General features: G+C 67.8%; 51 protein-coding genes, 1 pseudogene and 1 riboswitch (2 of these 53 running past the window's edge). Of the genes and pseudogenes, 13 read left to right on the forward strand and 39 right to left on the reverse strand.

Annotated elements, in window-relative coordinates; translation table 11 throughout:
* From EV646_RS03850 to EV646_RS03860, 3 genes are all read left to right on the forward strand, one after another.
* A protein-coding gene (locus EV646_RS03850) for an ATP-dependent helicase (protein WP_132144805.1) crosses the window boundary here: on the forward strand, positions 1-1,350 show its end. Its footprint begins 3,246 nt before the window's first position; the window shows 1,350 of its 4,596 coding nt (coding positions 3,247-4,596); the start codon falls outside the window, past its left edge; its stop codon occupies positions 1,348-1,350.
* A 35-nt stretch (positions 1,351-1,385) separates the two neighbouring features.
* On the forward strand, positions 1,386-2,171 hold the full coding sequence (locus EV646_RS03855) for a DNA-formamidopyrimidine glycosylase family protein (protein ID WP_132143892.1): 786 nt from the start codon (positions 1,386-1,388) through the stop codon (positions 2,169-2,171).
* 85 nt (positions 2,172-2,256) lie between these two features.
* Positions 2,257-2,709 (forward strand): DUF4262 domain-containing protein, encoded by a 453-nt coding sequence (locus EV646_RS03860; protein WP_158290896.1) that lies wholly within the window; start codon positions 2,257-2,259, stop codon positions 2,707-2,709.
* Between the two features lie 104 nt (positions 2,710-2,813).
* Here EV646_RS03860 and EV646_RS03865 read toward each other — a convergent pair whose 3' ends face one another.
* The 10 genes and pseudogenes from EV646_RS03865 to EV646_RS03910 form a co-directional block, all read right to left on the reverse strand.
* Positions 2,814-3,104 carry a helix-turn-helix domain-containing protein gene (locus EV646_RS03865; RefSeq protein WP_132143896.1) on the reverse strand — a complete coding sequence of 97 codons (291 nt, stop codon included), beginning with the start codon at positions 3,102-3,104 and terminating at the stop codon, positions 2,814-2,816.
* Between the two features lie 163 nt (positions 3,105-3,267).
* Positions 3,268-3,777, reverse strand: a complete 510-nt coding sequence (locus EV646_RS03870) for a CinA family protein (protein ID WP_132143897.1) — start codon at positions 3,775-3,777, stop codon at positions 3,268-3,270.
* The gene (gene pgsA / locus EV646_RS03875; RefSeq protein WP_132143898.1) at positions 3,774-4,397 is read right to left on the reverse strand and encodes a CDP-diacylglycerol--glycerol-3-phosphate 3-phosphatidyltransferase; all 624 of its coding nucleotides are present in this window, start codon (positions 4,395-4,397) and stop codon (positions 3,774-3,776) included. Before pgsA ends, EV646_RS03870 begins: the two co-directional genes overlap by 4 nt.
* Positions 4,394-6,136: a MiaB/RimO family radical SAM methylthiotransferase gene (locus EV646_RS03880; RefSeq protein ID WP_132143899.1), complete on the reverse strand. Its 1,743-nt coding sequence runs from the start codon at positions 6,134-6,136 to the stop codon at positions 4,394-4,396. The genes pgsA and EV646_RS03880 overlap by 4 nt, the downstream gene beginning before the upstream one ends.
* A gap of 115 nt (positions 6,137-6,251) precedes the next feature.
* Positions 6,252-6,998: a helix-turn-helix domain-containing protein gene (locus EV646_RS03885; RefSeq protein ID WP_241995248.1), complete on the reverse strand. Its 747-nt coding sequence runs from the start codon at positions 6,996-6,998 to the stop codon at positions 6,252-6,254.
* Between the two features lie 116 nt (positions 6,999-7,114).
* Complete coding sequence (locus EV646_RS03890; RefSeq protein WP_132144809.1) at positions 7,115-7,681, reverse strand: hypothetical protein; 567 nt, start codon at positions 7,679-7,681, stop codon at positions 7,115-7,117.
* Positions 7,682-8,120: 439 nt separating this feature from the next.
* Entirely contained in the window at positions 8,121-10,754 is a 2,634-nt protein-coding gene (locus EV646_RS03895) for an FtsK/SpoIIIE family DNA translocase (RefSeq protein ID WP_199236770.1), read from the reverse strand.
* A 73-nt stretch (positions 10,755-10,827) separates the two neighbouring features.
* Positions 10,828-10,896, reverse strand: a pseudogene (locus EV646_RS40880) (DUF4184 family protein); the annotation flags it as partial.
* Positions 10,897-10,981: 85 nt separating this feature from the next.
* On the reverse strand, positions 10,982-11,503 hold the full coding sequence (locus EV646_RS03905) for a DinB family protein (RefSeq protein ID WP_338419239.1): 522 nt from the start codon (positions 11,501-11,503) through the stop codon (positions 10,982-10,984).
* A gap of 14 nt (positions 11,504-11,517) precedes the next feature.
* Positions 11,518-11,886: a VOC family protein gene (locus tag EV646_RS03910; RefSeq protein WP_132143901.1), complete on the reverse strand. Its 369-nt coding sequence runs from the start codon at positions 11,884-11,886 to the stop codon at positions 11,518-11,520.
* 97 nt (positions 11,887-11,983) lie between these two features.
* Positions 11,984-12,097: riboswitch (SAM riboswitch) on the forward strand.
* A gap of 18 nt (positions 12,098-12,115) precedes the next feature.
* Between EV646_RS03910 and EV646_RS03915 the strand changes: the two genes are divergently transcribed.
* Entirely contained in the window at positions 12,116-13,480 is a 1,365-nt protein-coding gene (locus EV646_RS03915; RefSeq protein WP_132143903.1) for an aminotransferase class V-fold PLP-dependent enzyme, read from the forward strand.
* 13 nt (positions 13,481-13,493) lie between these two features.
* Here EV646_RS03915 and EV646_RS03920 read toward each other — a convergent pair whose 3' ends face one another.
* The gene (locus EV646_RS03920; RefSeq protein ID WP_132143905.1) at positions 13,494-15,536 is read right to left on the reverse strand and encodes a prolyl oligopeptidase family serine peptidase; all 2,043 of its coding nucleotides are present in this window, start codon (positions 15,534-15,536) and stop codon (positions 13,494-13,496) included.
* 10 nt (positions 15,537-15,546) lie between these two features.
* Positions 15,547-16,092, reverse strand: coding sequence for a TetR/AcrR family transcriptional regulator (locus EV646_RS03925; RefSeq protein ID WP_132143907.1), 546 nt, complete (start codon positions 16,090-16,092; stop codon positions 15,547-15,549).
* 53 nt (positions 16,093-16,145) lie between these two features.
* Here EV646_RS03925 and EV646_RS03930 point away from each other — a divergent pair, with 53 nt between their 5' ends.
* Positions 16,146-17,000 carry an alpha/beta fold hydrolase gene (locus EV646_RS03930; RefSeq protein WP_132143909.1) on the forward strand — a complete coding sequence of 285 codons (855 nt, stop codon included), beginning with the start codon at positions 16,146-16,148 and terminating at the stop codon, positions 16,998-17,000.
* Positions 17,001-17,090: 90 nt separating this feature from the next.
* Here EV646_RS03930 and EV646_RS03935 read toward each other — a convergent pair whose 3' ends face one another.
* Positions 17,091-18,614: an alkaline phosphatase D family protein gene (locus tag EV646_RS03935; protein WP_132143911.1), complete on the reverse strand. Its 1,524-nt coding sequence runs from the start codon at positions 18,612-18,614 to the stop codon at positions 17,091-17,093.
* Positions 18,615-18,807: 193 nt separating this feature from the next.
* On the opposite strand from EV646_RS03935, the gene EV646_RS03940 reads away from it, so the two are divergent.
* On the forward strand, positions 18,808-19,887 hold the full coding sequence (locus tag EV646_RS03940) for a fatty acid desaturase family protein (protein ID WP_132143913.1): 1,080 nt from the start codon (positions 18,808-18,810) through the stop codon (positions 19,885-19,887).
* 74 nt (positions 19,888-19,961) lie between these two features.
* A complete protein-coding gene (locus tag EV646_RS03945; RefSeq protein ID WP_241995250.1) occupies positions 19,962-21,053 on the forward strand; it encodes an acyl-CoA desaturase in 1,092 nt (363 codons plus the stop codon).
* On the opposite strand, the gene EV646_RS03950 is transcribed toward EV646_RS03945, so the two are convergent.
* From EV646_RS03950 to EV646_RS03965, 4 genes are all read right to left on the reverse strand, one after another.
* Positions 21,007-22,035, reverse strand: coding sequence for a LacI family DNA-binding transcriptional regulator (locus tag EV646_RS03950; RefSeq protein WP_132143917.1), 1,029 nt, complete (start codon positions 22,033-22,035; stop codon positions 21,007-21,009). The genes EV646_RS03945 and EV646_RS03950 overlap by 47 nt on opposite strands.
* A 28-nt stretch (positions 22,036-22,063) precedes the next feature.
* Positions 22,064-23,758, reverse strand: a complete 1,695-nt coding sequence (locus EV646_RS03955; protein WP_132143919.1) for a ribonuclease J — start codon at positions 23,756-23,758, stop codon at positions 22,064-22,066.
* Positions 23,755-24,669 (reverse strand): 4-hydroxy-tetrahydrodipicolinate synthase, encoded by a 915-nt coding sequence (dapA, locus tag EV646_RS03960; RefSeq protein ID WP_132143921.1) that lies wholly within the window; start codon positions 24,667-24,669, stop codon positions 23,755-23,757. Before dapA ends, EV646_RS03955 begins: the two co-directional genes overlap by 4 nt.
* A gap of 241 nt (positions 24,670-24,910) precedes the next feature.
* Entirely contained in the window at positions 24,911-25,705 is a 795-nt protein-coding gene (locus EV646_RS03965) for a metal-dependent hydrolase (protein ID WP_338419240.1), read from the reverse strand.
* Between the two features lie 151 nt (positions 25,706-25,856).
* Between EV646_RS03965 and argG the strand changes: the two genes are divergently transcribed.
* Positions 25,857-27,290, forward strand: coding sequence for an argininosuccinate synthase (argG, locus tag EV646_RS03970; RefSeq protein ID WP_132143923.1), 1,434 nt, complete (start codon positions 25,857-25,859; stop codon positions 27,288-27,290).
* Positions 27,291-27,342: 52 nt separating this feature from the next.
* Here argG and paaE read toward each other — a convergent pair whose 3' ends face one another.
* From paaE to paaA, 5 genes are read right to left on the reverse strand one after another with little or no spacing between them, the layout of a single operon-like run.
* Positions 27,343-28,428, reverse strand: coding sequence for a 1,2-phenylacetyl-CoA epoxidase subunit PaaE (paaE, locus tag EV646_RS03975; protein ID WP_132143925.1), 1,086 nt, complete (start codon positions 28,426-28,428; stop codon positions 27,343-27,345).
* The gene (paaD, locus tag EV646_RS03980; RefSeq protein WP_132143927.1) at positions 28,428-28,895 is read right to left on the reverse strand and encodes a 1,2-phenylacetyl-CoA epoxidase subunit PaaD; all 468 of its coding nucleotides are present in this window, start codon (positions 28,893-28,895) and stop codon (positions 28,428-28,430) included. Before paaD ends, paaE begins: the two co-directional genes overlap by 1 nt.
* Complete coding sequence (paaC, locus tag EV646_RS03985; protein WP_132143929.1) at positions 28,889-29,629, reverse strand: 1,2-phenylacetyl-CoA epoxidase subunit PaaC; 741 nt, start codon at positions 29,627-29,629, stop codon at positions 28,889-28,891. The genes paaD and paaC overlap by 7 nt, the downstream gene beginning before the upstream one ends.
* Positions 29,626-29,904 (reverse strand): 1,2-phenylacetyl-CoA epoxidase subunit PaaB, encoded by a 279-nt coding sequence (gene paaB, locus EV646_RS03990; protein ID WP_131351625.1) that lies wholly within the window; start codon positions 29,902-29,904, stop codon positions 29,626-29,628. Before paaB ends, paaC begins: the two co-directional genes overlap by 4 nt.
* The gene (gene paaA / locus EV646_RS03995) at positions 29,901-30,830 is read right to left on the reverse strand and encodes a 1,2-phenylacetyl-CoA epoxidase subunit PaaA (protein WP_241995254.1); all 930 of its coding nucleotides are present in this window, start codon (positions 30,828-30,830) and stop codon (positions 29,901-29,903) included. Before paaA ends, paaB begins: the two co-directional genes overlap by 4 nt.
* A gap of 191 nt (positions 30,831-31,021) precedes the next feature.
* On the opposite strand from paaA, the gene EV646_RS04000 reads away from it, so the two are divergent.
* Together EV646_RS04000 and EV646_RS04005 are read left to right on the forward strand one after the other, a co-directional pair.
* The gene (locus EV646_RS04000) at positions 31,022-32,221 is read left to right on the forward strand and encodes a DUF418 domain-containing protein (protein ID WP_132143933.1); all 1,200 of its coding nucleotides are present in this window, start codon (positions 31,022-31,024) and stop codon (positions 32,219-32,221) included.
* A gap of 98 nt (positions 32,222-32,319) precedes the next feature.
* Positions 32,320-32,937 (forward strand): GNAT family N-acetyltransferase, encoded by a 618-nt coding sequence (locus tag EV646_RS04005; RefSeq protein WP_132143935.1) that lies wholly within the window; start codon positions 32,320-32,322, stop codon positions 32,935-32,937.
* Positions 32,938-32,949: 12 nt separating this feature from the next.
* On the opposite strand, the gene EV646_RS04010 is transcribed toward EV646_RS04005, so the two are convergent.
* Complete coding sequence (locus EV646_RS04010; protein ID WP_132143937.1) at positions 32,950-33,378, reverse strand: VOC family protein; 429 nt, start codon at positions 33,376-33,378, stop codon at positions 32,950-32,952.
* Positions 33,365-33,934, reverse strand: coding sequence for a DinB family protein (locus EV646_RS04015; RefSeq protein WP_132143939.1), 570 nt, complete (start codon positions 33,932-33,934; stop codon positions 33,365-33,367). The genes EV646_RS04010 and EV646_RS04015 overlap by 14 nt, the downstream gene beginning before the upstream one ends.
* Positions 33,935-34,156: 222 nt before the next feature.
* On the opposite strand from EV646_RS04015, the gene EV646_RS04020 reads away from it, so the two are divergent.
* Positions 34,157-35,887: an alpha/beta hydrolase gene (locus tag EV646_RS04020; protein WP_132143941.1), complete on the forward strand. Its 1,731-nt coding sequence runs from the start codon at positions 34,157-34,159 to the stop codon at positions 35,885-35,887.
* A gap of 428 nt (positions 35,888-36,315) precedes the next feature.
* Here EV646_RS04020 and EV646_RS04025 read toward each other — a convergent pair whose 3' ends face one another.
* The 8 genes from EV646_RS04025 to EV646_RS04060 form a co-directional block, all read right to left on the reverse strand.
* The gene (locus EV646_RS04025; protein ID WP_241995256.1) at positions 36,316-38,832 is read right to left on the reverse strand and encodes an ATP-binding protein; all 2,517 of its coding nucleotides are present in this window, start codon (positions 38,830-38,832) and stop codon (positions 36,316-36,318) included.
* A gap of 134 nt (positions 38,833-38,966) precedes the next feature.
* On the reverse strand, positions 38,967-39,410 hold the full coding sequence (locus EV646_RS04030; protein WP_132143943.1) for a hypothetical protein: 444 nt from the start codon (positions 39,408-39,410) through the stop codon (positions 38,967-38,969).
* A gap of 1 nt (position 39,411) precedes the next feature.
* The gene (gene dapB, locus EV646_RS04035) at positions 39,412-40,158 is read right to left on the reverse strand and encodes a 4-hydroxy-tetrahydrodipicolinate reductase (protein ID WP_199236771.1); all 747 of its coding nucleotides are present in this window, start codon (positions 40,156-40,158) and stop codon (positions 39,412-39,414) included.
* 38 nt (positions 40,159-40,196) lie between these two features.
* Positions 40,197-41,198 (reverse strand): ABC transporter ATP-binding protein, encoded by a 1,002-nt coding sequence (locus tag EV646_RS04040; protein WP_132143946.1) that lies wholly within the window; start codon positions 41,196-41,198, stop codon positions 40,197-40,199.
* Complete coding sequence (locus EV646_RS04045) at positions 41,195-42,193, reverse strand: ABC transporter ATP-binding protein (RefSeq protein WP_132143948.1); 999 nt, start codon at positions 42,191-42,193, stop codon at positions 41,195-41,197. Before EV646_RS04045 ends, EV646_RS04040 begins: the two co-directional genes overlap by 4 nt.
* Complete coding sequence (locus EV646_RS04050; RefSeq protein WP_132143950.1) at positions 42,190-43,086, reverse strand: ABC transporter permease; 897 nt, start codon at positions 43,084-43,086, stop codon at positions 42,190-42,192. Before EV646_RS04050 ends, EV646_RS04045 begins: the two co-directional genes overlap by 4 nt.
* The gene (locus EV646_RS04055; RefSeq protein WP_132143952.1) at positions 43,079-44,005 is read right to left on the reverse strand and encodes an ABC transporter permease; all 927 of its coding nucleotides are present in this window, start codon (positions 44,003-44,005) and stop codon (positions 43,079-43,081) included. Before EV646_RS04055 ends, EV646_RS04050 begins: the two co-directional genes overlap by 8 nt.
* A complete protein-coding gene (locus EV646_RS04060; protein ID WP_241995258.1) occupies positions 44,002-45,582 on the reverse strand; it encodes a peptide ABC transporter substrate-binding protein in 1,581 nt (526 codons plus the stop codon). The genes EV646_RS04055 and EV646_RS04060 overlap by 4 nt, the downstream gene beginning before the upstream one ends.
* Positions 45,583-45,996: 414 nt before the next feature.
* Between EV646_RS04060 and EV646_RS38760 the strand changes: the two genes are divergently transcribed.
* Positions 45,997-46,833 carry a DUF6188 family protein gene (locus tag EV646_RS38760; RefSeq protein WP_158290897.1) on the forward strand — a complete coding sequence of 279 codons (837 nt, stop codon included), beginning with the start codon at positions 45,997-45,999 and terminating at the stop codon, positions 46,831-46,833.
* Positions 46,834-47,482: 649 nt separating this feature from the next.
* Here the strand turns inward: EV646_RS38760 and EV646_RS04070 are convergent.
* From EV646_RS04070 to EV646_RS04090, 5 genes are all read right to left on the reverse strand, one after another.
* Entirely contained in the window at positions 47,483-48,874 is a 1,392-nt protein-coding gene (locus EV646_RS04070) for an FAD-binding oxidoreductase (RefSeq protein ID WP_132143956.1), read from the reverse strand.
* A 76-nt stretch (positions 48,875-48,950) separates the two neighbouring features.
* Positions 48,951-50,264, reverse strand: coding sequence for a M16 family metallopeptidase (locus tag EV646_RS04075; protein ID WP_132143958.1), 1,314 nt, complete (start codon positions 50,262-50,264; stop codon positions 48,951-48,953).
* Complete coding sequence (locus tag EV646_RS04080; RefSeq protein ID WP_132144819.1) at positions 50,261-52,480, reverse strand: polyribonucleotide nucleotidyltransferase; 2,220 nt, start codon at positions 52,478-52,480, stop codon at positions 50,261-50,263. Before EV646_RS04080 ends, EV646_RS04075 begins: the two co-directional genes overlap by 4 nt.
* A 268-nt stretch (positions 52,481-52,748) precedes the next feature.
* Positions 52,749-53,021, reverse strand: a complete 273-nt coding sequence (rpsO, locus tag EV646_RS04085) for a 30S ribosomal protein S15 (protein ID WP_131351575.1) — start codon at positions 53,019-53,021, stop codon at positions 52,749-52,751.
* A 277-nt stretch (positions 53,022-53,298) separates the two neighbouring features.
* Positions 53,299-54,264, reverse strand: a complete 966-nt coding sequence (locus EV646_RS04090; RefSeq protein WP_132143960.1) for a bifunctional riboflavin kinase/FAD synthetase — start codon at positions 54,262-54,264, stop codon at positions 53,299-53,301.
* A gap of 119 nt (positions 54,265-54,383) precedes the next feature.
* On the opposite strand from EV646_RS04090, the gene EV646_RS04095 reads away from it, so the two are divergent.
* Positions 54,384-55,406 carry an SGNH/GDSL hydrolase family protein gene (locus EV646_RS04095; protein ID WP_132143962.1) on the forward strand — a complete coding sequence of 341 codons (1,023 nt, stop codon included), beginning with the start codon at positions 54,384-54,386 and terminating at the stop codon, positions 55,404-55,406.
* A 41-nt stretch (positions 55,407-55,447) separates the two neighbouring features.
* Here the strand turns inward: EV646_RS04095 and EV646_RS04100 are convergent, their stop codons facing one another.
* Both EV646_RS04100 and EV646_RS04105 read right to left on the reverse strand, forming a co-directional pair.
* The gene (locus EV646_RS04100) at positions 55,448-56,341 is read right to left on the reverse strand and encodes an NAD-dependent protein deacetylase (protein WP_132143964.1); all 894 of its coding nucleotides are present in this window, start codon (positions 56,339-56,341) and stop codon (positions 55,448-55,450) included.
* A gap of 19 nt (positions 56,342-56,360) precedes the next feature.
* A protein-coding gene (locus EV646_RS04105; protein ID WP_132143966.1) for a transcriptional regulator crosses the window boundary here: on the reverse strand, positions 56,361-56,822 show its 3' portion. It continues 162 nt past the right edge of the window; 462 of the gene's 624 nt are visible here — the last part of the coding sequence; its start codon lies beyond the right edge, outside the window; the stop codon is at positions 56,361-56,363.

A 56,822-nucleotide genomic window follows, 5' to 3' on the forward strand; every position in this document is an offset into this window, starting at 1 on the left:
TCCCTGGCCGCGTTGCGCAAGGAGGTCGAGCCGGTCGATCCATCGGCGCTCGCACGGTTCCTCCCTGCCTGGCAGGGAATCACGAGCAGCCGCGGCCGCGGGTACGACGTACTTCTCGGTGCGGTCGAGCAATTGGCGGGGTGTGCGGTACCGGCATCGGCATTGGAGTCGATCGTCTTGCCGGCGCGGGTGCCGGGCTACGAGCCGTCGATGCTGGACGAGCTGACCGCGACCGGTGAGGTGGTGTGGTCAGGTGCCGGCTCGCTCCCGGGGACCGATGGTTGGGTGTCGCTGCATCTCGCGGACAACTGCGATCTGACGTTGCCGGATCCGGATCCCGCGTTCGAGATCGGCGATACGCATCAGGCAGTGCTGGATGCACTCTCGGGCGGTGGCGCGTTCTTCTTCCGCCAGCTGAGTGATGTCGTAGGTGCGGCTGCGGGCGTTGTGGAGGACGACGCCCTGGTCGGCGTGTTGTGGGATCTCGTCTGGGCAGGCCATCTGACGAACGACACGCTGGCACCGGTCCGCTCACTCGTCGGCGGCGGCCGCGGCAGTCATCGAACCCGGCGTACGACGCCACGCGCACGGCCAGGGCGACCATTGCGGCCAGGGCGACCAGCGATGCCGTCGCGCAGTGGCCCGCCAACGGCCGGCGGGCGGTGGTCGTTGCTTCCGGCCCGTAATCCGGATGCGACGCGTCGCGCGCATGCGGCGGCGGAGACATTGCTCGATCGGTACGGCATCGTCACGCGCGGGGCCGTGATGACCGAGCGGACTCCGGGTGGGTTCGCGGCGGTGTACAAGGTGCTGAGCGCCTTTGAGGAGTCGGGGCGGTGCCGGCGCGGGTACTTCGTGGCCGGCCTTGGGGCGGCGCAGTTCGCATTGCCGGGCGCGGTTGACCGGCTCCGCGCCATGGCAGAGCTGCCCAGCTCTGCCGCCAGTGCTCCCGGTCGTGGCCGTCGGAATGAGGAGTCCGCTCCGCGTGCCGTCGTACTGGCGGCTTCCGATCCAGCGAACCCGTACGGTGCGGCCTTGCCGTGGCCTGAGCGGGAGACCGCCGGCGGGCACAGGCCTGGCCGGAAAGCTGGGGCCTTGGTCGTGCTTGTCGATGGCCGGTTGATCGTTTATGTCGAGCGAGGGGGGCGGACGGTGCTGAGCTTCACCGAGGATCCTGACTTGCTGCAGCCGGCTGTGGATGCGCTCGCGTTGTCGATCAGAGACGGTCAGCTCGGCAAACTGAGTGTGGAGACGGCGGACGGAGAGCAGGTGCGGCACACGGCGTTCGGCGACGCGTTGGCCAAAGCCGGCTTCCATGCGACGCCGCGAGGTTTGCGGCTGCGAGCATGAGTGTGGCGATAGGTATCGGTTGAGAGGCGTGGGCCATGCCTGAAGGCGACACCGTCTGGCGGGCGTGCAAGCGGCTGGACCAGGCGCTCGGCGGGCAGGAGCTGATCCGGACGGACTTTCGCGTGCCCACGCTGGCGACGACCGATCTGAGCGGCCGGACGATGCTCGAGGTAGTTGCGCGTGGCAAGCATCTGCTGATGCGCATGTCCGGCGGCGTCACGCTGCACAGCCATTTCCGGATGGACGGGAGCTGGCACCTGTACAAACGCGGCGAGCGCTGGCGAGGTGGACCTGGCCATCAGATCCGCGCGGTGCTCGAAACGTCCTCGTGGACGGCCGTTGGTTATCGGCTGCCCGTGCTGGAGCTCGTCGCGACCGACGCCGAGCAGAGCGTCGTCGGGCATCTCGGGCCTGATCTGCTGTCGCCGTCGTTCGACCGCGCGCAGGCGATCGCGAACCTCGAGGCCGATCCGGAACGGACCATCAGCGAAGCTCTACTGGATCAGCGGAATCTCGCCGGAATCGGGAACTTCTACCGCACGGAGGTCTGCTTCCTGCTCGGTCTGCATCCAACCCGACCGGTGGCATCGGTCGACGTGGCCGCGGCGGTCGACCTCAGCCGGCGGCTGATGAAGGCCAATCTTCGCAACGGCACCCAAGTCAGCACCGGCGTGGACCGGCCGGGTCAACGGTCCTGGGTCTTCGAACGCGCCGGCAAACCGTGCCGTCGCTGCGGTACGACGATTCTGAGCGCATCGATCGGCGAGCCGCCACGGGACCGGATCAGCTACTGGTGCCCCGGCTGCCAACCCGAGACCTGACCTGTGGACAACCGCGGTGCCGGGGCGGAACACGGATATCTTCTCTGACGTATCGAACATGTGTTCGAAGAAAGAGGAGAGGCTCATGTGTTACCAGTGCGGCGGCATGCCCGCAGAGCAGTACTCGCGGCAACTCTTGGACAACATCCGCACCTACGGCTGGACCCTGCAGTACGTCGAGGGGGACGGGGAGCGGAATCCGGCGTGCGGATACACCCTCGGTCTGAGCCTGCGCGGGCACCCCGAGTTCATCGTGTTCGATCCGGACCCGGCATGGGCCTATCTCGGCGTCAAGCCGCTGGCCTGGGCGGTGATGGCCGGGGCAGTCTTCGACGAGGGAGACGATCTGACAGCCTTCTTTCCGCCGCCGGAGCGAGCCGAGCTGCTCCGGTTCCCCGACACCGCGGTGCACCTTTACACGGCGAACAGCATGTTCCGCCGCCCTGGCGATGGACCGATCCCTGCCTTGCAGCTGGTCTGGTCCAGTAGCGTGGGCTTCGCCGATTCCGGCCTGATGTCTGACTGGCACGACCGATGAGCCGCTGCCTTCGTCATCCGGCGGCGCTCAGCCGACAGGTCGTGGCGCCGCGCCAGCGAGCGCTCGGGCGCCACCGCGACCGTAGCGACCTCAGTCGTCGCGGGTCAGGCTGCGGACGCGACGACCTCGGGCTCGATGGTCGGGTGCGCCAGGACCAGGGCCTCTTCACGAGCCAAATCCTCGCTGACCTCGGCGAAGACCGTCGACAGCGGCACGTCGAGCGCCATGCAGATCGCCGCCAGCAGCTCGCTGGAGGCTTCCTTCTGGCCTCGCTCGACCTCGGACAGGTAGCCCAGACTCACCCGGGCATCGGCGGATACCTCGCGGAGGGTGCGCCCCTGGCGCAGCCGCTTACGCCGCAGGACGTCGCCCAGCAGGCCACGAACCAGCACCATGAGGTTTCTCCCTTCCGCCTGTCCGGTCGTCTCTACTCGCACGGTAGCTCGACCGTAGGAACCAACGGTACCCGTTGCTGGGTCACTACTCCTCGCAATGTCCACCTTCGGTGCGCCGTGCCAGTCTGCCTTACCTGTTCCCATGCTGGTCTCAACACACCGGTCAGTCGACTTCTTCCGCCACCAAAGCGGCTGCAAGCTCCAGCACCGCCTGCACGCTCCCCCTGCGGATCGCTCCACGATCACCGCTTAGCTCTAGCTTGCGCACCTGGACCGCGTCAGGTCCAGCGGCTGCGACATATACAGTGCCGGCCGCCACCCCTGCCTGGGGGTCCGGGCCGGCCACACCGGTCGTAGCAAGCCCGTAGGTGGCGTTCAGACGCTCCCGCACGCCCGTAGCCAGCGCCGCGGCTGTGTCGGGGTGGACTGGTCCGACGGCGGCCAGGAGGTCCTCAGGCACGCCGGCAAGCTGAGCCTTCAGGTCAGTGGCGTAGACCACTACTCCACCTCGGTAGACGGCCGACACCCCCGGCACGTCGGTCAGCGCTGCCCCGACCAGCCCGCCGGTGAGCGACTCAGCCGTCGCCAGTGTCTCGCCTCGAGCCTTCAGCAGATCCACCAGGCGATACAAGACGCCATCGAGTGCCTCACCAGAGCCGGACGCCGCCGTCATGGCAGCGGGCGTTTGGCAGCGGCGCGGAGGCGGAGCGCGCGACCGACGTAGTCCAGACCGGTGACGATCGTCACGATGACGGCGGCGCCCATGAACGCGATGGCGGTCCAGTGCAGGACCGCGAACGACTGCCACGGAAGGAGATAGAGACCCAATGCGATCGCCTGCAGCACCGTCTTCAGCTTGCCGCCGCGGCTGGCCGGCATCACCCCGTGCCGGATCACCCAGAACCGCAGCGCGGTCACACCCCACTCACGGACCATCACCACCACGGTCACCCACCACGGCAGCTCGCCGAGGAGGGACAGCCCGATGAACGCGGCACCGGTGAGCGCCTTGTCGGCGATAGGGTCGGCGATCTTGCCGAAGTTCGTGACCAGGTTCCATCGCCGGGCGATGTCGCCATCGAACCGGTCGGTGACGATCGCCACGACGAACGCGGCGGTCGCGAGCAGCCGGTTGCCGTCGTCGGCACCGCCGTCGCGGAGCAGCAACCAGACGAACAGCGGGACCAAGATCAGCCGCAGGACCGTGAGCGCGTTCGCCACGTTCCACGCGCTGGGCGCGTGCAGTGAACCGGCGGCCGCGCGCGGCACCGGGTTCGTCGGCGGGTTGGTCACGCGGTCAGGTTAGCTGCCGGAAGGCCGTCCCGGGTGCTCACGAGTGCCGCGAACTCGGCGATCAGGTCGACACCATCGCTTCCGACCACCTTCGCGGACACCAGGTCGCCCACGCGGATCCCGTCCGGAAGGCCGGTCACCGTAGTGGATCCGTCCACCTCCGGCCCTTGATGAGCGGCCCGCCCTTCGCCGCTGCGTCCTTCGGAGGCGGCGGTGTCGTCGGTGTCGTCGAGGGATTCGACGAGGATCTCGACCAGTTCGCCGATACGCGCTTCGGCGCGGGCGGAGGTCAGGTCTTCGGCGAGGCGGGTCACCCGGTCGAGTCGCGCCGCGATGGCGTCCTCGTCGAGCTTGCCGTCGTACGTCTCCGCTTCGGTGCCGTCCTCGTCCGAATAGCCGAACACCCCGATCGCGTCCAGACCGGCGCGAGAAAGGAAGTCGCAGAGAATGTCCACGTCCTCCTCGGTCTCACCCGGGAAGCCGACGATCACGTTGCTGCGGATCCCCGCCGTGGGCGCCGCCGCGCGGACCTGCGCGATGAGCTCCAGGAACCGTTCCGAGTCGCCGAACCGGCGCATGCGGCGCAGGAGCGGTCCGGACGCGTGCTGGAACGAGAGGTCGAAGTACGGGACCACGCCAGGCGTCGACGCCATCGCGGTGATCAGGGTTGGGCGCATCTCGGCGGGCTGCAGGTACGACACCCGGACGCGGGTGATACCTGGCACCGCCGCGATCTCGCCGACCAGTGTCTCGAGCAGGCGCAGATCGCCGAGGTCCTTGCCGTACGAGGTGGAGTTCTCGGAGACCAAGAAGAGCTCGCGTACGCCGTTCTCCGCCAGCCAGTGCGCCTCTCCGAGCACCTCGGTCGGGCGCCGGGAGACGAACGCGCCACGGAACATCGGGATCGCGCAGAACGCACACCGCCGGTCGCAGCCCGACGCCAGCTTCAACGGAGCCATCGGTCCCCCGTCGAGCCGCCGCCGCACCACCCGCGGTCCACTCGCCGGCGCCGAAGCAAGATCAGGCGCCTCGATCTTCAGCTCAGCCCCCGCAGGTGTTCCGCTCGTCGCCACATCCGCGAGCGTCCCGTTCGTCGACGTACCCGCCGGTGTTCCGGTCGTCGGCGTACCGGCGGATGGTCCGCTCGTCGGCGCGGCGGCGGGTGTGTGGATCCCGGTCGCCGGGGTTGCGGTGGAGGGCGTCGTGGTCAGGGTCTGGTCAGGCGTGCTGGGGGTGGGGCGGCCCTTGAGTTGGTGGGGGATGTGGTCGCCGTGGCCGGGGATGGCTATGCCGCTGGTGGTGGGGCGGTCGGCGGGGGCCAGTGGGAGGAGCTTGCGGCGGTCGCGAGGCACGTGGGGCTGGTGCTTGGTGCCGGAGAGGATCGAGCGAAGGCGGTCCGAGATGTCGGCGTAGTCGTCGAAGCTGAGGACCGCGTCCGTCTCGGGGAGGGCTTCGGCGAGTTGTTCGCCGTACCGCTCGGCGAGGCAGCCGACTGCTACGACGGCCTGGGTCCGGCCGGATTCCTTGTAGTCGGAAGCGGCGAGCAGGGTGTCGACCGAGTCCTTCTTGGCGGCTTCGACGAATCCGCAGGTGTTCACCACCACGGTGTCCGCATCGGCGGCGTCCTCGACCAGCCGGAACCCACCGGCTTCGAGCCGGCCGGCGAGTTCCTCGGAGTCGACATCGTTGCGGGCACAGCCCAGCGTGACCAGGGCGACGGTGGTGGGTCTCGTAGTCATCCCCACGAGTATGACGCGCCACCTCCTCCCCCACCTAACTCACCAACCCTTCTCACAGCCCCTCCAGACCCACCCGGCCTCATCTCACGACAGCTGGTGGGAGGCGCGTGCGGGATTACTTGGGTTTGGTGAGGGTGCCGTTGGGGTGGGCTATGAAGCGGTAGAGCTTGGTGGATTGGCGTTTGTTGTTGATGGTGATGGTGAGGTTGGCGGGGATGCCGACGGAGATGCGGATGTCGCCGGTGGCGGTGACGGTTTGGGTGGAGCCGGGGCCGAGGAGTCCCTGGAAGAGGCGTTTGCCCTTCTTGTCCCGGAGGGTGACGTAGGAGCCGTCGTCCTTGGCAGTGAGAGTGAGCTTGGTCTTGGTGGGGACGACGGGCTTGACCGGCTTCACCGGCTTGGGCGTGGTGGGTTTGGGCGTCGGGGCCGGAGTGGTGACGGCCGGGGTCGGAGTGGACTTCGCTCCGGCGTTCGCCTCGATGTCGCTCGGGAGGGTGAAGAGGCGGACCATGCCCCAGCCCATCAGGCCGACCAGGATGGCGCCGACGACGACGGCCCAGCGTGGGCGGGCCGGGTGCAGGGTCGGGCCCTTGGCGGCGGCTCGTTCGTCGCGGCGGGCCTTCTCCTCCTCGACCGCGTGCTCCGCGTCGAAGCTGGCCAGCAGCGGCGCCGGGTCGGCCTTCACCACGCGGGCGATCGCGCGGATGTGACCACGGGCGTAGAAATTCCCGCCGCAGCGGGAGAAGTCGTCGGCCTCCATGGCGACGAGCAAGCCCGTTCTGATCCGGGTCGCGGCGCTCAGCTGCTCGATCGTCATGTCGGCCCGTTCGCGGGCCGCCGTGAGCTCGCTGCCGATGCTCACGTCCCCACCGTCCTCTCCATCGCCCGACATTCCCCGGGCCGTCGACTCGAAATCGCCGACAACCCTCACCGCCGACATCCAGTCAACGGCCTTGGTGCGACGGGGTCACGGCAGTGTCAGAGTTGTTCCCTGACCGGACACCTGGCATCCGCCAGCATGTGCAGTGCCTGTACCACTTCCCCGTTCGACGGCCGAGCCGTCAACCCGAACGGTACCGCGAGCGAGGACCCGGTCAACCGCCGGTTCGCATCGGTTGTCTTGCGACTCGCACTCGGCATCGCGCCCAGGATCGGCCCGGGATCCAGCAAATGGACGGCAATCCGGCCGTCGTCCAGCAGATGCCGGCGCTTCAGCACCGTCACCTCGTCGATGTCTTCCCAGCGGGTACCGATCCATTCGTTGTGGATCCGCAACCGGATGCCCACCTCGTCGGCGACCAGCATGTCCCCGACCGTCAATGCCCGCGCGCAGATGAGAGCCAGTACGGCGAATGCGGCCGCCGCGATCCAGCGCAGTACGCCGGTTGGGCTGGTCGATGCGGACGCGGCGAAGCCCACCGCGACCAGCGCGGCGCCGAGGGCGAGCCCGCCGTGCACCTTCTGGGAGGCACGAACGGTGAACGGCACCCGCTCGGAGTCGAGGTCGTAGCGATCTTGCCGGGGCAACGCACTGGCAGCAGTCACCGTCACACCCCTTCCCAACCGAACGTCCCGCAAGCACCGGCCCGGAGCCGGAGCCGCCCGGCGGCGACCACCCGGAAGGCGGCGAGCTGCCGAGGGGCGGAGATCAGCTGCAGTGCGCCGACAAGGCATCTGCCGGCGGCGGGCTGCCCTGGGCTGACGAAGAGGCTGCTGGCGGAAAGTTGCTGGGACAGGGTGGGGCGGTGGTGGTCGGCGGCAGGGTGCTGGGGCGCGCGAGGGCGGCGTTGCGGGGCGGCCGAGGGTCCGCTGTGCGGGAGCCGAGGGGCCGGGGGTCCGCTGTGTGAGGGCCGAGGGGAGACGAGCGAGCACCCGCCGCGTGGGAGCCGAGGGGCCGAGCACGCGCCGCCTGGGAGCCGTGATGCGGCAACCGTCGTGGAGGCGGGGACGGAGTGTGAGTGCGGGGTGTTGGCGGGGGGCATGGTCACTCTCCTCGGAGGGTGGTGACGAAGTCCTCTAGGTCGTCTGGTTTCACCAGTACGTCGCGGGCCTTGGAGCCCTCGCTTGGTCCGACCACACCCCGGCTCTCCAGGATGTCCATCAGCCGGCCGGCCTTGGCGAAACCGACGCGGAGTTTACGCTGCAGCATCGACGTGGAGCCGAACTGCGTCGAAACGATCAGCTCGGCCGCCTGGATCACCAGGTCGAGGTCGTCGCCGATCTCGTCGTCCAGGTCCTTGCTCGGCCCGGCCACGGCGGTGACGTCCTCGCGGTACGTCGGCTCCAGCTGCGTCTTGCAGTGCTCGACCACACCGCGGATCTCGGACTCGGTGACCCACGCGCCCTGGATACGCATCGGCTTGCTCGCGCCCATCGGCAGGAACAGGCCGTCACCCTGACCGACCAGCTTCTCCGCACCAGGCTGGTCCAGGATGACCCGGCTGTCGGCCAGCGACGACGTCGCGAACGCCAGCCGCGACGGCACGTTCGCCTTGATCAGACCGGTCACCACGTCCACCGACGGTCGCTGGGTCGCAAGCACCAGGTGGATACCGGCCGCACGGGCCAGCTGCGTGATGCGGACGATGGAGTCCTCGACGTCGCGCGGCGCAACCATCATCAGGTCGGCCAGCTCGTCGACGATGACCAGCAGATACGGGTACGGCGACAGCACCCGCTCCGAACCGGGTGGCGGCTTCACCTTGCCGCCGCGGACCGCCTTGTTGAAGTCGTCGACGTGACGGAACCCGAACGCGGCCAGGTCGTCGTACCGCATGTCCATCTCGCGGACGACCCACTGGAGTGCCTCGGCGGCCTTCTTGGCGTTCGTGATGATCGGGGTGATCAGGTGCGGGATGCCCTCGTAGTTGTTCAGCTCGACCCGCTTGGGGTCGACCAGGATCATCCGCACCTCGTCCGGCGTGGCCCGCATCAGGATCGAGGTGATCAGCGAGTTCACGAACGACGACTTACCCGAGCCGGTGGCGCCCGCCACCAGCAGGTGCGGCATCTTCGCCATGTTCGCGACCACGAAGCCGCCCTCGACGTCCTTGCCGAGCCCGGCCACCATCGGGTGGTGGTCGTTGCGGGCCGTCGCCGACCGGATCACGTCGCCGAGGCTGACGATCTCCTTGTCGGTGTTCGGGATCTCGATGCCGATCGCGGACTTGCCCGGGATCGGCGACAGGATCCGTACGTCGGCGGATGCGACCGCGTAAGCGATGTTCTTCGACAGTGCGGTGACCTTCTCGACCTTCACCGCCGAGCCGAGCTCGACCTCGTACCGGGTGACTGTCGGGCCACGGGTGTAGCCGGTGACCTGCGCGTCGATGCCGAACTGCTCGAACACCTCCGTGAGCCGGTCGACAACGCCGTCTGACGCCTTGGTCCGGGCCTTGTGCACGGAGCCCGGCTTGAGCATCTGGCCGTCGGGCAGCGTGTAGGTGATGTCACCGGACAGGCTGAGCTGCTCGACTCGCTGCGGGATCGGCGTATGCGGAGGTGGCTCGGGCGCCGGGTCGGACTTGCTGGGACCGCCGCCGGCACCGGCCGCGATGCCGAGCGCTGGAGCGCCGGCTCCAGCGGCCGCATCCGCGTCGACGTCGTATGCGTCCTCATCAGCTGGCGTGGCCTTGGACTTGCGGCCGCGCTTGGTGAGCTCACGTCCCTCGAGCACGGGCGAGTCGTACGGCTTGATCGTGGGCTCGCCGTCCTCGTCCACCGCGGCAGCCTTCGCCCGGCGCTCCTTGCGGGTCAGCCGCACGGTGTCGTCCGTCGGCGCCGCCACGACCGACGGAGCATCGGCGGGGAGCGCAGTACGTCCCATCAGTACGTCGAAAGCCGCGCGGAACCGGAGCGGAATCGCGTAGACCGGCGTACCGGTGATGACGAGCGCGCCAAAGATCGCTAGGAGCACGAGCAGCGGTGCGGCGACGTACTGCGTGAGCAGGTCGGACAGGAGCGACGAGACGACGTAGCCGATCGCGCCGCCGGCGTCCTGCAGCGGGGCATCAGCCGGGTTGCTGGGACGTGGCAGGCCATTGGCGATGTGAACCAGGCCGAGTACGCCGAGGGACACCGCCGTCCAGCCGATCACCTGGCGACCGGCCGGGCCGTTGCGGTCCGGGTGGCGCAGGGTGCGTACGGCGATGAACAGCAGCATCAGCGGGACGGCCCAGCCGAGCATGCCGACACTGCCGCCGACGACGACGCGGATGCCGTGGCCGACGGCGCCCGGGAGGTCCCACCAGATTGCGGCGGCCACTACGACCGCCAGGCCGATCAGGAAGAGGCCGGCGCCATCACGGCGGTGCTCCGGGTCGAGGTCGCGGGCGCCGTTGCCGATGCCGCGGACCATGCTGCCGAGCAGGTGGGCGATGCCGATCCAGACCTTCACCACACCGCGGCCGAGAGCGAGCATGGCGGCCGCGAACGGGCCCGGTCCGCTGTTTTTGGGCGTGCTGGTCCGCGCGGCGGTGCTACCACCGCGCTTCGCGCTCTGCCCACGCTTCTGGGCGCCTGACGGACGGGAGCGTCCACCAGCAGCCGACCGGGCCGTACTCGGCCGGTTGGCTGCCGACTTCTGCGCCCGCGCCGGGGAAGACGTGCGGGTCGCCATGTTTAGCAGGCTACCCCGATTACCTCTCGAGTCACACGTGTCACACGCCGATCACGCCGCCCCATCCATATCGTCACGAGGCCGTAGCGTTTACGGCGTAGCCGTCGCCGTGGGTGAACGAGTCCCAGAGGACGTGAGTGAACGCGCTGAGGAAACGGCGGCGGGATGGGCGAGCGTGAAGGGCACCGCCGCAGCCTAGGAGACCCGAAGGTCGCCATAGGCAACAATCAGGCGCCGGTGGTGCCGTCCAGTTGTTCGCGGAGGAGGTCGGCGTGGCCGCAGTGGCGCGCGTACTCGCCGATCAGGTGGATGTAGATCATTCGCAGCGTCGACTCGGTGCCGTTGAAGGTGAAGCGGTCGTCGAGCGAGCGCCCGGCCGCGGCCTCGTCGGACAGCTTCCACTCCTCGATCAGACCGTCGTACGCCGCTTGGGCGTCAGCAGCATCGATCAGCTCGAAGTCGGCGTCCTTACCCAGCTCCAAGGGAAACACCGGGTCGGCCGGATCGTCCAAGAAGTGGATCCGGAACCAGATCCGCTCGACCTTGGTCAGATGCCGGATCAACCCGAGCAGCGAGAGGTTCGACGGCGGCGACGGACGCTCGGCCAACTGCGAGGCCGTCAAACCCGCGCATTTGAAGAGCAAAGTCGTGCGATAGAAGTTCAGGTATCCCTGCAGCAGCTCGCGTTCGGGCGCGGTCAACGAGCCATCCGGTCGTTCCACAGAGGGGGCGGTCCAATCCAACGTCATGCCGCCATCCAACACTACGGATTCACCGGTGGCGCCCAGCCCGGTCGCGGGATCAGGCAGAACGGATGCCCGGCCGGATCCTCGTAGACAGTGTCGGCAAGCCGCCGCGCCCCGAGAGCCAGCACCGCGCGCGAGGCCGCCTCGAGATCATCGACCATGACGTCGAAGTGCATCTGCTGCGGCCGGGCGGGATCCGGCCACTGCGGGCGCTGGTGATCCAAAGCCCGCTGAAAGGCCAGGCCCGACGTACGGTCGTTGTCGGCAACAACAACCCAGTCGTCACTCTGGTACGTGATGGGCTTGCCGAGCAGCGCCGAGTAGAACTCCGCCAGCTCCAGCGGTTCCGGGCAGTCGATCGCGAGATGGTGCAGCCGTCCGATCATGGCAACAGTGTGCGCCGTCTCATGATGTGTTCAGCTATCCCGAATTGTGAGATAGGTGCTGGCGTAAGACGTGGCCCGTTGGTTACCGTCTTCGGCAGGTCATGAGTGCCAGCGTCAAGCCCCGGCTCGCTGGCCGGCAACCCTCCTCCGCGGCGGGGTGCCCCGGGTGAAGACCAGGCCGTGCGGATACGCCGTTCGGCAAGTGCGGACTTCCTGGGAGCGCAGCAGCATGTCGATCCTCTCCATCCTCGAGCCGGCCAGTACGACGACTCCGCGGCCTACGGTCACGCGGCTCGCCACCGGCACCATCCCCGCCACGGTCGGGTCGGACCTGCTGGTCCCGCTGGCCGACGGCCGGGTGACGGACTACGCGAACTTCGACCACGGCGCCAGCGCGCCGTGCCTGGAGTCGGTGCGGGCCAGCGTGGAGGCGGCGCTGCCGTCGTACGCGTCGGTTCACCGTGGCAACGGGTACGCCTCGCGGATCACCACGCAGTGGTACGAGCGGGCACGCAACGAGGTGCACACGTTCGTCGGCGCCCGGGAGGACGACCAGGTGATCTTCACCCGGCAGACCACCGACGCCCTCAACCTGCTCGCGCACGGCGTGCCCGCGGACGCGACAGTGATCGTGTTCGAGTCCGAGCACCACGCTGCGCTGCTGCCCTGGCCAGCCGAGCGGACCATCAGACTCGCCGCGCCGACGTCAACCGCCAGCGCCGTAGCCAACGTCGCCGATGCACTGCGCAACGCGCCCGAGGGTCCGAGGCTTGTCGTGGTGACCGGCGCGTCCAACGTCACCGGCGAGATCTTCCCGATCGCCGAGATCGCCGCGGTCGCGAAGGCCCACGGCGCCCGCATCTGCCTCGACGCCGCGCAGCTCGCACCGCACCGCCCGGTCGACATCGCCGAGCTCGAGGTCGACTGGGTAGTACTGTCCGGCCACAAGCTCTACGCGCCGTACGGCACCGGTGCCTTGATCGGTCGCGCGGACTGGCTGGACGCTGCCGACCCCTACCTGTACGGCGGTGGCGCGACGACCGCCGTCACCAGCGAGGGCGTGACCTGGGCGACCGGCCCGGCTCGCCATGAGGGCGGCTCCCCCAACGTCATCGGCGCAATCGCCCTGGCCTCGGCCTGTGCCGCGATCAGCAAGAACCGGGACGCGATCGAGCAGCATGAGCGCAGCCTGCTGGCCCGCCTCCGCACCGGACTCGCCCAGCTCCCCGGCGTCACGACGTACTCGATCTTCGGCGAGGATGCGGACCGGGTCGGCACGGTGTGCTTCACCGTCAAAGGGCTGAGCTCGACGCTGGTGTCGGCGGCGCTGAGCGCCGAGTACGGGATCGGTGTGCGGGACGGCAAGTTCTGTGCGCATCCCCTGGTCGGTCACCTGCTGGCCGACTCCCCCGAGCACGGCACCGCCGTACGGGCGAGCCTCGGCCTCGGTACGACGCGTGAGCACGTCGACCGCCTCGTGAACGCCGTACGGACGCTGGCGAGCAGCGGACCGCGGTCGGAGTACGAGGACACCGCGCACGGCTGTCAGCCCACCGACGATCCGCGGGACCTCAAGGCCCCGCGGATCTGGTAGACGCGCAGCCCTCCTACCGCTCAGGAGGCAGAAGACCTACATGGTGAGCGGCGAACGCCAGTAGGTCCGCCCATTCCGACGCGACCATCGCGGCGGGTTTCCCGAAGCCGTGACCGGTGTTGACCTCGATCCGGGTCAAGACAGGTTCGGACGAGGACTGGGCATGCTGCAACGCGGCGATGAACTTGTGACTGTGCAGCGGCACCACCCGGTCGTCGTGGTCACCGGTGACCACCAGAGTCGCCGGGTACGACGTCCCGTCCCGCAGCCGGTGCAGTGGCGAGTAAGCCAGCAGATCATCGAACTGCTCAGGATCATCCGGATGCCCGAAGTCAGAGGCCCACGCGGCACCGACCGTGAACCGGTGGAACCTGAGCATGTCCATCACTCCGACACCCGGCAGCGCGACGGCGAACAGGTCCGGGCGCTGCGTCATGACCGCGCCAACGAGCAGACCGCCGTTGCTGCGGCCATGGATCGCCAGCTGCGACGGCGTGGTCACCCCGGTGTCGTGCAGGTGCGAGGCGACGGCGATGAAGTCGTCGAAGACGTTCTGCTTGTCCTTGAGGCGTCCTGCATCGTGCCAGTCGCTGCCGTACTCACCGCCGCCGCGCAGGTTGGCGATCACCAGCACGCCCCCGGCCGCCAGCCACGCCGGCCAGCCCGGCTTGTAGTCGGCCAGGATCGGGATGCGGAAGCCGCCGTACCCGTAGAGCAGGGTCGGCCGCGGCGAGGAGAAGTCCAGGTCGGAGCGGCTGATCAGGAAGTAGGGCACGGGCCCTGTACGACGCTCGACCCGGACGGAAGGTGACGTGAAGCCGCCGGAGCCACGGACCAGCTCAGGCAGCGCACGCACCATGCCGTCGGTGACGACGTACGAGAGGGTCGGATCGGTAGTGGTCGACAGTCCGACGAAGATCTCGTCGTACTCCGGCGAGGCGTTGAGTGCCACCACTCCCCCGCCCGGAGCCTCTACGACGTACGCACCGGACCCGTCCAGCTCGTACAGGGTGAGCACCGGCTGCGCGTCTTCCAGCGACAGCGTGACCAGACCGGACACCGTACCGCGGACTGCCTGCAGGGTGCCGGAGCCCTCTGGGATCAGGTCGGTGAAAGTGCCGTCCAGCGACGCGAGCACCACGCGACCACGGGACGCGTTGCGGTCGGTCCGCAGCACCAACTGGTCGCCGGACATGCGTACGAACGCGATCTCGTCCTCGAGCGAGTCCACAACCTTCACAGGCTCGCCGAAGCCGTCAGAGGTGATCGGGAAGACCCACAACCGAGTGGCAGGGTCAGTGCCTTCGGTGATGTGTACGACGAGATACCGGTCGTCGTCGGACACCTCGGGCGTGATGAAGATGCGATCGTTGTCCGGGAAGCTGAGGACCAGCTCGTCGTCGGACTGCGCCGTACCGACCTTGTGCAGCATCAGCCGCCCACCGGTCAGCGTCTTCGTCTCGGTGCCCTCACTGCGACCGCTCGCCGGGTAGTGCAGGTACAGGTACGCCGAGCTGTCCGGCAGCCAGGTGGCCTCGCAGAACTTGGCCTCCGTCACCAGGTCGTCGACAGAGCTGCCGGTGGCGATGTCGAGCAGCCGGAACGTCGTCCAGTCGCTGCCGCTCTCGTTGATGCCATAGGCGAAGTACTTGCCGTCCGGGCTGACCGTGAAGGTGCCCAGCGAGTCGGTGCCGTCGGCGGAGAGCTGGTTGGGGTCGATGAGCACGCGACCGGCGGAGAGCAGTTCATCCAGCGACTCGGCGACGTACACCACGTCCTGTGCCTGGGTGCCGTCGTTGCGGCCGACGAAGTACCAGCCGGCCTTCTTCACCGGTACGCCGGCCCGCGGGCGAGCCAGGATCGCGGACATGGTGGTCTGGAACCATTCCCGCTCCGGGTACCCGGACAGCTCCGCCTCGGTGAACTCGTTCTGCCTGCGAACCCAGTCCTTGGTGTCGGGTGCGTCAGGGTCTTCCAGCCAGCGGTAGGGATCGGCGATCTGGTGCCCATGCAGCGTCTCGACCACATCGTCGCGGCGGCTCTCCGGATAGGTCATGCGGACAAACCTAACTGGCAAGTGCAACCTTCAACAGGAGCTCGTAGGTCGGCCTGGGATCGACGTCGTCGTGGCGTGCGATCCGGTGCAGGATCAGCCCTTCGGAGGCGGCCGAGAGCGCCCGGGCGGCCTCGCGAGGGTTGGGCGCCCCGAGCTCGGCCAGCGCCGCGGTGGCGGTGTTCTCGAGCGCCTCGCGGCCGCGCGACAGCGCCTCCCGGATGACCGGATCGTGGCTGCCCTCCAGGAACAGGACCAGCCGCGCGGTCGTGCGGACCCGGTTGATCCGGGTGATGTAGTCGAACAGGCCGCACATGGTGTCGACGAACTCCTCGGCGGTGGCCGGCTTGAACGCGGCCCCGATCGCCTGGTTCTCACTCTCGGCGATCCAGTCGACGACACCGGACATGAGGGCCGCCCGGGTGCGGAAGTAGTTCGAGGTCGAGCCTTTGGGCAGGCCGGCCTTCTGATCAACGCGGGCATGGGTCAGGGCTCGCAACCCCTCGGTGCCGAGTAGTTCGATGGCGGCCTCCAGAGCGCGAGTACGCGTCGGCGTCATGCGGTCACTATAAACCTAGTGACAGGGAACTACGTTCGTAGTACCGTCGAAGGATGCTTCCCACACTCGATGGGGTGACCCACACCTTCGTCGACCTGCCTGGACTACGGATGCATGTGACCGAAGCCGGCAGCGGCGAGCCTGTCCTGATGCTCCACGGTTTTCCCCAGCACTGGTGGGAGTGGCGTGACGTCATTCCCGCGGTCGCCGAGCACTACCGTGTGATCTGCCCCGACCTGCGCGGCGCCGGCTGGACCGACGCGCCGCCGGACGGCTACACGAGCGGCCAGCTCGTCGCCGACGTGCTCGCCTTGCTGGCTGCGCTCAAGGTCGACCGAGTACACCTGCTGACGCACGACTGGTCGGGAATCGTCGCCTACCTGCTCTGCCTTCAGCATCCGGAGCGCGTCATCGACCAGGTGTCGATCGCGATCCCGCCGCCGTACATCGACTTCGACGCGAGGATGATGCGCAGCATCCTGCGCCATGCCTGGTTCAACCTGATCAACCCGGTGCCTGGCATCGGCCCGTGGGCGCTGCGAGGACGGCTGACGCCGTACCTGCTGCGTGAGTTCTCGACCGGCATGACCGACGCGGATGTCGAGATCTTCGCCGAGCGGATGCGCGAACCGGCCCGCGCCAAGGCTGGGTCGGCGCTCTACCGGCATTTCATCCAGCCCGTGGGGATGCGGATGCTCCGCGGCAAGTACAAGGACCAGCGGCTCACCACGCCGACGCTCGTGCTCGTCGGCGCCGATGATCCGAACGTGCGGGCCGAGTTCCTGCACGGTTATCAGCCGTACGTCGATGACCTGCGCGTCGAGACGATCGACGGGGCGTCCCACTTCGTCGTCGACGACCAACCGGGAGCTGTCGCCAAGCGCGCCCTGGAGTTCTTCCAGCGATAGCGTCGTACTCACCGGGCCCCGGTGGGCGGCATCCCGCACAGGCGCCGGGACCCGGTGAGCGACGGACCCGAGTGCTCCACCAGGGAGCACTCAGTGGGCCGGATTGATGTCCTTGGACCAGAGAACGGTGCCGTAGAGGTTGCGCAGTGACGCCGTGAACACGCCCGACCGTGGGTCGATCGCAACATGACCGAAGAACTGGTTGCCGCCGCTCGGCGGCTGGTTGGCGAAGTCGGCCGCCTTCACGAACTCGACCTTCGGCCCGAACGTCGGGTCCAGCGAGTTCGGCCCGAACGTGCCCGCGTTGATCGGCCCGGCGACGAGCTCCCAGAACGGGTCGAAGTCGGTGAAGGCCGCGCGCGACGGGTCGTAGTGGTGCGCGGCGCAGTAGTGCACGTCGGCGGTGAGCCAGATCGTGTTCCGCACCTTGCGCTTCTTGAACTGGCTGAGCACCCAGGCGATCTCGTGCTCGCGTCCACCCGGCGAACCGCCGACGCCGTTCGCGACCGCCTCGATCAGCGGACCGTCCGGCACCAGCAGCCCGAGCGGCATGTCGCTGGCGATCACCTTCCAGGTCGCCTTCGACGCGGCGACCTCGCGGACCAGCCAAGCAGCCTGCTCGGCGCCGAGCATGTCGACCGGTCCGGCAGTGTCCGGCGTCGGGTTGGCACCGCGATACGTCCGCATGTCCAGGCAGAACACGTCGAGCAGCGGCCCGTAGCTCACCTTCCGGTAGATCCGGCCCTTTCCAGCCGAGTGCTCCATCGGCAGGTACTCCAGGAACGCCTTCCGCGCGCGGGCCGCGAGTACGTCGACCCGCTTCTCCGTGTACCGGTCGTCGGTCAGGATCTCGCCCGGGTACCAGTTGTTCACCGTCTCGTGGTCGTCCCACTGGCTGATCAGCGGCACCTCGGCGTACAGCGCGCGGACGTTGTCGTCGAGCAGGTTGTACTTGTACCGGCCGCGGTACTCGGCCAGCGTCTCGGCGACCTTCGACACCTCCTCGGTCACCACGTTCTTCCACACGGTGCCGTCGGCAACTTTCACCTCGGCCTGGATCGGGCCGTCGGCGTAGATGTTGTCGCCGGAGTGCAGGAAGAAGTCGGGCCGGCTCTGATGCATCGCCTTGTACGCCGCCATGCCGCCGAGCTCCGGGTTGATCCCCCAGCCCTGCCCGGCGGTGTCGCCGGTCCAGACGAAGGACACGCCGCGGGTGCGTCCCGGCGTACTGAAGGAACCTTCGAGGGACTCGCCGCAGCGGCCGTCGGCGTCCTCGAACGCGATCCGGTAGTCGTAGTGCTGGCCCGGACGCAGGCCCTTCAGCGGCAGCTGGGCGGTGAAGTCCTCGTCGGGCCCGGTGATCGGGCCGCGCAACCGGATCGCCCGGTCGAACCGGCCGTGGCTGGTCAGGTCGACGACCAGCCGGGCGCGGCGGTCCGTCCGCGACCACACGACGGCCGAGTTCGAGGTGACGTCACCCGTGGCGATGCCGGACGGCAGAGTGGGCCGGTCGCGGCGGACGAGGTTGGGCGTCGCGGCGGCGACAGCTGGCACGGCCAGGGACGCGCCGGCGACGGTGGATGCGGCCAAGAGCTGGCGGCGGCTCAAGTTCATGACCCGAAGGTGCTCCGCCACGATGACGGCCAGGTGACGGTCGGGCGAACTGGGCACCAAATCACCCGCTGGACATCAGCTTGCGTGTCGCAGCCGCGCGTGGTTCCGTTGAAGGAGTTAAGCCACCTTCTCGTGGCGCTGCCCCGGACCCGGTAGCGCATCGACCGATGCACTCCCGGACTGGGGCGTTGTCATGTCACAGCTTGTCGCGGACGATCACAATCCGCAGGGGCCGCAGCAGCGGTACACGAACCTCTATACCGACCTCGCCCGGACCGTGCGTGAGCTCGGACTGCTCCGGCGACGACGCGGGTACTACTGGATCCGCATCGGCTTGGTGATAGCAGCTTTCGCCGGAGTCTGGGTCGGTGTCGGCCTGCTCGGCAACTCCTGGCTGCAACTGCTGATGGCCGGAGCGCTGGCCCTGGTCCTCACCCAGGTCGCGTTCCTCAGCCACGACGGCGCGCACCGGCAGATCTTCGACTCCGCGGCCTGGAACGACTGGACCGCGCGCCTGCTGGGCGGTGGATTGATCGGCATGAGTTCCAGCTGGTGGCGTTCGAAGCACAGCCGCCACCACCAGGCTCCGAACCAGCTGGATCATGACCCGGACATCGGCGCCGGAGTCTTGGCCTTCACACCCGCGGACGTCGAGGAACGCACCGGCCTGCGCGGCTGGCTGACTCGTCGTCAGGGCTGGTTGTTCTTCCCGCTGCTCACGCTGGAGGGCCTGAGCCTGTACGTCGCGAGCCTGCGCCATCTGCTCCGCCGGTCGGCGACGAGGGTCGAACGGATCGAGGCCGCGATCATCCTGACCCGGCTCGGCGGCTACCTCACCGTGCTGCTCCTGCTCCTGCCGATCGGCAAGGCCGGCGCATTCCTCGGCTTGCAGCTGGCCTTGTTCGGGGTCTGCCTCGGCGGCTCGTTCGCTCCCAACCACAAGGGCATGCCGCTGGTGCCGAAGACGATGAAGCTCGACTTCCTGCGTCGCCAGGTGCTGATGTCGCGCAACATCCGTGGCGGCGTGATGGTGGACTTCGCGATGGGCGGCCTCAACTACCAGATCGAGCATCACCTGTTCCCGAGCATGCCCCGGCCGACGCTACGAAAGGTCCAGCCGATCGTGCGCGAGTACTGCGAACTGCACGGCGTGAAGTACACCGAGGTCGGCCTGTTCACGTCGTACCAGATCGTCATCGGCTACCTGAACAACGTCGGGCTCCGGGCCCGCGACCCGTTCGAGTGCCCGCTCGTCGCGCAGTTCCGGGGCTAGCACTTTGCCAAGGCGACCTCGCCGGTCCATCTCACCGCACGCCCGACGTCATGCCAGGGCCTGATGATGAAGTGGTGAGCGCCCAACAGCGGTACGCCAGCCTCTACACGGATCTGCTCCGGACGGTGCGCGAACTCGGCTTGATGCGGCGCCGCCAGGGCTACTACTTCACACGGTTCAGCCTGGTTCTCGCCGCCTTGCTGGCGATCGCCGCGGGCATGATCCTGCTCGGCGACTCCTGGTATCAGCTTCTCCTGGCCGCCGCGTTGGCACTCGTCCTCGTCCAGGTCGCGTTCCTCAGTCACGACAGCGCCCACCAGCAAGTCTTCGACTCACCTGTCCGGAACGACTGGACGGCACGCATCCTGGCGGGCGCGATCGCCGGCATGAGTGTCAGTTGGTGGCGGAACAAGCACTCCAGGCACCACGCGGCGCCGAACCAGGTGGACAAGGATCCCGACGTACAGCTCGATGCGATCGCCTTCACCCCCGGCGCGGTCGCGAAGCGCGGGAGGCTGGGTCAGTGGATCGCCGCGCGGCAGGGCTGGCTCTTCTTCCCGCTCCTCACGCTCGAGGGGATCGGCCTGCATTCGTCGAGCGTGCGGCACCTGCTGCGCCGCGACGCGAGCCGACTGGAACGGGTCGAGGCGGCGGTCGTGGTGTCGAGGATCAGCGGCTACGTCGCCGCGCTGTATGTACTACTCCCAGTCGGTAAGGCCAGCGCCTTCCTCGGCCTGCAGCTCGCGGTGTTCGGCCTCTGCCTCGGTGCCGCGTTCGCGCCGAATCACAAGGGCATGCCGCTCGTCCCGGCCGGCATGAAGCTGGACTTCCTGCGTCGCCAGGTCCTGATGTCGCGCAACATCCGTGGCGGTGTCCTGACCGACTTCGCCCTGGGCGGCCTGAACTACCAGATCGAGCATCACCTGTTCCCGAGCATGCCCCGGCCGACGCTACGAAAGGTCCAGCCGATCGTGCGCGAGTACTGCGAACTGCACGGCGTGAACTACACCGAGGTCGGACTGTTCACGTCGTACCGGATCGTCGTCGACTACCTGAACAACGTCGGGCTCAGAGCGCGGGATCCGTTCGATTGCCCGCTCGCCGCGCAACTGCGGAGCATCAGCCCCCCGGTGGGATCTCGCCTGAGCCCCGAATCGTCAGCTTGACCGGCACGCGGACGGTTCGACCGGGGCGGTGTGGCTCTGGCAACCGCTCGGTCATGAGCTGGATCGCCGTACGCGCCATGACGTCCGCGGACTGCGCCACCGCGGTCAGCCCCGGGCTGAGCAGATCCCCGAGCGCCAGGTCGTCGAACGACACCAGCGCGACCCGGTCCCGCCGGCCGGCCAGGCCACGCAGGACCTCGGCCGTCGTCATGTTGTTTGCCGACAGCAACGCAGTGGCCGGCTCCGGACGATCCAGTACGGCGGACAGCGTGATGCCGATGCCCTCGGTCGTCGGCTCGGACAGGTGGACCAGGTCCTCGTCCACCTCGATCCGGTGCCGGGCCATCGCAGCCCGGTAGGCGACGACGCGTTCGCGGGCGGTGAAGATCCGCTCGTCGTCACCCAGGTACGCGATCCGCCGGTGGCCCTGCCGGACCAGGTGGTCGATCGCCTGGTCGATACCGCCGGCGTTGTCCGCGAGTACGGCGTCGGCCTCGATCCCGTGCGCCGGCCGGTCGATCGTAACCACGGCCATCCCGGCGTCGACGTGCGGCGCGAGGTAGTCCTGGGTCTCACCGATCGGCGCCATGATCAGCGCGTCCGGCCGGCGGGCGACGAACTCGAGGCAGACGTCGCGTTCGCGCTCCGGGTCTTCGTCGGTGAGGCCGATCATCACCACCGAGCCCGACGAGCGAGCCCACAGCTCGACCGCCCGGCCCAGTGAGGCGAAGAACGGGTCGCCGATGTCGCGGATGACCACCGCGATCGTCCCGGTCCGGCCCCGGCGCAGCATCCGGGCGGACTCGTTCGGCGTGTAGTTCAGTTCCTTGATCGCGGCCTGGACCTTGGCGGTCAGCTCCGGGCTGACGTTGGGCTCCTCGTTGACCACCCGGGAGACCGTCTTCAGCGCGACACCGGCCCGGGCCGCGACCTCCTTCATCGTGGGTCGGCGCTGCCCGGCACCATTCACCGTCGTACTCATGCCCGACCCACCCCTCTCAGCTTTCGGCTCAGCTTTCGACGACGACCGGGATGATCATCGGGCGGCGGCGGTGGGTGTCACTGACCCACTTGCCGACCACCCGGCGGATCACCTGCTGCAGCTGGTACATGTCGTCCACCCCGGTGCCGATGGCCTTGGCGATCTCCGCCTCGATCTTCGGTTTCAGGTCGTCGAAGACAGTGTCGTCCTCGGCGAACCCGCGAGCGTGGATTTCCGGTCCTGCCGTCAGTTTGCCGGTCACGGAGTCCATCACGGCGATGACCGAGATGAAACCCTCGTCACCGAGGATCCGGCGGTCCTTCAGCGAGGTCTCGGTGATGTCGCCGACGGTCGACCCGTCGACGAAGACGTACCCGCAGTCGACCTTGCCGCTGACCACGGCCTTGCGGTCGATCAGGTCGACCACCACACCGTCCTCGACGACGACCACGTTCTGCCGTGGGACGCCGGTCTGGACGGCCAGGTCCGCGTTCGCGTGCAGGTGCCGGATCTCGCCGTGTACTGGCATCACGTTGCGCGGCTTGACGATGTTGTAGCAGTACAGCAGCTCGCCGGCGCTGGCGTGGCCGGAGACGTGCACCAGCGCGTTGCCCTTGTGGATGACGTTCGCGCCGTGCCGGGTCAGCCCGTTGATCACCCGGTAGACCGAGTTCTCGTTGCCGGGGATCAACGACGACGCGAGTACGACGGTGTCGCCCGGCTGGAGCTGGACCACGTTGTGGTCGTTGGCCGCGATCCGGGACAGCGCCGACATCGGCTCGCCCTGGGAACCGGTCGAGACCAGCACGACCTGCTCCGGCGGGTAGTTGTCCAGCTCGCGCATGTCGATCAGCGTGTCGCCGGGCACGGTGAGGAAGCCGAGATCACGGGCCACGCCCATGTTGCGGACCATCGACCGGCCGACGTACGCGACCTTGCGGCGATGCTTGACCGCCGCGTCCATCACCTGCTGGACCCGGTGCACGTGCGAGGCGAAACAGGCGACGATGATGCGCTGGTTCTTCGCGTTGGTGAAGACCCGGTCCAGCACCGGCGCGATGTCGCGCTCGTGGGTGGTGAAGCCGGGCACCTCGGAGTTGGTGGAGTCGACGCAGAACAGGTCCACGCCCTCCTCGCCGAGCCGGGCGAACGCGCGCAGGTCGGTGATCCGGTTGTCCAGCGGCAACTGGTCCATCTTGAAGTCGCCGGTGTGCAGCACCAGGCCGGCCGGCGTACGAATGGCAACCGCGAGCGCGTCCGGGATGGAGTGGTTGACGGCGATGAACTCGCAGGCGAACGGGCCGATCTGGAGAGACTCGCCCTCGACGACGGTCTGCTGCGGCACGTTGCGGTGCCGGTGCTCCTTCAGCTTGCCCTCGAGCAGCGCGAGCGTGAGCTGGGACCCGATGACCGGGATGTCCCCCCGTTCGCGCAGCAGGTAGGGCAGGCCGCCGATGTGGTCCTCGTGGCCGTGCGTGAGTACGACGGCGACAATGTCGTGCAGCCGGTCCCGGATCGGCTGGAAGTCCGGCAGGATCAGGTCCACGCCGGGCTGGTTCTCGTCCGGGAACAGGACGCCGCAGTCGACGACGAGCAGCTTGCCGTCGTACTCGAACACCGTCATATTGCGGCCGACCTCGCCGAGGCCGCCGAGCGGGATCACCCGCAAAGCGCCCGGGGCCAGTGGTCCGGGCGCGTCGAGATCTGGATGGGGATGGCTCATGCAATCAGTCCTGCCGTCTTGAGGTCGGTGGTGAGCCAGTCCACTTGCTCGGCGGTCGCCTCAACCAACGGCGACCGGAGTGTCGCGTGCTCGATGACGCCGGCCAGCTTGAGCGCGGCCTTCACCATGATGGCGCCCTGGGTCCTGGTCATGATCGCTTCGACGGCGGGCACCATCCGTCGGTCGATCTCCTGTGCGGTGGCGAGGTCGCCGGCCACCACGGCGTCGATCAGCTGCCGGTACGGCTCACTCGCGACGTGCGCGACGACGCTGGCGATCCCGACCGCGCCGATCGCGAGCATCGCGAGGTTCAGCTCGTCGGCACCGCAGTAGTAGAACAGATCGGTGTTCGCCAGCACCTTGGTGGTCCCGGCGAGGTCGCCCTTGGCGTCCTTCACCGCGACGATCCGCGGGTGCTCGGCCAGGCCGATCAGCGTCTCGGTCTTGATCTCCACCCCGGCCCGGCCGGGGATGTCGTACAGCACGTTCGGCAGGCCGGTGGCGTCCGCGACCGCGGTGAAGTGCGCGCGCAGACCGTCCTGCGGAGGCTTGTTGTAGTACGGCGTGACGACCAGCAGCCCATCCGCACCGGCGGCCTCGGCCTGCTTCGCACACTCGACGGTGTGCGCGGTGTCGTTGGTGCCGACGCCGGCGATCACCTTGGCGCGGTCGCCGATCGCCTCCAGCACCGCCTTGACCAGCTGGACCTTCTCCTGGTCCGAGGTGGTCGGGGCCTCACCGGTCGTCCCGTTGATGATGAGTGCGTCGTTGCCACGGTCGACCAGGTAGGTGGCCACCTTCTGCGCAGCATGGAGATCGAGCGAGCCGTCAGGCCGGAACGGGGTGATCATCGCCGTCGTCAGGCGGCCGAAAGGCAGCGCCCGAGAGGCAGATTCTGCTGCTGAGGACATGGGGCTCAGGTTACCGCTCCGAAGCCTCGGAGAAATGAGTAGGCCTGGTGGCTGTCCGCTCGGGGGTCCGGGCAGCCACCAGGCTCACTCGTCCTATCGGGCTGGCCCCCGGACTCGTTACAGCTTCCGGCAAAAAAGTCCGGAAAAAATTCTGTGAATACTCTTCGTCGATGATCATCGCTCACTGTAGTCAAATCCGACCCAAGCTGTCTAGACCAACCGGCATCTCGAGCGCGCCGGCTTACCTCTCGGCCAGCCAGACCGAGGTTGCGGTGAAGAGGTGCTCGACGATGCCCAGGCCGCCGGGAAGCAGTACGACGCCCGCGGCCAGCAGGAGCGGCGCGATCAGCAGGTGCTCGACCCAGCCGCCGGTGCGGAAGCGGAGCAGCCGCGGCAGGCGGATCTCGAACCAGGTCTCGCCACGGATCGGCAGCGGCCAGAGCCAGGGACAGCCTGAGCGGGTCAGGCTGTCGCCGAGACAGTGCACGAACATGCCGAGTGCGACGGACAATCCGATCCAGCCGCCGATTTCGCTCAGACCCGCTTGTACGGCGTCGGCGGCCGTCGTACCGGGGAGCGCCGTACCGGAGACGGACCAGGCGGCGGCGCCGAGGACCGCGACGAGCAGCCAGTCGCCGAGGACGTCGGCTGCTAGGACGAAGCCGGCGACGGCGACCGCTAGTACTGCCCATTTGCCGCGGTCGCCTGCGGTGGCGGCGAGCATTCCGAGCGCTATGGCAGCGGCGAGGGTGTGGGTCGCGTGGCGGTGCTTGCCGGTGCCTTCTTCGTCGCGCGGGCCCTTGGTGGCGTTGTAGAGGACGCCGGAGAACGCGCGTACCGCTGTGGAAACGATGCGAGTCAAAGGCCCGAGCAGGCGTGACGCGCGAGCGCCCGGGTGATCCAGGTCCGGCACCAGCGCGTAGCCGGCGGTCGCCGCGGCGAACGGAACCACCTCCGCCACCGAATGCAACCCGATCATCGGCGCCACCACCAACCCGGCACACCACCCCGACAAAGCATGCGACCGCCCCATCATCGTGTGCCCCACTCCCTCCAGCGACGGACCCACATCCTCCCAACCGAACCTCTCGTCCCTCTGCCGCCACGCGGGTGCTTCGCCACCCCATGCGTCACACCGGCCGAGACTCGGCTTTGCATAATCATGCAAAGCAGTGCATACTTTTCCTGTGTCTAAGGTGCTTACGTCATTGCCTGTTGGTGAGCGGGTCGGGATCGCGTTCTCGGGCGGTCTCGATACGTCGGTTGCGGTTGCGTGGATGCGGGACAAGGGAGCGATCCCCTGCACCTACACCGCGGACCTCGGTCAGTACGACGAGCCCGACATCGCCTCCGTCCCGGGTCGCGCGACGGCGTACGGCGCCGAGATCACCCGCCTGGTGGATTGCCGCGAGGCGCTGGTCGAGGAAGGGCTGGCCGCGCTGGCTTGTGGCGCGTTCCACATCCGCTCGGGCGGACGCACGTACTTCAACACCACCCCGATCGGGCGGGCCGTCACCGGCACGCTGCTGGTCCGGGCGATGCTGGAGGACCAGGTCGGGATCTGGGGTGACGGGTCGACCTTCAAGGGCAACGACATCGAGCGGTTCTACCGGTACGGCCTGCTGGCGAACCCGCAGCTGCGGATCTACAAGCCGTGGCTGGACGCGCAGTTCGTGCACGAGCTCGGTGGCCGGAAGGAAATGTCCGAGTGGCTGGTCGCGCACGGCCTGCCGTACCGGGACAGCACCGAGAAGGCGTACTCGACCGACGCCAACATCTGGGGTGCCACCCACGAGGCGAAGACGCTGGAGCACCTCGACACCGGGATCGAGACCGTCGACCCGATCATGGGCGTGAAGCACTGGGACCCGAACGTGGAGATCCCGGCCGAGGACGTCACCATCGGGTTCGAGCAGGGCCGGCCGGTGACGATCAACGGCAAGGAGTTCGGCTCCGCGGTCGACCTGGTGCTGGAGGCGAACGCGATCGGCGGCCGGCACGGCCTGGGCATGTCGGACCAGATCGAGAACCGGGTGATCGAGGCCAAGAGCCGGGGCATCTACGAGGCTCCGGGCATGGCGCTGCTGCACTCGGCGTACGAGCGGCTGGTGAACGCGATCCACAACGAGGACACGCTGGCGAACTACCACAACGAGGGACGGCGGCTCGGGCGGCTGATGTACGAAGGCCGCTGGCTCGACCCGCAGTCGCTGATGCTGCGGGAGTCCTTGCAGCGGTGGGTCGGTACGGCGGTGACCGGTGAAGTCACGCTGCGGCTACGGCGGGGCGAGGACTACTCGATCCTCGACACCACCGGCCCGGCGCTCAGCTACCACCCGGACAAGCTGTCGATGGAGCGGATCGAGGACTCCGCGTTCGGCCCGGTCGACCGGATCGGCCAGCTGACCATGCGGAACCTGGACATCGCCGACTCCCGCGCGAAGCTCGAGCAGTACGCCGGCCTCGGCATGTTCGGCAGCACCAACCCCGCCCTCGCCTCCTCCACCGACCTCATCGGCCCCATGCCCACCGGCGGCGCCGAAGCCATCGCCTCCCGCGGCGAAGCCACCAAGCAAGACGAACTCCTGGACCGAGCCGCAATGGAAGCCGGCACCGACTGATCCACCAGCCCGCAAACAGCCAACCTCATCAGGTGGAGGTTGGCTGTTTGCTTCAGGCATCGAAGTCGAGGGTGACTTTGGGGGTTGTTGGGTGGGATTGGCAGGTCAGGACGTAGCCCGCGCGGATTTCGTCGGGTTCCAGGGCCCAGTTGGTGTCCATCCGGACTGAGCCTTCGATGACCTTGGCGCGGCAGGTGCCGCAGACGCCGCCCTTGCAGGCGAAGGGGGCGTCCGAGCGTACGGCGAGAGTCGCGTCGAGGACGGCCTTGGAGTGTTCGGCCAGGGCGAAGGTCGACCGGCGGCCGTCGAGGATGACTGTGACCTCGGCGGCGTCCTCGTCGACGGCGACCGATTCGACCGGCGCGGCCGGGGCCTCGTCGCCGACGTGGAACAGCTCGGCGTGGACGTGCTCGCGCGGCACCCCGCGGCCCAGCAGCAACTCCTGCGCTCCGACGACCATCGCGTACGGACCGCACAGGAACCACTCGTCGACCGTCTCGATCGGCAGGATCGTCGCGAACATCCGGCCCAGCCGCTCGGCGTCGATCCGCCCGCTGAACAGCTCCACCTCGGTCGACTCCCGCGACAGCACATGCACCAGGTGGAGTCGCTCGGCGTACACATCCTTCAAATCGGCCAGCTCGTCGGCGAACATCACCGACCCGGCCGTCCGGTTGCCGTAGAGCAACGTGACGCGGCTCTCCGGTTCCGTTGCAAGGATGGTTGCCACCAGCGACAGCACCGGCGTGATTCCACTGCCGGCGGCGACGAAGGCGTAATGCTTCGCGTTCGCCGGATCGAACGTCGTACCGAAGCGGCCGAGCGGTGTCATCACCTCGAGCACGTCACCGGGCTTCAGCTCATGCGCCGCGTACGCCGAGAACTCGCCGCCCGGGATCCGCTTCACCCCGATCCGCAGTACGCCCGATCCTTCGCGCGAGCAGATCGAGTAGCTGCGCCGGACGTCTTCGCCGGTACGACGAATGGTCAGGTGCTGACCGGCACTGAACTCGTAGTCGGCAGCCAACTCCGGCGGCACCTCGAAGGTGATCGCCACCGAGTCGTCCGTGATCGCCTCGACAGCCGCAACCTTCAACGGATGAAAGACCGCCCGCCGCCGGGCCACAGTCGTCGTCATCACAACGCCTTGAAGTGATCGAAGGGCTCACGGCACGCATTGCACCGCCACAGCGACTTGCACGACGTGGATCCGAAGCGACTCAGCTCAGTCGTGTCCGGCGAACCACACAACGGGCACCGAACAGTCAGGCTCAAGAAGACAGCACCCCGTCCGGTCGGCGGAGCGATCCCGTACTCGACCAGCTTCGCCTTACCCGACTCACTCATCCAGTCCGTCGTCCACGCAGGCGACAACACCGTCTCGACCCTGCCGTCGACACCCAGACTGTTCAGCGTCAGCTCAACCTCGTGCCGGATCACGTCCATCGCCGGACAGCCGGAGTACGTCGGTGTGATCGTCACGACGACCTCGTCACCCTCATGACGGACCCCCCGCAGTACGCCGAGGTCCGCGATCGTCAGCACCGGCACCTCCGGGTCCGCGACCTCGCCCACGGCCTCGAGGATGGCTGTGTCCGTCACCATGTCGCCCCCGGATGCGAACGCGCCACATGCTGCAGCTCCGCGAGCAGATACCCCAGGTGCTCCGTGTGCCGACCAGTGCGACCACCACTGTGCTGGTACGACGCGACAGGCCGGCTGCAGGTGGATTCGTCGATCACAGCCATCACCCGGCGCTCCCACTCGGCCTGCAGCGTCGACGGGTCCACGGCGACCGCAAGACGTCGTACGAGATCATCCGACTCGAACATCTCCGCGGTGTAAGGCCAGAGCGCGTCAAGACCCGCCTGCATCCGGCGATGGCTCTCCTCGGTGCCGTCGCCGAGCCGCAGTACCCACTGGGTCGCGTGGTCGACGTGATACGCGACCTCCTTGACCGCCTTCCCCGCGACACCGGCCAGCATCTCGTCAGCGCAGCCACGCAGCTCTTCGTAGAGCAGATGCTGGTACGTCGCGAAGTACAGCAGCCGGGCCATGGCGTGCGCGAAGTCGCCGTTCGGGAGTTCGCACAGCTGGAGGTTGAGGAAGTCGCGCTCGTCCCGGAAGTAGGCGAGGTCGTCCTCGGACCGGTCCGCGCCTTCGACCTGACCGGCGTACTGCAACAGTGATCGTGCCTGGCCGAGCTGGTCGAGTCCGATGTTGCCGAGGGCAACGTCCTCCTCGAGCTGCGGAGCGGCGGCGATCCACTCGGCGGTGCGCTGCGCCGCGATCAACGCGTCGTCGCCGAGCCGGAGCGTGTAGACAAACAGATCGTTCACAGGTGCTCGACGCCTTCCGGGACCTGGTAGAAGGTCGGGTGACGGTAGACCTTGTCGCCGGCCGGGTCGAAGAACTCGTCCTTCTCGTCCGGCGAAGACGCGGTGATGTCGGCGGCGCGCACGACCCAGATCGACACGCCCTCCTGCCGGCGGGTGTAGACGTCGCGCGCGTTGCGCAACGCCATCGTCGCGTCCGGCGCGTGCAGGCTGCCCACGTGCGTGTGCGACAACCCGCGGCGCGAGCGGACGAACACCTCCCACAGTGGCTCGATCATGCCGCGCTCCCCTCACGCCGCGAAGCTTGCTTGCCGGCATACGCAGCTGCGGCCTCGCGGACCCACGCACCGTCCTCATGCGCCTTCACCCGATGCGCGAGCCGCTGCTGGTTACACGGACCGTTGCCCTTCACCACGTCGTACAGCTCGGTGTAGTCCGGCTCGGTGAAGCGGTAGTGCCCGGTCTCCTCGTCGTACGACAGACCCTCGTCCGGGACCTTCAAGCCGAGTACGTCGGCCTGTGGGACGGTCATGTCGACGAAGCGCTGGCGGAGTTCGTCGTTGCTGTGCCGCTTGATCCCCCACGCCATCGACTGCTCCGAGTGCGTGGACGCGGAGTCTGGCGGCCCGAACATCATCAGCGAAGGCCACCACCAACGATCCAGCGCGTCCTGCGCCATCGCCTTCTGCGCCGGAGTGCCGTTGCACAATGTGTGCAGGATCTCGAACCCCTGCCGCTGGTGGAACGACTCCTCCTTGCAGACCCGGACCATCGCCCGCGCGTACGGTCCGTAGGAGCAGCGGCAGAGCGGGACCTGGTTGACGATCGCGGCGCCGTCGACGAGCCAGCCGATCGCGCCGATGTCGGCCCAGGTCAGCGTCGGGTAGTTGAAGATGCTGGAGTACTTCTGCCTGCCGCTGTGCAGCAGGTCGAGCAGGTCGGCCCGATCCACCCCGAGCGTCTCGGCGGCGGCGTACAGGTAGAGGCCGTGGCCGGCCTCGTCCTGCACCTTGGCCATCAGGATCGCCTTGCGGCGCAGCGACGGCGCGCGGCTGATCCAGTTGCCCTCCGGCTGCATGCCGATGATCTCGGAATGCGCGTGCTGCGCGATCTGCCGGATCAGGGTCTTGCGGTACCCCTCCGGCATCGCGTCCCGCGGCTCGATCCGGCCGTCGGCGTCGATGGTCGCCTGGAAGCTGTCCATGCCGGCCAGCATAGCCGAGATGTGACACTTTCTCGCCAGATCAACGAGAAGTGTCACAAAGTCGGACGGGGTGGTGCTAGGTCCACCGTTCGAAGTGGTGTCAGCGCGGTGGGTTGCGGGCAGCTCACCCGGGAGGATTTCGAGTAACAGTTCATGACTTACACAGTTTCTCGAAAGGGGTGGATGACGCCATGTCCCCAACGAATACAGTCCCGCAGGCTCTCCCGGCCGTCGATCACCGCGGGCCGGTCACCGCCCGCGAGCGTGCACTCGCGCCCGACTTGATCCGCGGCGCGATGCTGCTGCTGATCGGCCTGGCCAACAGCGCCAACTTCGCCTTCGCCGGCCAGCCCGGCGTGGACGGTACGCCGCACGGCTTCGAACGCATCCTCAACTTCGTCAAGCTCACCTTCGTGGATGCGCGGGCGTACCCGGTATTCGCGGTGATGTTCGGCTACGGCCTGGTCCAGCTCGCCCGGCGGCAGCGATCGGCCGGGGCGACGCCGAGCGCCGTACGGAAGGTGCTGCTGAAGCGGAACAGTTGGCTGATCGCCTTCGGCGCGGTGCACGGGACGCTGCTGTACTTCGGCGACTTCCTCGGCGCCTACGGCATCGTCGGCATCATCTGCACGCTGCTGCTGCTCAACCGCGGCGACAAGTTCCACCGGATCGTCATCGGCATCTGGATCCTTGAAGTCCTGATGGTGCTGTACGCCGGCTTTCAGTCCGTCGTCGCCGTACTGAACAGCCGTGGTCCGGCTCAGCCGCTCACGAACAGCCCGAACCCGTCGTTGGCCGCTTCGTCGTACGGCGCGAGTCTGGTCGACCGGCTGCACGAGTACCCGCTGCACACCGCCACCGTGATCCCCTTCCTCATGGTCGTCTGGCTCGGCATCTGGGCCGCCCGCAAGCAGATCCTGGAGAATCCGGCCGCGCACCGCGGCCTGCTCAAGGGAATCGCCTGGGTCTGCATGAGCATCACGATCCTTGGTGGTCTTCCGCTCGCGCTCGTCGGCGCCGGCTGGCTGCACGTCGACGCGGCCGCGGTCGATTCGCTGAGCTACCTCTCCCACCTCAGCGGGATGTTCGGCGGGCCCGGCTACATCGCTCTGTTCGGCCTGCTGGTCGCGCGGTTGACCCGGCAGACGTTGCCGGTCCGGGCGATCTCGGCGCTCGGTCAGCGGTCGCTGTCGGGGTACCTGTTCCAGTCGGTTTGCTGGATGGCGCTGCTGGCGCCCTTCACCCTCGACCTTCGTTTCGGGAGTACGGCGTACACCGCGGCGCTGATCGCGATCGGCGTCTGGGTCACCTCGGTGGCCGGCGCCTACGCGATGGCCAAGCGCTCCTACCGCGGCCCAGCCGAGACGCTGCTCCGCCGCCTCGTCTACTGACCTTGAGCACCCATCAACCACTTTCCGTACCCGGATTCTGGTTGGTGGGTGCTCAAGGTCGTCTCCCGGCGGCGGGCGGGGGCGGAGGGTTTGGGAGGATGGTGCACGTGAGCGACTTCGGCGTACCGGAACCTGCCAACCTCTCCGAGCTGTCCGGCTCGGGCGAAGCCCCGGTGGCGGAGACGAGTGTGCGGCTGGCGCTTCCCGCCGAGGCGAACGAGATCGGCGAGATCCAGGTCGCCGCCTGGCGGAACGCGTACGCCGGTCTACTGCCGGCCGATGTACTCGCGGATCTGAACCCAGCCCAGTTCGCCGCCCAATGGCGGGCCGCGCTGCTCGCGCCGGGCGAGGCCCGCAACCGGGTGATGGTCGCCCTGGCCGAGCGGACGCTGGTCGGCTTCGCCGCGATCACGCCGTCGGACGATCCGGACGCCGATCCGCGGCGGGACGCGCTGATCGCCGAGCTCGCGATCAAGCCGGAGGCGACCCGCGCCGGCCACGGCTCACGACTGCTGAACGCGGTCGTCGACACTGCCCGCGCCGACGGCTTCGGCCGCGTCACCGTCTGGGTCAACTCGACCGACGACGTCCTCCGCGCCTTCTACACCGAAGCCGGCTGGGCCCCCGACGGCGCCCACCGCGAACTCGACCTCTACGGCGACGAATCAGTCCGCATCAAACAAATCCGCCTCCACACCGACCCCGGCGCCAGCTGATCCCGACGGCCCTCAGGCCAGACAGAACTCGTTGCCCTCGGGATCGTGCATGACGAGGTGGTCGTCGTGGTCGATGGCGATGGTTGCGCCGAGGGTGGTCAGGCGGTCGGCTTCTTTTTCGATCGCCGTACGGCGGTCGGCGCCGGTGAGGCCGGGGGCGACTTTGATGTCGAGGTGGACGCGGTTCTTGAGCTGCTTCGATTCGGGGACCTGGAGGAAGAAGATGTCCGGGCGGCTGCCGCGTTCCTTGTCGACCAGGGTGCGGCCGAGATTTCGCTGATCGACCGGGATGTTGTTGGCATCGGCCCATTCGTCCCAGGTCGCGAAGCCGTCGGGCACGCCGGTTGGGAAGTCGTAGCCGCCGAGTGCCGCCATCCAGAACCGCGCCACCCGGTCCGGATCCGCGCAATCGAAGACGATGTGAAGGTCAAACGCGGGCATCGAAGGTCCTCTGGCCGGCTCGGTACAGATCACGTAGAAGGCAGATCTCGGCGCCGTGATGGATCGCCTCGCGGTTGATGTGGACTATCAGCCCGAGCATCGAGTCCTTCGCGAACATATTGCCCTTCGGCCCGAGCGGCTGCTGCAACTCCTCAGCACTGAGGCCCCGGATCCCCGCGCGCCATCGCCCGTACCAGTGTTCGAGGAACGCGAGCCCGTCGGCCGCCGTACCGGGCAACTCCGCCGGGATGTGCCGCGGATCGAACATGTCGGCATCGTCGCGCCCATCGCCAAAGAACGTGTTCACCCTGGTGGCGAAGCAGCCGACCCCGACATGCACCAGCCGCCAGGCGATGGTCGTCAGCGGCGGCGGGTCCGGCGTCGGATCCTCGTGGTCGACCACGAACCGCCCATCCTCATCCGGCCGCACCGACCACGCACCGTCGGCTGGCTCCCAGAAGTACTCGTCGTCCGTCATCCCTTGCAACCGCGGCCACAAATGAAAGTCCCAGTAGAACTCCAGTTGCCCGATCACCAAGTCACCGCAGTCAGTCATCCAACACTCCCCAGCTCCGTCGACATGAGAGCACTCTGACACCCCTAGCGGACAGAGTCAGTCCGCTATCCCGCTGGATTACTGGGGCGGCTCAGCGGCACTGGACCGAAGCGCCTAGCAGATGGTGGATTGGCGACGGGCCGGGGGTGGTGCTCGACGGCTTAGGACTGGCATGACAGATTGTCACGGTCCGATCACGCATGGCCATCCCGTGGAGTCTGCATGAAGTACCTAACCCTGGCCGTCGGCCTAGGGCTATCCGCCGCTGCTGTTCTCGTCGTACCGGGCTCCGGTGCGACCGCCTCGGTCGAACAGGCGACTGTGGTCGACCGGGCTCATCCGGTCGCCAGCCGGTACCTGAAGCAGAAACCGGTGTGGAAGAAGTGCGGCGACGAGGAACTCCGGACGTACTGCGCCAAGATCACCGCACCGCGCGACTGGGCCAACCAGTACTCGGGCAATGACATCGAGATCGCGGTCAGCAAGGTCGCGCCGAAGAAGGGCAAGCCGAGCCGGGTCGTGTTCGGCAACCCCGGCGGACCAGGTGGAGCCGGGCTCGGCATGGCGCCGTACCTGGCCAGCCAGGCACCGCTCGCCAAAGACCACCTGGCCGTCGGCTTCGACCCGCGCGGCACCGGTGACAGCAGCAACGTCAGCTGCCAGGGCGCACCGCAGTACACGATGGACGCGCGCGACCGCGACCCGTGGAGCCTCAACCTGATCCAGGCGGCCTCCCAGCTCAGCCAGCCGTACTGCGACCGGCAGTCCCGCGGCCTGCTCCCCTACGTGAACACCGCACAGACCGTGCAGGACATGGACCTGATCCGCCAGCTTCTCGGCTTCGACAAGATCGACTTCGTCGGCTACTCCGGCGGCACCTGGATGGGCGCGTACTACCAGACGTACTTCCCCGAGCACGTCGGCCGGTTCGTGCTCGACTCCAACACCGACTTCACCCGGCCGTGGCTCGACACCTTCACCGCGCAGCCGCAGGGGTTCGAGCGCCGGTTCCGCGAGGACTTCGCGCCCTGGGCGGCCAAGTACGACGCCAAGCTCAAGCTCGGGCAGTCACCCGGCGCAGTCATCCGGACCTACAACCGGCTCCGGACGGCGCTGAAAAAGCAGCCGGCGGTCGAGGAGTTCCTGGACGGCGCGGTGAAGATCAGCTACGACCAGAACACCCTGGACGAGATCGTCACCGGGGATATGTATACAAAAGAGGACTTCTATTCGCTGGCGATCGACCTGGCATTTCTGCGCGACCTTTCCGTGGCCCAGACAAAGGGCGGTCCGCGGGCCGCACAACGCAAGGTCGACGCACTGCCGCTGGCCCGCCAGCAGGAGCTGGTACGACGTGCGTCCCGCGACACGATCGGCCTCAGCCCACTCGGCCGTACTGTCGGCGACGACGCCGAGGGCGCGACGTTCACCGCGGTGACGTGCAACGACACCCCCTGGCCGCAAGGCCGCGAGTACGGCGATCAACTGGCCGCCCGGCTCGGTCCGCACTACCCGTTGCTCGGCTGGGGCATGAACGAGAACCCGTGCTTCTACTGGAACCGCCCGGAGCTGAACATGCCGCAGCCGACTGGCAAAGGGCTGCCCACAACGCTGATGGTGCAGTCGGTCCACGACCCCGCGACCAACTACTCGCTCGCCGCGGACGCCCACAGCCGGTACGCCGGATCGCGACTGCTCACCATCACCAAAGAAGGTGACCACGGCATCTACGGCGGCGTGAACAAGTGCGCGGACAAGATCATCAACACGTTCCTCACCACCGGCAAGGCACCGGCCAAGGACGCCGCCTGCGTCGGCGAAGGCATCCCGGCGCCGTCGATGCCACCGCCGGGCGCCGAGTACGCCGAAGCCGGCCAGCCCGGGTACGCCGATGCCGCGCCACTGCGCCGGATCGCGGGATTCACCAAGGCGGTCTCCGGCTATTTGCAGTAATTTCGAGCCGAACCAGCGCTTGACCAGGCAAAGGCGGGCGGGAAAAGCGGTGAATTCGGCCGCCTTTTCCTTACACACGGAAAGGCCCCGATTACCGTCCGCCCGGACTTTCGTTGTCAGGACAAATTTGTCAGGGCGATGTCAGGGTTGCGTCCCTGTGCGACAGAGCGTGATAACGGCAACCTTGTGTCAGCGCGGAGGAGCCAGACGTCGACCGGGAGGGCTCGACGAATGGCGGAAGCGCCAACGGGGCTTCGGCCGGCTGTGAGGTGGGGGGACTGCCTGGGGGGTCAGACAGAGGACACAGTCGGCCGGGTCTCGTATCCGCGCCCGCAGATCCCTCGCGGGGTACCGTCGATCCCCCAGGTCGTGGTGCTCCGCGAGGCTCCATCCGATCAGCAGCCCTGGTGGACTGCTGATCGGTTGCTCTATGTGGAGAGCCTGCCGGTGCGGTCGGGTTGGTCGGCACTCGGAGGCGGGTAGCCATCGGCTACCGCGGCCAGTGGTGCGGCGCGGCCGGCGGACCAGGCGGCGCGGAAGGCGCGGTGGTCAAGCGACTGTTCGACAGCCTGCCGAGTAGCCGTGTGGTCCGGCTTCTCCACCTCCGGCACCGGTGCGCCGATGACCTCGCGGACAGCATCCGCCGCACCAAGCAGGAAAGCGGCGTACTCGCCTCTCCCCCGCTGTTGGGCGACGGTCGCCAGCTCTTCCAGCACACTCGCGGAGCGCCAGCGGTCACCCAGGTCCCGGTGCTCGGCAAGGCTTTCGTCCAGCAGATGTACGGCGCGCTCGGTCAAACCCCGGCGTCGCTCGACGATGCCGAGCTGGTTCAGCGACCAGGCGACACCCTCGCGGTACCCGAGCCGCTGCGACAGCGCCAGGCTCTCCTGCAGCAGGTCCTCGGCCTCCACCAGCTCACCGCTGTACTGCGCGATGGTCCCCAGGCTGATCAGCGCCCACGCGATGCCTTCACCATCGCCGAGCTCCTTGAAGCTGTCCCGCGCCTGGCGGCAGCGCCGGGCACCAAGCTCCAGATCACCACGCAGCCAAGCGACGAACCCGAGGTGGTTGTGCGCCCACGCCATCCCCGACCGATCCCCGAGACTCTCGTACAGGTCGAAGCTCTGGCAGTGCAGGTCCTCCGCGCTCTCGTAGTCGCCACGTTCGCGGGCGACTCCACCCAGCCGTTGCAGCACGAGCGCCGTACCGGCTGCGTCGTCCAAGTCCCTGTACTGCGCCAGTGCGCGCTGCAGGCGCTCAGTCGCTGCGTCGTACTCGCACTGGAGGAAGGCGAGCATTCCGGCACCCAGGCTCGCCTTTGCGTACGCAGGAGCCAGTCCGGCCATGTCTGAGCCCGGCACCGAGTCCGCGAGCGTCAGTGCACGCTCCAGCCACTGGCTGCCCTCAGCGTAGTGGCCGCGCAGGTAGCAGAACAGCCAGAGCCCGCCCGCCAGACGCAGTGCCTCGCTGACCGATCGGGTGCGAAGTGACCAGGCCATGGCCGCCCGGAGGTTGTCCAGCTCGCGGTCCAGTCGTTCGAGCCACTCCCCCTGGTCTGCACCGCGCAGATGGCTCTCGGCCTCCTCGACCAGGCTGATGTAGAAGTGCGCGTGCCTCCGGGCCGCTTCGTCCGCCATGCCGGCGGCGGCCAGCCGATCGGAGGCGAACTCACGGATCACCGCGAGCATGTAGTAGCGAGCGACTCCGCTGCGCCGGATCACCCGGATCAGCGACTTGTCCGCCAGCCGGCCAGTCAGGTCCAGCGCTTCAGCCCGCTCCAGCGGACCAGGTGAATCCTGCCCGGACATGACTGTCGCGGCAGCGCTCAGCGTCCAGCCTCCGACGAACACGGACAGCTGCGCGAACACCTCCCGCTCCGCCGGTGTCAGTAGGTCATGACTCCACTCGATCGCGCCGTACATGGACTGCTGCCGCGGCGACGCCGTACGTGAGCCGCCGGAGAGGATGCCGAACGACGTCTCCAGCTCGCTCGCCAGCTCCTCGATCGTCATCACGTTCGTACGCGCGGCAGCCAGCTCGATGGCGAGCGGCATGCCCTCCAGTCGCCGGACCACCCTGGCGACGTGATCGATCTGGCCGGTGGGGTCGTAGCCGCGTGCCGTGGCCCGCTCGACGAACAACTGCACCGCCGCCGACGACTCGAGCTGATCCTCGTCGTACGGCAGAGCCAGCGCCGGTACGACGTACACGCTCTCGCCCGGCACCCGCAGGAGCTCGCGGCTGGAGGCGAGGATCGACAGGTTCGGGCAGTACTCCAGGAGTGCATTGCAGACCTGACCGACGGTCGCGACTACGTGCGAGCAGTTGTCGATGACGAGGAGGACATGGCGGCGTCCGATCCGCTCGGCGATGTCCTCCACGAGCCGCGAGTTTTCGGCTGAGTGCAGACCGACTGAGGCCGCGATGGCAGGAGTCACCGCAGCCGGGTCCGCGATGGTGGCGAGCGGCACCCAGCAGAGGCCGTCGTCGAAGCGGTCCGAGAGCGCAGCAGCGAGTGCGATGGTCAGGCGAGTCTTACCCACTCCGCCCGGACCGGTGAGGGTCAGCAGGCGGGTGAGGTGCTCGCCAAGCAAGCGTTTGGTGGCGGCGAGTTCGGTGGCGCGACCGATGACTTCGTTCGTCGGTACGGGCGCCTGGCGCATCGGCGGCCGGGCGGCTTCGGTGTCACGCCGAGCGGTTGCGGTGAGCTTCGCCCGGTCCGGACCGCTCAGCCGCAGGGCGTCGGCGAGCAGGCGAAGGGTGTGTGCTCTGGGCGCGCGTCGGCGACCCCGCTCCAACGCCGCGATCGCGTCGACACTCAGACCGGCCAGCTCGGCCAACGCCTCCTGCGACAGCCCGGCCTCACGCCGGTGCCTGCGCAACAGGCCACCGAATCCCGTCCCCTGCATGTCGTCCGAGCCGCGGCGAGACCCGTCTGATGGCACAGGACGGCTCCACCCAGTCTCCGACCTCCGCGTGGCGGTCACCACGCATGTCTTGAAAGTATCCCGTTTTCACACCGCGTTGTCAGTTACATCGGCCCGGCTTGTCCGGCAACTGGGCGGTAGCCAAGACGTAGCTAAGACGCCGCGTCGCGCTGCGCGATGGCCTTGCGCATGGTGCTGCGGGCCCGTTTGCGGTCGCCGGCGGCGTCGTACGCGGTGGATAGCCGGAACCAGACGCGCCAGTCGTCCGGGCTGGCTTCGGCCTCGGCCTTGTACTTGAGGAAGGCCTCGTCCGCCGCGGCGCGGTCGATCCGGCCGGACGGGCGGCGCGGCAGATCGTCCACCGGCAGACCGCCCGCCGCCTCGAGTTCACGAGCCAGCGCCTCGGTCTGACGGCCGAACTGCAACTCCCGCCAGACCAGGTACGCGCCGACCACAGGAATGACCAGTACGGCGATGCCGAGCCCGATCGCGACCGGGTCGCCGGTGCCGATCAGCAAGACCCCGCGCCAGCCGAGCAGGGCGGCGTACGCGACGAAGACGACCGCGATCACGATCGCCGCCCGCTTAGCACTCATTTCAGTCGAGGTCCATGAAGTGCTCGAGGCCGACGGTCAGGCCGGGCGTGCCGCTGATCCGCCGTACGCCCAGAAGCACGCCGGCCATGAAGGAGACCCGGGCCATCGAGTCGTGGCGGATGGTCAGCGTCTCGCCGGTGTCGCCGAACAGGACCTCCTGGTGCGCGATCAGGCCGCGCAGGCGCACGCCGTGCACCCGGATCCCCTCGACGTCCGCGCCACGGGCGCCGTCCAGTGACGTCGTGGTCGCGTCCGGGATCGGCCCCGACCCGGCCTCCGCGCGGGCTGCGGCGATGAGCTCGGCGGTACGACGCGCCGTACCGGACGGAGCGTCGACCTTGTCCGGGTGGTGCAGCTCGATGATCTCGACCGACTCGTAGTAGCGCGCGGCCTTCGCAGCGAACTGCATCATCAGTACGGCGCCGATGGAGAAGTTGGGCGCGATCAGGACACCAGTGCTGGGGCTGGCTTCGAGCCACGTCCGGAGGGTCGAGAGGCGAGACTCGTCGAACCCGGTGGTGCCGACGACCGCGTGGATGCCCTGCTCGATGCACCACTCCAGGTTGTCCATCACGACCTCGGGTCGGGTGAAGTCGACCACCACCTGAGCGCCGGCCTTGGTCAGCTCCTCCAGCTCGTCGGCTTGGTCCAGCCGCGCGACCAGCTCGCAGTCGTCGGCCTCCTCCACCGCGAGGCACGTCTGAGCGCCCATCTTGCCCTTGGCCCCCAGCACACCGACCTTGATCATCCGCACCCTTTCAGCTCGAGCTCCTCGGCCCAAGCCTCTCAGACGGTGGCGGCCGGTGTGTACGAGGCTTGGGCGTCCTCGGCGAAGTGGCAGGACACGGTCTGGCCGGAAGGGATCAACCGCAGCTGTGGCTCCTCCTTGCTGCAGCGTGCCTCGGCCCGCAGGCAGCGGGTGTGGAAGCGGCAGCCGGACGGCGGCATCACCGGGGACGGCGGGTCACCGGCGAGCACGATGCGCTTGCGCCCTTGCCGGGCCAGTCCGGGCTCAGCGGACAGCAGGGCCTGCGTGTAGGGATGCGCCGGTACGTCGTACACCTGCTGATGCTCGCCGAGTTCGGCGACCCGGCCGAGGTACATCACGGCGACCCGGTCCGAGACGTGCCGGACCACGGACAGGTCGTGGGCGACGAAGATGATGCTGAGGCGGAGCTCGCGCTGCAGCCGCATCAGCAAGTTCACCACCTGCGCCTGCACCGAGAGGTCGAGCGCGGACACCGGCTCGTCGCACAGCAGCACGTCCGGGTTGAGTGCGATCGCCCGCGCGATTCCGATCCGCTGCCGCTGACCGCCCGAGAACTGATGTGGGAACTTCGTCTCGTCCTCCGGCCGCAGCCCGACCAGCTCGAGCAGCTCCCGGACCCGCTTGCGGATATCCGTCTGGCGAGACACGTCCGGGTGGACCTCGAGCGGCTCGGCGACGATCTCGCCGACCCGCATCCGCGGATTCAGGCTGGAGTACGGGTCCTGGAACACGACCTGCACGTTCCGGCGCCAGCGACGCAGTTCGCGACCTCTGAGCCGGCTGACGTCCACACCGCCGTACGAGATCTGGCCGGAGGTCGGCTTCTCCAGGGCGGCGAGCAGGCGGACCAGCGTGGATTTCCCGCAGCCGGACTCGCCGACGATGCCGAGCGACTCGCCCTTCCGCAGCGTCAGGTCGACACCGTCGACCGCGCGGACCAGTGTCTTGGTGCCGAAGCTCAGCGCCGGGCTGATGTCGTAGTGCTTCACCACATCAGTTGCCACCAGCAACTCGTTCACACTGCCTCCTTCGCCGGGATCGTCGTACGGCGGATGCACGCCGCGTCACGGCCAGGAGCGACCGTCAACAGCGGTGGGACGTCGGTCGCACAGTCGTCGATCGCGATCGGGCATCTCGTCCGGAACGCGCAGCCGGACGGGATCGACCTGAGCGACGGCGGAGTGCCGGGGATCGTCGGCAGCTCCTGACCCTTCAGGTCGGCCGACGGCATCGAGCCGAGAAGACCTTCTGTATAAGGGTGAACGGGACGCTCGAGGGCTTCCGCGGTCGAGGCCCTCTCGACGACGTGACCGGCGTACATCACCACCACGTTGTCGGCGACATCCGACACCACGCCGAGGTCGTGCGTGATCAGGACGACGCCCATCTCCCGCTCGGCCTGCAGCTCCGCGATCAGTTCGAGGATCTGCGCCTGCACGGTGACATCGAGCGCAGTCGTCGGCTCGTCCGCGATCAGTACGTCGGGATCGAGTGCGAGCGCCATCGCCAGCATCACCCGCTGCCGCATCCCGCCGGAGAACTCGTGCGGGTAGTCGCGAACCCGCTTCGCCGCGGCCGGGATCCGGACCTGGTCGAGCATCTCGGTAGCCCGCTTGAAGGCGTCCTTCTTCGACATCCCGCGATGCACCCGGTAGCACTCGGCGATCTGGGTGCCGACCGACTGGACCGGGTTCAGCGCCGACAGCGAGTCCTGGAACACCATGGTGATCCGGTCGCCGACGATCCTGCGCCGCTCCTTCACGGTCATCCCGATCAGGTCCGCGCCGCGGTACTCCGCCGTACCGGAGACGATCCGCCCCGGCGGCATCTCCAGGATCCCGGTCAGCGCCTGAGTCGACACACTCTTGCCCGACCCCGACTCCCCCAGGATCGCCAGCGTTTCGCCGGCCCGGACCTGCCACGACACTCCATCGACGGCCCGCACCCGGCCGCGCGGCGTATCGAACTCGACGGTCAGGTCGTCGACCTTGAGCAACACTTCGTCAATACTCATCGGAGCAACTTCGGGTCGAGGGCGTCGCGGATCGAGTCGCCGATGATCATGAACGAGATCGTCATCGTCGAGATGAACAGCGCCGGCCAGATGAACAGATGCGGAGTGTCCCGGTACGACGCCGCAACGCCGAACTGCGAGCCCCACGAGATCGCCGGCGGCTGCAGCCCGACGCCGAGGAAGGTCAGCGCCGCTTCCAGGCCGACCATCCCGCCGATGCCGAGGGTGGTCATCGCCAGCAGCGGCGCCATCGCGTTCGGAAACACGTGTTTGCGCAGGATCCGCAGCGGCGGCACGCCGATCGAGCGGGCCGCCAGCACGTACTCGCGGTTGCGGACCGAGAACACCGTGGCCCGCATCAACCGCATCCCGCCCGGCCAGCCGATCAGCAGGATGACGCCGACGATGATCCAGATACTGCGGTCCTGGACCGAGTTCAGGATCACGATCAGGACGACGATGCCGGGGATGGCGAACAGCACGTCCGCCGTACGGGAGATCAGCCCGTCGACGAACCCCGGGAAGTAGCCCGCGAGCAGGCCGAACGACCCGGCCAGCAGGAAGACGCCGAAGCTGGCGCAGATACTCACCAGCACCGACGGACGAGCGCCGTACACGACGTTCGCGAAGTAGTCGCAGCCCTGGATGTCGTAGCCGAAAAGGTGCCCAGGGCTACGACCTTGCCGGCTCTTGGTCAGCTCGCAGAACCGCGGATCGACCGAGGTGAAGAGCTTCGGCACCGCCGCCATCAGGAAGAACAGCAGCAACAGCAGGCTGCAGACGACGAACTGCGGTTTGCGGAGCAGCGCCCGCAGCAGTTCCCGGTTCGACAGCGTGCGCCCGTCGCCGAGTTCCTGCGCCTCAGCGCCGACGACTGCTTGGATGTCAGACATTGCGCACCCTCGGATCCAGTACGCCGTACAGGAGATCGACCAGCAGGTTGATCACGATGAACGAGATGAAGGCCAGCGTCGACAGCAGCACCACGACCCCGCCCTCCTTGAACTTGATCGCCTGGAACATGAACTGACCGAGCCCGGGCAGGTTGAAGATGCTCTCGGTGATGATCGCCCCGCCGAACATGCCGGCCAGGTCGATCCCGATGAACGTGACCACCGGGAGCAGCGCGTTCGGCAGGATGTGCCGCCACAGCACCCGCTGCTCCCCCAGTCCCTTGGCCCGCGCGGTCTTCACGAAGTCGGCGTTCACCGTCTCCACGATCGACGTCCGCATCAGCCGGGCCAGCCCGGCGAACCCGAGTACGCCGATGACGAGCGCGGGCAGCAGGTAGGACCGCGGGAACCCTTCGAGTACGCCGGACACCGGGAACCACTTCAGCTCGACGCCGAACAGGTACTGCGCTGCGAAGTACGCCACCAGCCCCGGCACTGCCAGCAGCACCAAGGTTGCCAGCAGCAACGACTTGTCGATCCAGCCGTTCCGCTTGAAGCCGGCGTAGATGCCGAAGAACAGGCCGAGGGTCCACTGGAACGCGTTCGCCAGCAGGGTCAGCTTGAGCGTCACCGGGATCCGCAGCCGGAGCTGATCGGCGATGTCCGCGCCGGCGAACGTCGTACCGAAGTGGCCGGTCAGGATGTCCTTCATGCTCAGCAGGTACTGGACGATGAAGGGATCGTCGAGGTGGAACTGAGCCCGCTTGGCCGCCATCACCGCGGCCGGAATCGGCTTGTCACCGGCCAGCTCCCGCAGGGGGTCTCCAGGCATCGCGAACACGAGCGCGAAGACCCCCAACGTGACGATCACCCCGATCGGGATCGCCGCCAGAGCCCGGCGAAGAACGAACCGGATCACTTGAAGGTGGCGTAGAGGGCCGAGACGCCGGTGTACTTCGACACCCGCGGCTCGATCTTGTTCGAGTGCAGGTAGGCGTTCGACTTGGTGTACAGGGGGATCAGCGGCATGTCCTCGAGGGCGATGTCCTCGGCCTGCTGGTAGATCGCGATCGCCTTCTCCGGGTCCGGCTCCGCGTCGCCCTTGGCCAGCACCGCGTCGAGGGCGGGGTTGTTGTACCCGGAGAAGTTCGCGTCACCGTTGGACTTGAACATCGGGGTCAGGTAGTCCTCGATCGAGGGGTAGTCGTGGCCCCAGCCGCTGAACCGCAGCCCGTCCAGCTTGCGGTTGTCGGCCAGGTCGGTGATCTCCGAGCCCTGCTTGCCGGTGTACTTCACGTCCAGGCCGAGGTTCTGCCGGAGCATGTTGCCGATCGCCTCGGCGAAGATCTGGCCGGTCGCCGACGTGGTGTTGTAGTTGATGTTCACCGAGCCGGAGAAGCCGCCAGCCTCCTGCAGCAGTTGCTTGGCCTTGGTCGGGTCGAAATCGCAGTACTTGCAGGCATCGGCGCGGTAGCCGGCCATGTCCGGCGCGACCAGGCCCTTGGCCGGCTCGGCCAGGCCGACCAGGTCGGCGAAAGCCTTCCGGTCGATCGCCATCGAGAACGCGTGCCGCAGCTTGGGGTTCTTGTACCGGGCGTCCCAGGCCGGGATGACCAGGTAGTTCGCGCCGGAGCTGACACTGGTCACCCACTGGTCGGGTGCGTCGGTCTTGAAGCTCTTCACCTTCGTGGACGGCACGTCGACGAAGTCCACGTTGCCGGCGAGGAACTCGTTGTACGCCGTGTCCGCGTTCGGGATGAAGCGGTAGGTGATGGAGTCGGCCTCCGGCGGGTTCGGGCCCTTGTAGCCGTCCCACTTGGCCAGCTTGATGTCGTCACCGGCGTTCCAGTCGGCGGCCAGCTTGTACGGGCCGTTGCCGATCGGCTTGCGCTTGTAGGCGTCCGGGTTCTTCCGCACCTCCTCCGGCAGCGGCGCCAGGCCGAGGTACTGCAGGGTCAGGCCGAACTGCGAGAACGGCACCTTCAGCTTGACCGTGAAGGTCAGGTCGTCGACCTGCTTCAGGCCGCTCAGTGCCTTCACCGAGGTCGGCTTCGGGGTGGCTCCGTCCGGGGTCGGCGGGTTCATCGCGTCGTACCCCTCGATCTTGGAGAAGAAGCCGTTGTTCTTCCACGCGTTCGAGCCCTCGGCGGTCATGTTCCAGCTGTCCACGTAGTCCTTGGCGGTCAGCGGCTGGCCGTTCTGGAACGTGTTGCCCGGCTTCAGCTTGATCGTCCAGGTCTGGCTGGTCTTGTCCGGGGTGACCGAGTCGGCCATCACGTTCAGCAGCTTTCCGGTGTTCGGATCGGTGGTCACCAGCGGGGCGAACATCGCCATCGCGACCTGAATCCCGGGGCTGCCGTTCTCGTTCAGCGGGTTGATGTACTCCAGCGGGTCAGCGGCGATCGCGATGATCTCGCTCTTCGCACCACCGGAACCACTGTCAGCGGACTTCCCGTCACCACAGGAGGCAAGCACCAGCGCCAAGCCGAGTGCCACCCCCACAACCCCACTCAGACGTCGCACGGTCGAACCAACTTCCTCGGCGGAGGGCCGCTAGGCGGGCGGATCAACCGACATAGTTCCTGGCCAAAAGTGCTCATGTCAACGTTGTCACCCGCAAAGCGGCGGCGTGTAACTGATGCGTTACTTCCACGAGACCTCAGATGACCTGACGCACCACCGCCAAGACATGCAGACCTCAACCACCTAACCTCCCCAAGTCATCAGACGTCATGGCAGACTTACGCCAGCTCCCATGTGCGCACAAACGCGCAATCAGCCGCACACTCAGAGTGCGCAACTGACTATGTTGAGTGGTCGCAACCACGCACGTCTGATCCACGCACCAAGACCTACCTGTACAACGCGGTCGGGCAATGCGTCACAACGACCGACCAGGCCACCGGCTCTTTGGACAGCACCCAGACGTCGTACACCTACGGCAACGACGTGCACGGCTCGGTCACCCAACTGCTGGACGAGAACGGCGGGATCAAGGCCAGCTACGGCTACGACGCCTACGGCCGCCAAGACACCAAAGACGGCGACACCGCGGGGCTCACCACCGGCGACACCAACGACCTCAAGCCATTCAACCCCTACCGGTACGCCGGCAAACGGCTCGACTCCGGCACCGCCGGCACCGGCTGCGACGCCCAGATGCTCGACATGGGCTCCCGCCGCTTCGGCCTCGACACTGCAGCTGCACGTACTTCGTGTAACAACGGAACGACAGAAACCAGCCCTCGCCCTCGATGCCGTAGAACGGTTCACCTGCTGTTGCTTGCGGGCCGCAAGGGTCGACACCTGCTCTGGTCCATGGCCTGGGGGGCCGCAGTGAGGAGTGATGTGCTGATTGAGACGAGCGATCGTTGGTTGTTGCCGCTGAGCGGCAGAACGGTCAATCAGTGCTGCATTGACTATGCGGTTACGTTGCGATGCGAGGGCGGGATCGAGATTCGGATAGAGGCACCATTCGTCTTCCGCAGTCGACAGACGGGCGAGAAACTGCACTTGCCTGCAGAGGATCCAGTTCGTATGGCACCCGTGCTAGGTGTTGCTCGGGCTGTCGTGGTGGATGCAGCCGCGTTCGAGGATGGCCATCTCGAGGTGGCGTTCAGCAACGGCAGCATCTCTGTTGCTGCAACCGAAGACCTTGAGCCGTGCGAGGCCGTGGGCACCGACGGACTCCGGGTGGTCTCCGTGCCCGGGGGTGAACTCGCCGTCTGGAAGCCCACCGAGTCCTGAACCTTGATCTGTGACCGCCCCGCGGTGATGGTTGTCGACGTCGGAGGATGTGATCCAACCTTGCTCGGGCAGTTTGGGGTGGAAGTGCGAGTTCCATGACATTCGACTTCGAGCTTGCGTGCGGTGACCGGGTCGGACTGCCGGTCGGGGTGCTGCGCCGAGTACATGGCGGTCGTGTCGAACTCGAGCGGGATGGGCTGGCTCGGTCCGTTGTCGTCGACGACCTCGGCGATTCGGACCAACTCGTAGGCACGTCATTTACCGACTGGATGTGTGCACGGATCAGCAGGGTCATCCATTCTCAGCGGCACCTCGACGCCCTCGACTCTGCGTATCGACGGGCATGTAGACAGGCTCGACCTTCGGGGCCGTTACGATCCCGGCGGGTTGTACCGCGTTCGACTCTTCGCAGTCGGTGACGACGCTTGCCTTATTGAGACTGAGCTCGGGCTCTGCAAAGTACGGCGCGGGAGCGGCGTTCGCTGGACGGTCGTTCTTGACGACCTCACGGCTACAGTGCTCGAGGTTCAACGCGACGAAGTCGTCGTTTCCTCAGAGTCATCGTTGACTCGATTCTCCCTGTCGGATGGAAGGTTCCTGGGGAGCGAGCCGCATGACCTCTTATGAGACAGCCCTCGACCGGTGCTGATCAGTGGGGTGGGATGTTTTGGTTTAGGTGGAAGAGGTTGTTGGGGTCGTACTTGCGCTTGAGGTCCTGCAGGCGGTCGTACGTCGCGGGGCCGTAGGCGGAGCGGATTCGGTCGGGGCCTTCGTCGCCTAGGAAGTTGATGTAGGCGCCGATCTGGTGGGGTTCGATGGCTCGCCAGGAGTTGCGGAACCATTCGCGTTGGTGCTCGAAGCCTTCCGCGCCGAGGGTCGCGCCGACGAAGTTGAAGGTGTGGCCGTCCGCCCGGCCGCCGAACGCCGTACGGTCTGCGGGCACCCTGGAGATCGCGCCGCCGAGATGGAAGATCGGGTACGACGTGAACGGGCCGTCGATCGCCAGGCCACGCTCGACCGCGATGTCGATCACCTCGTCGGTCAGCTCGGCGACGTCACACGCGCGCATGTAGTACCAGCGGCCGTGCGGGAAGCTGAGGTCGAGCATGGACTGCAGCGTCACGAACGGCCGCTCCGTGCAGAGGTCCAGCAGCGGCGGCGCAAAAGCCTTCAGCGGTGCGATCACTCGCTCGCCGTCCTCACATGTACCCGCGTAGCTCGCGACCACCATGACCACCCGGCGACCGTGCAGCTCGGAGGGGATCGTCGGCAGAGCGGGCAGCCACCGGTGGATGACCGCGGTGGTCAGCTCGTCCGGTACGTCGGTGATCCAGTCGCGGTAGAAGCGCATCAGCTCGGGCGACTGCTCGATCGGCCACGCCACCGGACCGGCGTAGACAATCGGCCCGACCGGGTGCAACTGGAACTCGAACTCGGTCACGATGCCGAAGTTCCCACCGCCGCCCCGGATGCCCCAGAACAGGTCGGCGTTGGAGTCCTCACTCGCCGTCAGCAGCTCGCCCTCCGCGGTCACCACGTCTGCTGAGAGCAGGTTGTCGATGGTCAGCCCGTACTTGCGCATCAGCCACCCGATCCCGCCGCCCAGCGTCAGCCCCGCGAGGCCGGTGTGCGTGACGATCCCGGCCGGAGTGGCGAGGCCGAACGCCTGGGTCTCGCGGTCGAGCTCCCCCAGCAGGACACCCGCCTGCGCTCGGGCAGTACGCCGTACCGGATCAACCCGGATGCCCTTCAGCGGCGCCATGTCCAGCAGGATGCCGCCGTCACAGGTCGAGTGCCCCGGGAAGCTGTGACCTCCGCCGCGGACCGCGACGGGCAAGCCAGTACGGCGGGCAAAGGTGAGCGCGGACCGGATATCGGCGACCCCGGTGCACCGGGCAATCAGCGCCGGCCGGCGGTCGATCGACCCGTTCCACACTTTCCGGAGCTCGTCGTACGACGGCTCACCCGGATGGACCAGCGGCCCACGGAAATCCGCCGTCAGCTCGTCGAGTGCATGCGTGTCCCAGGTGATCGTGCTCATCCCCGGCTCCCCTGCCCCTACCCCCAGGTCCTCCCTCTCGCCAGTCTGCGCCTGCTCACGAGGGCTGTCGAGGTGCTCAGAGAGCGAAGGCTGAAGAGTCCTCGTCGAAGGGGCCCATGACGGTGAGGGCGGGGGTGCCGGCGTAGAGGTCGGCGGCCAGGTGGGTGACGTCGTCGAGGGTGACGGCGTCGATGCGGTGCAGGATCTCGTCGACGGTCGGGAGTTCGCCGTAGACGAGTTCGGCCTTGGCGATCCGGGTCATCTTGGCGCCGGTGTCTTCCAGGCCCATCACGACCGAGCCGCGCATCTGGCCCTTGCCGCGGAGCAGTTCGTCCGGCGTGATGTTGCCGCTGGCAATCGACTCCAGCTCGGCCCGGACCACGTCGAGGACCTCGCCGGCCTTCTTCGGCAGGCAGCCCGCGTACACGCCGACCATGCCGGAGTCCGCGTACGCCGATCCGAAGCTGAACACCGAGTACGCCAGACCGCGCTTCTCCCGGACCTCCTGGAACAGCCGCGACGACATGCCGCCGCCGACGATCCCGTGCAGTACGCCGGCGACGTACCGGCGCTCGTCGTTCCGCACCAGCCCGGGCATCCCGAGCACCAGATGTGCCTGCTCGACATCCCGGTGGTACACACGCACTCCGCCGTACGTCGGAATCGCCCGCGCGGAGCCACGTCGTACGGCGGCGGGCTCGGCCTCGCTGTTTACCCAGTGGCGCTCGAAGGCCTTGCGGACCAGGCGGACGACGTCGGTGTGGTCGACGTTGCCGGCGACCGAGACGACGATGTTGGCCGGCTTGTAGCGGCGCCGGTACCAGCCCACGACCTGCTGGCGGGTCAGCCCGGCGACGGATTCCGGCGTACCGGTGATGGAACGGCCGAGCGGGGACTTGCCCCAGAGCTGCTCGGCGAAGAGGTCGTGGATGTGGTCCGACGTCTCGTCGGCGTGCATCGCGATCTCCTCGTCGATGACGTCGCGCTCACTCTCGACATCCGCGCTGGTCAGCGTGGCGGAGGTGATCATGTCGCAGATGACGTCGACCGCGAGCGGCAGGTCGGAGTCGAGCACCCGCGCGTAGTAGCAGGTGTATTCCTTGCCGGTGAAGGCGTTCATCTCGCCGCCGACCGCGTCGATCGCGGCGGAGATCTCCAGCGCGTCGCGGCGCTCGGTGCCCTTGAACAGCAGGTGCTCGAGGAAGTGCGTCGCGCCGGCCAGCTGCTCCGGTTCGTCCCGGGAGCCAACGCCGACCCAGACGCCGAAAGTGACCGAGCGAAAGCCCGGCACAGACTGGGAGAGCACGCGGAGCCCGGAGGGCAGGACGGTCCGTTTCACCGGACCGCCCGCCTCCGGGCTCAGCAGTGTGCTCGTGATCGCTCGGGTCACTCGGCGGACTCGGCCTCGACCTTCTTCTCGTCAGCCTTGTCGTCCTCGACCACCGGGATCAGCGACAGCTTGCCCCGGTCGTCGATCTCGGCGATCTCGACCTGCAGCTTCTGGCCGACCGCGAGCACGTCCTCGACCGCCTCGACCCGCTTGCCGCCGGCCAGGCCGCGCAGCTTGCTGATGTGCAGCAGGCCGTCCTTGCCCGGCAGCAGGCTGATGAACGCACCGAAGTTGGTCGTCTTCACGACCGTACCCAGGTAGCGCTCGCCCTTCTCCGGCATGGTCGGGTTCGCGATCGCGTTGATCGCGGCCCGGGCCGCCTCGGCCGACGGGCCGTCGGTCGCGCCGATGTACACGGTGCCGTCGTCCTCGATCGAGATGTCGGCGCCGGTGTCCTCGGTGATCTGGTTGATCATCTTGCCCTTCGGGCCGATGACCTCGCCGATCTTGTCGACCGGGACCTTCACCGAGATGACCCGCGGCGCGAACTCGCTCATCTCACCCGGCGCGTCGATGGCCTTGGCCATCACGTCCAGGATGGTCAGCCGCGCGTCCTTGGCCTGCTTCAGGGCCGCACCCAGCACGCTGGCCGGGATGCCGTCCAGCTTGGTGTCCAGCTGCAGGGCGGTGACGAAGTCCTTCGTGCCGGCGACCTTGAAGTCCATGTCGCCGAACGCGTCCTCCGCGCCCAGGATGTCGGTCAGCGCGACGTACTGCGTCTCGCCGTCGACGTCACCCGAGATCAGGCCCATCGCGATACCGGCGACCGGGGCCTTCAGCGGCACACCGGCGGACAGCAGCGACAGCGTCGAGGCGCAGACCGAACCCATCGAGGTGGAGCCGTTCGAGCCGAGCGCCTCGGACACCTGACGCAGCGCGTACGGGAAGTCCTCACGGGACGGCAGCACCGGCACCAGAGCCCGCTCGGCCAGCGCGCCGTGACCGATCTCGCGGCGCTTCGGCGAACCCACCCGGCCGGTCTCACCGGTCGAGTACGGCGGGAAGTTGTAGTTGTGCATGTAGCGCTTGCGCGTCTCCGGCGACAGCGTGTCCAGCTGCTGCTCCATCCGGAGCATATTCAGCGTGGTGACACCCATGATCTGGGTCTCGCCGCGCTCGAACAGCGCCGAGCCGTGCACCCGCGGCAGCACCCGCACCTGCGCCTTGAGCGGCCGGATGTCGGCCAGCCCGCGGCCGTCGATGCGGACCTTCTCCTTGAGCACCCGCTGCCGGACCAGCTTCTTGGTCAGCGACCGGAACGCCGCGGACAGCTCCTTCTCGCGGCCCTCGAAGTCGGCGGCCAGCTTGTCCACCACCGCGGCCTTGACCGCGTCGGTGGCGTCCTCACGCTCGTGCTTGCCGGCGATCGTCAGCGCCTGGCTGAGCTCCTCGCTGGCAGCGGCCTCGACCGCGGCGAACGCGTCGTCCTGGTAGTCCGGGAAGACCGGGAACTCGGCGGTCGGCTTCGCGGCCCGCGCGGCCAGGTCGGCCTGCGCCTCGACCAGGGTCTTGATGAACGCCTTGGAGGCCTCGAGGCCCTCGGCGACGATCTCCTCGGTCGGCGCCTGAACGCCGGCGGCGACCTTGTCGAAGGTGCTCGGAGTGGACTCGGCCTCGACCATCATGATCGCGACGTCACCGGTCTCGGTCACCCGGCCGGCCACCACCATATCGAAGACGGCGTCCTCGAGCTCGGTGTGGGTCGGGAACGCCACCCACTGGCCGTCGATCAGCGCGACGCGGACGCCGCCGATCGGGCCGGAGAACGGCAGGCCGGCCAGCTGGGTCGACATCGACGCCGCGTTGATGGCGAGTACGTCGTACAGCTTGTCCGGGTTCAGCGCCAGGACGGTGATGACGACCTGGATCTCGTTGCGCAGGCCGGACACGAATGACGGCCGTAGCGGGCGGTCGATCAGCCGGCAGGTCAGGATGGCCTCCTCGGACGGGCGGCCCTCCCGGCGGAAGAACGAGCCCGGGATGCGGCCGGCGGCGTACATCCGCTCCTCGACGTCCACCGTCAACGGGAAGAAGTCGAACTGGTCCTTGGGCTTCTTGCTGGCCGTGGTGGCCGACAGCACCATCGTGTCGCCGTCGAGGTACGCGGCAGCCGAACCGGCGGCCTGCTGGGCCAGGCGGCCCGTCTCGAAGCGGATGGTGCGGGTGCCGAAGCTGCCGTTGTCGATGACGGCTTCAGCGAATTCGGTGCCCTCCATGGGCGTACCGGTGGATCCCGACACGGGATACCCCTCTCTCACAGTGTGGCGACTGCGAGGCGCGAGCTTCCGGGGTGCCGGTCTTCGATCGAGGCCCGCGGGTGTGTTGACACCCGAAAGCCACTACCGAGGACCGGTCGTCCTCCCGCCACGCGCTTCGCGTCGCCTCGTTCGTCTTGCGTGCTTCTGCTTTATTCAGTTGTGTCCGCGCCTGAGCGCGAATACGCCAGGAGCGGCCACCCGGACTCGGGGGCCGCTCCTCGCGACGTCATCGGCGAAGGCCGAGCCGCTCGATCAGGGACCGGTAGCGGTTGATGTCCTTCTTCGCCAGGTAGTTCAGCAGCCGGCGGCGCTGACCGACGAGCAGCAGCAGGCCACGACGGCTGTGGTGGTCGTGCTTGTGCTCCTTCAGGTGCTCGGTCAGATCGGCGATCCGGTGCGTCAGCAGCGCGACCTGGACCTCGGGAGACCCGGTGTCACCTTCGGTCAGGGCGTACTCACCGATGATCTTCTTCTTTGTTGCGGCATCAACAGATGACACGGAGTTCCTCTCGATTTCCGTTGCGCGGCGCACCGGGGCATTCTTCACCCGAGCACTCTCTGTCCGCGGCCGTTCAGACGGCAGCAGCCAGAGTATCAGTCCGTGGACGCGTCACCCTAATTAGTGCTGCCTAGCGGGATGTCGCTTCAGTGCCAGCGGCGTCCAGGTGCGTGCATCGCAAGGCGGAGGACGAGCCTCGATGCGGGGTTCATCGTGGCTCGTCCTCCGCCGCCGCGAGGTGCGTGCCTGGGCGTTGCTGGTGCGAAGCGAGATTCCGCTAGGGAGCACCAGTAAGGATGCGCCGCGCGCCGTCGACATCGGCTTTCATCTGGACCAGCAGGTCGTCGATGGAGTCGAACCGGATCTGGCTGCCGCGCAGCCGGGCGACGAAGTCCACCGCGATCCGAGCGCCGTACAGCTCCAGGTCGTCGCGATCCAGCACGTACGTCTCCACCCGGCGGTCCACCCCGTCGAAGGTGGGGTTGCTGCCCACGCTGATCGCGGCCGGCAGCGGTTCGTCGTACGACGGACCGTCCGGAGCCGGCTCGAGCACGGTGAGCCAGCCCGCGTAGACACCGTCGAGCGGGATTGCGGCCGACGGGTCGGCGGGGATGTTCGCGGTCGGGAACCCGAGCTCGCGACCGCGCTTGTCGCCCTCGACGACGACTCCGGTGACCCGCAGCGGGCGGCCGAGCGCCTCCGCGGCCGCCTCGACGTCGCCTTCGGCGATGCGCTCGCGGATGTACGTCGACGACCACGGTTGCGCGTCGCCGGCCAGGCTCAGGCCCTCGACCTGGAAACCGGCCTGCGCACCGGCGGCGACAAGCGTGTCGACGTGCCCGGCGGCCTTGTGCCCGAAGCGGAAGTTCTCGCCGACCACGACCGCCTTGGCGTGCAGCGTGCCGAGCAGGACCCGGTCGATGAACTCCTCCGGCGACCAGCTCGCCACGTCCCTGTCGAACGGCAGGATCAGTACGGCGTCAGCGCCGTGGCGGCCGAGCAGCTCCGCCCGCCCTTCGGGTTCGCTGAGCATCGCGGGCGCCCGGTCCGGACGCAGTACCACCATCGGGTGGGGGTCGAAGGTGAGCGCGACCACCGGCAGGCCACCCAGCTCGGCCGCCCGCGCCTTGGCGTGCGCGAGCACCTCCTGGTGCCCCCGGTGCACGCCGTCGAAGTTGCCGATGGTGACGACCGACGGGCCGAAACCCGGCTTCACCTCGGCCAAACCGTGCCAGACAAGCATGACAGCAGGATTCCATGTCACCCGCAGATTCTGCGCGGCAGGTCGGTGATCACCCCTTGTAATCGTGGCGTCACTCAACTTAGGGTGTGTCGGCACTGACGTTTTCGGGGAGGGCGCAGATGAAGATCCGTCGAGTGGTCGCCGCCGCCGCGGCGCTGTTGCTCCTCTCCGGTACGGCGTTGACGGCCGCGGCTCCCGCGTCGGCGTCGTACGAGCCACCGCTGTTCAAGAACTACGTCGCGCTCGGGGACTCCTACACCTCGGCGCCGCTGGTGCCGCTGCCGGATCTGTTGTCGCTGGGATGTGTGCGGTCGACCGGCAACTACCCGAAGATGCTCGCTGCGATGCTCCGGACCTACCAGTTCACCGACGTGAGCTGCGGCGGCGCGGACACCACGAACATGACGCAACCGCAGAGCACGGTCCTCGGTACGGCGCCGCCGCAGTTCAACGCGCTGCGGCCGGACACGGATCTGGTCACGCTCGGGATCGGCGGCAACGACTTCGGCGTGTTCGGCGACATCATCGGCACCTGCCCGGGGCTGCGGGCGTCGGACCCGACCGGTGCGCCGTGCAAGGCGCACTTCACGGTCGACGGCAAGGACACGCTGCTCGCCAAGATCACCCAGACGCAGGTCCGGATCAAGGCCGTTGTCCAGGGCATCAAAGATCGGTCGCCGCAGGCAACGATCCTGCTGATCGGCTATCCGAAGATCGCCCCGGAGCACGGCACCTGCCCGGCGATCCTGCCGTTCGCGGATGGCGACTACGCCTACCTGTACTCGATCGAGCAGGCGCTGAACAGCGCTGTTTCGACCGCCGCCGCGTCGACGGGTGCGACGTACGTGGACACCTTCGGGCCGTCGACCGGGCACGACGCCTGCGCACCGGAGGGGCAGGCGTGGATCCAGGGCAAGGACATCAACCTGCTGCGGGCGCTGAACTATCACCCGCGCTACGAAGGCCAGGCCGGCGTCGCGTCGCTCACCTACAAGACCCTGGTGGGCGACCCGGCCGTGGTGACGGCGGCCGAGCAGTCCACGTGGGTATCCCAGGCCCGCGCCCTGGCCAAGCAAGCAGCAGCCTCACCCCAGGCCGTCGAGGCCTCCCTGAACCGCCTACGGACCAGCGCGCAACGCTGACCCTTTCCAACCCGTACGGCGGACGCCGGGCCGAGCCAACCTCACGCGTGGTTCGGCCCGGTGGCTTTCAGCAGCTCCGTCAGCGCCTGGCCCAAGGGCAGGTTGACCCGATGGGCCGCGTACGGGTCGCCGCGGGTGACGCCCTGGTTGATGATCAGGACGTTCTTGCCGGCTTTGGCGGCGTGGCGGACGAAGCGGAAGCCGGACATCACCGTCAGGGACGAACCGAGGACGAGGACCGTGGCCGCGTCGTCGATCAGGCGATAGCAGCGTTCGACCCTCGGCTTGGGGACGTTCTCGCCGAAGAAGACGACGTCGGGTTTGAGCACTCCGCCGCAGTTCGTGCAGTCGACCATCTGGAAGCCGCTGACCGCCTGCTCGGGCAGTTCCGCGTCACCGTCCGGATTGATCCGGGTCACCTCGGCCTCGAACTCCGGGTTCGCGACGCGGAGACGACGATCGAGCGCTTCGCGGGCCGTCGTCGTACCGCACTGGAGGCAGATCACCCGGTCGAGGTTGCCGTGCAGCTCGATCACGTCCCGGGCGCCGGCGGCTTGATGCAGGCCGTCGACGTTCTGGGTGATGACGCCGGTGAGGTAGCCGCGGGCCTGCAGTGCGGCGACCGCTCGGTGGCCGTCGTTCGGCTGGGCCCGGGCGATGGTCCGCCAGCCGAGGTGGCTTCGGGCCCAGTACCGCTGCCGACCCGACTCGCTGGCGACGAAATCGCCGTACGTCATCGGCGTGTGCGGTCGAAGGCTGCCCGACTCACCGCGGTAATCCGGAATCCCGGACTCGGTCGAGATGCCGGCCCCACTCAGTACGACGACCTTGCCATCGGCCACCACGTCCGCCAGCGGCGCGACATCCGCCGTGCCCGGCTCCAACGCCAACACGTCAGGGCCTGGAACCCACTGCAATGTCGGACGCGAACGCACCACCCCAGCGTAGCCAGGCTCAGCCGGAGCGCGGCAGGTTGAGCGTGGCGATGAGGTCTTCGTGGAGCTCGAACCAGGCTTTGTGGCAGGAGTCGACGTTGGTTTGGTCGACCCAGGCGGGGTTGCCGGCGCGGGCGTGCGCGAGGGCGGTCGCGAAGCGGGAGTGGTAGCCGTGGAAGCGGTCGAGGAGCTCGGAGAGGCGCTCTGAGAGTGGGTGCAGGTGCTCGGCGAGGTCTGCCAGCTCGTCGAGGACGTGTTCGTCCCAGCTGGGGTCGGTGTGATCGTTGAAGGCCAGCGGGTCGTCGGCAGTCGGTCTCAGCTGCCACTGGGTGCACGCGGTCTGCAGTCGGCCGTTGAGTGGCAGGAACGTCCGATAGATCTCCTGGACGGTCTCAATGCCACCGATCGTCTCGAGCTCGGCCGCCAGGACGCGCTCGTTCTGTGCGCGGCCGGAGTCCGTGAGGGACCATCCGCCGATGCC

Origin of the sequence: Kribbella antiqua (genome assembly GCF_004345665.1) — a bacterium.
Lineage (GTDB): Bacteria > Actinomycetota > Actinomycetes > Propionibacteriales > Kribbellaceae > Kribbella > Kribbella antiqua.

Excerpts from the sequence above, each read along its gene's own strand:
- EV646_RS04020 (WP_132143941.1), top strand. The coding sequence starts at position 34,157 with ATGAAGTACCTAACCCTGGCCGTCGGCCTAGGGCTATCCGCCGCTGCT.
- EV646_RS04015 (WP_132143939.1), bottom strand. The coding sequence starts at position 33,934 with ATGACTGACTGCGGTGACTTGGTGATCGGGCAACTGGAGTTCTACTGG.
- EV646_RS03855 (WP_132143892.1), top strand. The coding sequence starts at position 1,386 with ATGCCTGAAGGCGACACCGTCTGGCGGGCGTGCAAGCGGCTGGACCAG.
- EV646_RS03865 (WP_132143896.1), bottom strand. The coding sequence starts at position 3,104 with ATGGTGCTGGTTCGTGGCCTGCTGGGCGACGTCCTGCGGCGTAAGCGG.
- dapB (WP_199236771.1), bottom strand. The coding sequence starts at position 40,158 with ATGATCAAGGTCGGTGTGCTGGGGGCCAAGGGCAAGATGGGCGCTCAG.
- EV646_RS04070 (WP_132143956.1), bottom strand. The coding sequence starts at position 48,874 with ATGAGCACGATCACCTGGGACACGCATGCACTCGACGAGCTGACGGCG.
- EV646_RS04010 (WP_132143937.1), bottom strand. The coding sequence starts at position 33,378 with ATGCCCGCGTTTGACCTTCACATCGTCTTCGATTGCGCGGATCCGGAC.
- EV646_RS04090 (WP_132143960.1), bottom strand. The coding sequence starts at position 54,264 with ATGCTTGTCTGGCACGGTTTGGCCGAGGTGAAGCCGGGTTTCGGCCCG.
- EV646_RS03880 (WP_132143899.1), bottom strand. The coding sequence starts at position 6,136 with ATGACTACGAGACCCACCACCGTCGCCCTGGTCACGCTGGGCTGTGCC.
- EV646_RS04080 (WP_132144819.1), bottom strand. The coding sequence starts at position 52,480 with ATGGAGGGCACCGAATTCGCTGAAGCCGTCATCGACAACGGCAGCTTC.
- EV646_RS04000 (WP_132143933.1), top strand. The coding sequence starts at position 31,022 with ATGTCCCCAACGAATACAGTCCCGCAGGCTCTCCCGGCCGTCGATCAC.
- EV646_RS03925 (WP_132143907.1), bottom strand. The coding sequence starts at position 16,092 with ATGACGCCGACGCGTACTCGCGCTCTGGAGGCCGCCATCGAACTACTC.
- EV646_RS03965 (WP_338419240.1), bottom strand. The coding sequence starts at position 25,705 with ATGATGGGGCGGTCGCATGCTTTGTCGGGGTGGTGTGCCGGGTTGGTG.
- EV646_RS04005 (WP_132143935.1), top strand. The coding sequence starts at position 32,320 with ATGGTGCACGTGAGCGACTTCGGCGTACCGGAACCTGCCAACCTCTCC.
- dapA (WP_132143921.1), bottom strand. The coding sequence starts at position 24,669 with ATGTCCTCAGCAGCAGAATCTGCCTCTCGGGCGCTGCCTTTCGGCCGC.
- EV646_RS03870 (WP_132143897.1), bottom strand. The coding sequence starts at position 3,777 with ATGACGGCGGCGTCCGGCTCTGGTGAGGCACTCGATGGCGTCTTGTAT.
- EV646_RS03940 (WP_132143913.1), top strand. The coding sequence starts at position 18,808 with ATGTCACAGCTTGTCGCGGACGATCACAATCCGCAGGGGCCGCAGCAG.
- EV646_RS04050 (WP_132143950.1), bottom strand. The coding sequence starts at position 43,086 with ATGTCTGACATCCAAGCAGTCGTCGGCGCTGAGGCGCAGGAACTCGGC.
- EV646_RS03935 (WP_132143911.1), bottom strand. The coding sequence starts at position 18,614 with ATGAACTTGAGCCGCCGCCAGCTCTTGGCCGCATCCACCGTCGCCGGC.
- EV646_RS03860 (WP_158290896.1), top strand. The coding sequence starts at position 2,257 with ATGTGTTACCAGTGCGGCGGCATGCCCGCAGAGCAGTACTCGCGGCAA.
- paaA (WP_241995254.1), bottom strand. The coding sequence starts at position 30,830 with ATGGACAGCTTCCAGGCGACCATCGACGCCGACGGCCGGATCGAGCCG.
- EV646_RS03920 (WP_132143905.1), bottom strand. The coding sequence starts at position 15,536 with ATGACCTATCCGGAGAGCCGCCGCGACGATGTGGTCGAGACGCTGCAT.
- EV646_RS03950 (WP_132143917.1), bottom strand. The coding sequence starts at position 22,035 with ATGAGTACGACGGTGAATGGTGCCGGGCAGCGCCGACCCACGATGAAG.
- EV646_RS04095 (WP_132143962.1), top strand. The coding sequence starts at position 54,384 with ATGAAGATCCGTCGAGTGGTCGCCGCCGCCGCGGCGCTGTTGCTCCTC.
- paaD (WP_132143927.1), bottom strand. The coding sequence starts at position 28,895 with ATGGTGACGGACACAGCCATCCTCGAGGCCGTGGGCGAGGTCGCGGAC.
- paaB (WP_131351625.1), bottom strand. The coding sequence starts at position 29,904 with ATGATCGAGCCACTGTGGGAGGTGTTCGTCCGCTCGCGCCGCGGGTTG.
- EV646_RS03955 (WP_132143919.1), bottom strand. The coding sequence starts at position 23,758 with ATGAGCCATCCCCATCCAGATCTCGACGCGCCCGGACCACTGGCCCCG.
- EV646_RS04030 (WP_132143943.1), bottom strand. The coding sequence starts at position 39,410 with ATGAGTGCTAAGCGGGCGGCGATCGTGATCGCGGTCGTCTTCGTCGCG.
- EV646_RS03905 (WP_338419239.1), bottom strand. The coding sequence starts at position 11,503 with ATGACGTTGGATTGGACCGCCCCCTCTGTGGAACGACCGGATGGCTCG.
- EV646_RS03915 (WP_132143903.1), top strand. The coding sequence starts at position 12,116 with ATGTCGATCCTCTCCATCCTCGAGCCGGCCAGTACGACGACTCCGCGG.
- paaE (WP_132143925.1), bottom strand. The coding sequence starts at position 28,428 with ATGACGACGACTGTGGCCCGGCGGCGGGCGGTCTTTCATCCGTTGAAG.
- EV646_RS04045 (WP_132143948.1), bottom strand. The coding sequence starts at position 42,193 with ATGAGTATTGACGAAGTGTTGCTCAAGGTCGACGACCTGACCGTCGAG.
- EV646_RS03930 (WP_132143909.1), top strand. The coding sequence starts at position 16,146 with ATGCTTCCCACACTCGATGGGGTGACCCACACCTTCGTCGACCTGCCT.
- EV646_RS03910 (WP_132143901.1), bottom strand. The coding sequence starts at position 11,886 with ATGATCGGACGGCTGCACCATCTCGCGATCGACTGCCCGGAACCGCTG.
- EV646_RS03895 (WP_199236770.1), bottom strand. The coding sequence starts at position 10,754 with ATGGCGACCCGCACGTCTTCCCCGGCGCGGGCGCAGAAGTCGGCAGCC.